40 protein-coding genes are annotated in these 52,778 nt (G+C 71.9%); 15 read left to right on the plus strand and 25 right to left on the minus strand.

Annotated elements, in window-relative coordinates; genetic code table 11:
* Positions 1-396: 396 nt before the first annotated feature.
* A complete protein-coding gene (locus IG78_RS0136840; protein WP_030572579.1) occupies positions 397-1,404 on the minus strand; it encodes a stage II sporulation protein M in 1,008 nt (335 codons plus the stop codon).
* Between the two features lie 167 nt (positions 1,405-1,571).
* Between IG78_RS0136840 and IG78_RS0136845 the strand changes: the two genes are divergently transcribed.
* Positions 1,572-2,576, plus strand: a complete 1,005-nt coding sequence (locus tag IG78_RS0136845; RefSeq protein WP_030572582.1) for an RDD family protein — start codon at positions 1,572-1,574, stop codon at positions 2,574-2,576.
* A gap of 32 nt (positions 2,577-2,608) precedes the next feature.
* Here IG78_RS0136845 and IG78_RS0136850 read toward each other — a convergent pair whose 3' ends face one another.
* Entirely contained in the window at positions 2,609-3,223 is a 615-nt protein-coding gene (locus tag IG78_RS0136850) for a hypothetical protein (RefSeq protein WP_030572585.1), read from the minus strand.
* 261 nt (positions 3,224-3,484) lie between these two features.
* Positions 3,485-4,939, minus strand: coding sequence for an adenosylhomocysteinase (ahcY, locus tag IG78_RS0136855; RefSeq protein WP_030572588.1), 1,455 nt, complete (start codon positions 4,937-4,939; stop codon positions 3,485-3,487).
* A gap of 367 nt (positions 4,940-5,306) precedes the next feature.
* Here ahcY and IG78_RS0136860 point away from each other — a divergent pair, with 367 nt between their 5' ends.
* Positions 5,307-7,583 (plus strand): fructose-specific PTS transporter subunit EIIC, encoded by a 2,277-nt coding sequence (locus IG78_RS0136860; RefSeq protein WP_030572591.1) that lies wholly within the window; start codon positions 5,307-5,309, stop codon positions 7,581-7,583.
* Positions 7,584-7,775: 192 nt separating this feature from the next.
* Here the strand turns inward: IG78_RS0136860 and IG78_RS0136865 are convergent, their stop codons facing one another.
* From IG78_RS0136865 to IG78_RS0136905, 8 genes are all read right to left on the minus strand, one after another.
* On the minus strand, positions 7,776-8,750 hold the full coding sequence (locus tag IG78_RS0136865) for a cation diffusion facilitator family transporter (protein ID WP_030572594.1): 975 nt from the start codon (positions 8,748-8,750) through the stop codon (positions 7,776-7,778).
* 183 nt (positions 8,751-8,933) lie between these two features.
* Positions 8,934-10,106 (minus strand): mannose-6-phosphate isomerase, class I, encoded by a 1,173-nt coding sequence (gene manA, locus IG78_RS0136870; RefSeq protein WP_030572597.1) that lies wholly within the window; start codon positions 10,104-10,106, stop codon positions 8,934-8,936.
* Positions 10,107-10,120: 14 nt separating this feature from the next.
* Positions 10,121-10,615 (minus strand): hypothetical protein, encoded by a 495-nt coding sequence (locus tag IG78_RS49760; RefSeq protein WP_030572601.1) that lies wholly within the window; start codon positions 10,613-10,615, stop codon positions 10,121-10,123.
* A complete protein-coding gene (locus IG78_RS0136880) occupies positions 10,612-11,940 on the minus strand; it encodes an SIS domain-containing protein (RefSeq protein ID WP_030572604.1) in 1,329 nt (442 codons plus the stop codon). The genes IG78_RS49760 and IG78_RS0136880 overlap by 4 nt, the downstream gene beginning before the upstream one ends.
* Before the next feature lie 110 nt (positions 11,941-12,050).
* Entirely contained in the window at positions 12,051-12,227 is a 177-nt protein-coding gene (locus tag IG78_RS46855) for a Trm112 family protein (protein ID WP_078965873.1), read from the minus strand.
* Positions 12,228-12,343: 116 nt separating this feature from the next.
* Positions 12,344-13,708 (minus strand): phosphomannomutase/phosphoglucomutase, encoded by a 1,365-nt coding sequence (locus IG78_RS0136895; protein ID WP_030572607.1) that lies wholly within the window; start codon positions 13,706-13,708, stop codon positions 12,344-12,346.
* A gap of 87 nt (positions 13,709-13,795) precedes the next feature.
* Positions 13,796-15,412: an L-lactate permease gene (locus IG78_RS0136900; protein ID WP_030572610.1), complete on the minus strand. Its 1,617-nt coding sequence runs from the start codon at positions 15,410-15,412 to the stop codon at positions 13,796-13,798.
* Positions 15,413-15,621: 209 nt separating this feature from the next.
* Entirely contained in the window at positions 15,622-15,999 is a 378-nt protein-coding gene (locus IG78_RS0136905; RefSeq protein ID WP_030572613.1) for a DUF3499 domain-containing protein, read from the minus strand.
* A 311-nt stretch (positions 16,000-16,310) separates the two neighbouring features.
* Here IG78_RS0136905 and IG78_RS0136910 point away from each other — a divergent pair, with 311 nt between their 5' ends.
* Positions 16,311-16,796, plus strand: a complete 486-nt coding sequence (locus tag IG78_RS0136910; protein ID WP_030572617.1) for a metallopeptidase family protein — start codon at positions 16,311-16,313, stop codon at positions 16,794-16,796.
* A gap of 113 nt (positions 16,797-16,909) precedes the next feature.
* Here IG78_RS0136910 and IG78_RS0136915 read toward each other — a convergent pair whose 3' ends face one another.
* From IG78_RS0136915 to IG78_RS0136925, 3 genes are all read right to left on the minus strand, one after another.
* Positions 16,910-18,406: a DUF5719 family protein gene (locus IG78_RS0136915; protein ID WP_030572619.1), complete on the minus strand. Its 1,497-nt coding sequence runs from the start codon at positions 18,404-18,406 to the stop codon at positions 16,910-16,912.
* Entirely contained in the window at positions 18,403-22,266 is a 3,864-nt protein-coding gene (locus tag IG78_RS0136920) for a glycosyltransferase family 2 protein (RefSeq protein WP_030572623.1), read from the minus strand. Before IG78_RS0136920 ends, IG78_RS0136915 begins: the two co-directional genes overlap by 4 nt.
* A 224-nt stretch (positions 22,267-22,490) precedes the next feature.
* Entirely contained in the window at positions 22,491-22,754 is a 264-nt protein-coding gene (locus IG78_RS0136925) for a WhiB family transcriptional regulator (RefSeq protein WP_016642094.1), read from the minus strand.
* A gap of 740 nt (positions 22,755-23,494) precedes the next feature.
* Between IG78_RS0136925 and IG78_RS0136930 the strand changes: the two genes are divergently transcribed.
* The 3 genes from IG78_RS0136930 (at position 23,495) to IG78_RS0136940 (ending at position 27,024) form a co-directional block, all read left to right on the plus strand.
* The gene (locus IG78_RS0136930) at positions 23,495-23,998 is read left to right on the plus strand and encodes a cysteine dioxygenase (protein WP_030572626.1); all 504 of its coding nucleotides are present in this window, start codon (positions 23,495-23,497) and stop codon (positions 23,996-23,998) included.
* 33 nt (positions 23,999-24,031) lie between these two features.
* Positions 24,032-24,988: a 2-phospho-L-lactate transferase gene (gene cofD / locus IG78_RS0136935; protein ID WP_030572627.1), complete on the plus strand. Its 957-nt coding sequence runs from the start codon at positions 24,032-24,034 to the stop codon at positions 24,986-24,988.
* A gap of 518 nt (positions 24,989-25,506) precedes the next feature.
* Positions 25,507-27,024 carry a coenzyme F420-0:L-glutamate ligase gene (locus IG78_RS0136940; RefSeq protein WP_404827820.1) on the plus strand — a complete coding sequence of 506 codons (1,518 nt, stop codon included), beginning with the start codon at positions 25,507-25,509 and terminating at the stop codon, positions 27,022-27,024.
* Positions 27,025-27,152: 128 nt separating this feature from the next.
* Here the strand turns inward: IG78_RS0136940 and IG78_RS0136945 are convergent, their stop codons facing one another.
* The 3 genes from IG78_RS0136945 to IG78_RS0136955 all read right to left on the minus strand — a co-directional run bounded on the left by IG78_RS0136945 (position 27,153) and on the right by IG78_RS0136955 (position 30,947).
* Positions 27,153-28,160, minus strand: coding sequence for a DNA-3-methyladenine glycosylase family protein (locus IG78_RS0136945; protein WP_030572632.1), 1,008 nt, complete (start codon positions 28,158-28,160; stop codon positions 27,153-27,155).
* 172 nt (positions 28,161-28,332) lie between these two features.
* Positions 28,333-29,415 carry a mannose-1-phosphate guanylyltransferase gene (gene manB, locus IG78_RS0136950; protein WP_030572635.1) on the minus strand — a complete coding sequence of 361 codons (1,083 nt, stop codon included), beginning with the start codon at positions 29,413-29,415 and terminating at the stop codon, positions 28,333-28,335.
* Positions 29,416-29,510: 95 nt separating this feature from the next.
* A complete protein-coding gene (locus tag IG78_RS0136955; RefSeq protein ID WP_225882378.1) occupies positions 29,511-30,947 on the minus strand; it encodes a peptidoglycan recognition protein family protein in 1,437 nt (478 codons plus the stop codon).
* A gap of 148 nt (positions 30,948-31,095) precedes the next feature.
* On the opposite strand from IG78_RS0136955, the gene IG78_RS0136960 reads away from it, so the two are divergent.
* From IG78_RS0136960 to IG78_RS0136975, 4 genes are all read left to right on the plus strand, one after another.
* Entirely contained in the window at positions 31,096-31,854 is a 759-nt protein-coding gene (locus IG78_RS0136960) for a TIGR03089 family protein (protein WP_030572642.1), read from the plus strand.
* Positions 31,855-32,259: 405 nt separating this feature from the next.
* Positions 32,260-33,462, plus strand: coding sequence for an LCP family protein (locus IG78_RS0136965; protein ID WP_225882379.1), 1,203 nt, complete (start codon positions 32,260-32,262; stop codon positions 33,460-33,462).
* A gap of 350 nt (positions 33,463-33,812) precedes the next feature.
* Positions 33,813-35,648, plus strand: a complete 1,836-nt coding sequence (locus IG78_RS0136970; RefSeq protein WP_030572649.1) for an LCP family protein — start codon at positions 33,813-33,815, stop codon at positions 35,646-35,648.
* A 141-nt stretch (positions 35,649-35,789) separates the two neighbouring features.
* The gene (locus tag IG78_RS0136975; RefSeq protein WP_030572652.1) at positions 35,790-37,457 is read left to right on the plus strand and encodes an LCP family protein; all 1,668 of its coding nucleotides are present in this window, start codon (positions 35,790-35,792) and stop codon (positions 37,455-37,457) included.
* 24 nt (positions 37,458-37,481) lie between these two features.
* On the opposite strand, the gene IG78_RS0136980 is transcribed toward IG78_RS0136975, so the two are convergent.
* Positions 37,482-38,513, minus strand: a complete 1,032-nt coding sequence (locus IG78_RS0136980) for a glycosyltransferase family 2 protein (protein WP_030572655.1) — start codon at positions 38,511-38,513, stop codon at positions 37,482-37,484.
* A gap of 197 nt (positions 38,514-38,710) precedes the next feature.
* Here IG78_RS0136980 and IG78_RS0136985 point away from each other — a divergent pair, with 197 nt between their 5' ends.
* A complete protein-coding gene (locus tag IG78_RS0136985) occupies positions 38,711-40,201 on the plus strand; it encodes an LCP family protein (protein WP_051853328.1) in 1,491 nt (496 codons plus the stop codon).
* A gap of 359 nt (positions 40,202-40,560) precedes the next feature.
* On the opposite strand, the gene IG78_RS0136990 is transcribed toward IG78_RS0136985, so the two are convergent.
* Entirely contained in the window at positions 40,561-41,109 is a 549-nt protein-coding gene (locus tag IG78_RS0136990; RefSeq protein WP_030572663.1) for an acyl-CoA thioesterase, read from the minus strand.
* A 128-nt stretch (positions 41,110-41,237) separates the two neighbouring features.
* Here IG78_RS0136990 and IG78_RS0136995 point away from each other — a divergent pair, with 128 nt between their 5' ends.
* Both IG78_RS0136995 and IG78_RS0137000 read left to right on the plus strand, forming a co-directional pair.
* Complete coding sequence (locus IG78_RS0136995) at positions 41,238-42,587, plus strand: LCP family protein (RefSeq protein WP_030572666.1); 1,350 nt, start codon at positions 41,238-41,240, stop codon at positions 42,585-42,587.
* 192 nt (positions 42,588-42,779) lie between these two features.
* Positions 42,780-43,922 carry a dipeptidase gene (locus tag IG78_RS0137000; protein ID WP_030572669.1) on the plus strand — a complete coding sequence of 381 codons (1,143 nt, stop codon included), beginning with the start codon at positions 42,780-42,782 and terminating at the stop codon, positions 43,920-43,922.
* A gap of 25 nt (positions 43,923-43,947) precedes the next feature.
* On the opposite strand, the gene IG78_RS0137005 is transcribed toward IG78_RS0137000, so the two are convergent.
* Both IG78_RS0137005 and IG78_RS0137010 read right to left on the minus strand, forming a co-directional pair.
* The gene (locus IG78_RS0137005; protein WP_030572681.1) at positions 43,948-44,346 is read right to left on the minus strand and encodes a VOC family protein; all 399 of its coding nucleotides are present in this window, start codon (positions 44,344-44,346) and stop codon (positions 43,948-43,950) included.
* Positions 44,347-44,472: 126 nt separating this feature from the next.
* Positions 44,473-45,816, minus strand: a complete 1,344-nt coding sequence (locus IG78_RS0137010; RefSeq protein ID WP_030572689.1) for a UDP-glucose dehydrogenase family protein — start codon at positions 45,814-45,816, stop codon at positions 44,473-44,475.
* A 200-nt stretch (positions 45,817-46,016) separates the two neighbouring features.
* On the opposite strand from IG78_RS0137010, the gene IG78_RS0137015 reads away from it, so the two are divergent.
* Positions 46,017-47,189: an acyl-CoA dehydrogenase family protein gene (locus IG78_RS0137015; protein ID WP_030572691.1), complete on the plus strand. Its 1,173-nt coding sequence runs from the start codon at positions 46,017-46,019 to the stop codon at positions 47,187-47,189.
* Positions 47,190-47,262: 73 nt separating this feature from the next.
* Here IG78_RS0137015 and IG78_RS0137020 read toward each other — a convergent pair whose 3' ends face one another.
* From IG78_RS0137020 to IG78_RS0137030, 3 genes are read right to left on the minus strand one after another with little or no spacing between them, the layout of a single operon-like run.
* Positions 47,263-48,459, minus strand: coding sequence for a dipeptidase (locus IG78_RS0137020; RefSeq protein ID WP_030572694.1), 1,197 nt, complete (start codon positions 48,457-48,459; stop codon positions 47,263-47,265).
* Positions 48,460-48,463: 4 nt separating this feature from the next.
* On the minus strand, positions 48,464-49,003 hold the full coding sequence (gene purE / locus IG78_RS0137025) for a 5-(carboxyamino)imidazole ribonucleotide mutase (protein WP_030572697.1): 540 nt from the start codon (positions 49,001-49,003) through the stop codon (positions 48,464-48,466).
* A complete protein-coding gene (locus tag IG78_RS0137030; protein ID WP_051853324.1) occupies positions 49,000-50,202 on the minus strand; it encodes a 5-(carboxyamino)imidazole ribonucleotide synthase in 1,203 nt (400 codons plus the stop codon). The genes purE and IG78_RS0137030 overlap by 4 nt, the downstream gene beginning before the upstream one ends.
* Before the next feature lie 270 nt (positions 50,203-50,472).
* Here IG78_RS0137030 and IG78_RS0137035 point away from each other — a divergent pair, with 270 nt between their 5' ends.
* On the plus strand, positions 50,473-51,069 hold the full coding sequence (locus tag IG78_RS0137035) for a GtrA family protein (protein WP_078965876.1): 597 nt from the start codon (positions 50,473-50,475) through the stop codon (positions 51,067-51,069).
* A gap of 193 nt (positions 51,070-51,262) precedes the next feature.
* Here IG78_RS0137035 and IG78_RS0137040 read toward each other — a convergent pair whose 3' ends face one another.
* Entirely contained in the window at positions 51,263-52,564 is a 1,302-nt protein-coding gene (locus IG78_RS0137040; protein ID WP_030572705.1) for an ATP-binding protein, read from the minus strand.
* Between the last annotated feature and the right edge of the window lie 214 nt (positions 52,565-52,778).

Genomic DNA, 52,778 nt, shown 5'->3' on the forward strand with positions numbered 1-52,778 from the left:
CGCTTCCTTTGTACTCACCCGAGAGACTCTCTCAGGCTTTCCTCCGGGCGCTTCCCTTCGGTGTTTCTTTTGTTCTTGCGTTTCCAACTCTACCAGATCTGTTTTCCGTTCCGTTCCCGGTTCGGATTTCATTTCCAGTGGCCGTTGGAGGGCCTTTGCCTTTCGGCGGTTCCGACTTTATCAGAAGTTTTCGGCCGGTCTGACCGGCTCAACTTTCCGAGTGATCGGGAGTGGCTTCTCAATTGATGCAATTCAAGAAGCAGGCAGATATTAACTGCCGCCGCTGGAGCTGTCCAGCTCTAGGCAACTGTTCGAATCTACCTCCCCAGATCCGTCGTGTCAACGACTTTTCTGGGGCGACGAGGAGACTAGCAGGTCAGAGGCGGCGTGCGCACATCACGCGGCGGTGGGGACCGTGGCGCTGCGCTCGGACTCGTCGACGTCGCCGGTCTCACCGGCGCGTGCGGCCCTGCCCCCGAGGACGTAGACGTACGCGAGGAATGCCAGCTCGGCCGTGACGCCGATGCCGATGCGGGCCCAGGTGGGCAGGCCCGAGGGGGTCACGAAGCCTTCGATGGCCCCGGAGATCAGCAGGACGAGGGCCAGCCCGACCGCCATGCCCAGAGCGGCGCGGCCCTCTTCGGCCATCGCCGTGCGCCGCGTGCGCGGGCCCGGATCTATGACGGTCCAGCCGAGGCGCAGACCCGTACCGGCCGCTACGAAGACCGCGGTCAGCTCCAGGAGGCCGTGCGGAAGGACGAGCCCCAGGAAGGTGTCCAGGCGGCCCGCGGAGGACATCAGGCCGATGCCGACGCCGAGGTTCAGCATGTTCTGGAAGAGGATCCAGATGACCGGGAAGCAGAGGAAGGCGCCCAGGACAAGGCACATCGCCGCCGCCTGAGCGTTGTTCGTCCATACCTGGGCGGCGAACGACGCGGCCGGATTGCTGGAGTAGTACGTCTCGTACTCGCCCCCGGGGCGGGTGAGATCACGCAGTTCGGAGGGGGCCGCTATGGAGGACTGGACTTCCGGGTGCGTGCCTATCCACCAGCCGAGCACGGCGGCAAGGACCGCGGACAGCAGGGCCGTCGGCACCCACCAGTGACGGGAGCGGTAGACCGCCGCGGGGAAACCGTGCGTCAGGAAGCGTGTCGCGTCTCTCCAAGAGGCACGGCGCGTTCCCGTCACGGCGCTACGCGCGCGTGCCACCAGTTGTGTGAGCCGCCCGGTGAGCTGTGGGTCCGGGGCGCTGGACTGGATCAGCGAGAGATGCGTGGCCGTGCGCTGGTAGAGGGCGACCAGTTCGTCGGCCTCCGTTCCGGTGAGGCGGCGCTGGCGGCGCAGCAGGGCGTCGAGACGGTCCCATTCGGCCCGGTGGGCGGACACGAAGACGTCGAGGTCCATCGGGTTGGCTGCTCCTCGGCTTCTCGTACTGCTGCTTCTCGACTTCTCGTACTGCTGCTTCTCGTACTGCTGCCGCGATGACGCGATCCGTGGTCACTTTGGGCACGATCCATAGTCAGCTTGGCAGACTGGCGGTTCCAGGGTGGCTATGAGGATGGGCGGCGGGCGTGAACGATCTGGTGACAGGCGAGGCGGTGGCGCTCGAGCTGCGTCCCGCGAAGCTGCCGAGCCGTGCCCTTGCCGTGCTCATCGACATGGTCGTCGCCTGGTCGGCCTACCTGGCCGTGACGCTCGGCCTCCTTGCCGCGGCGGGATCGCTCGACGACGCGGCCGTCGCGGCGATCGCGGTGTCGACGTTCGTCCTGGTCCTCGTAGGTGTGCCGATCGCGGTGGAGACGCTCAGCCAGGGGCGTTCGCTCGGGAAGCTTGCGTGCGGGCTGCGGGTGGTGCGGGACGACGGCGGGCCGATCCGCTTCCGGCACGCACTGGTGCGCGGGGCCGTCGGGGTCGTCGAGATCCTGCTGACGTTCGGGGTCGTCGCCTGCATCGCGTCGCTGGTGTCGGCGCGCGGGCGACGGCTCGGGGACGTGTTCGCGGGGACGCTCGTCGTTCGGGAACGGGTGCCGACGAGCCGGACCGAGCACGTGCCCGCGCCGCCGCCGTGGCTGGTGGGGCGGTTCACCGAACTGGACCTGTCCGCGGTCCCGGACGCGCTGTGGCTGGCCGTACGCCAGTACCTGACACGGATGGGGCAGTTGGATCCCCAGGTCGGCTGGGCGATGGCGGAGCGACTCGCGAGCGACCTGGTGGCACGGACCGGGGCCCCGGCGCCGGAGGGCGTGCCCCCGGCGGCCTTCCTCGCCGCGGTCGTGCAGGAACGACAGGCCCGCGAGGCACGGCGGGCGTTCGGCGCCGCAGGCGCGCCCGGCCTCACGGCCGGTTCCGACTTCTCGGCCACTGCCGGACCCACGGGGGTTCCCGGCTCCACGGGGGTTCCCGGCCCCACGAGCGCTTTCGGGGTCCCGCCCGGTCCCGACGCCCCCGTGTCGGCGCCCACTCCGCCTCGGACGCCCCCCGCGTCCCCGCAGCCTCCCGCACCTGCAACGCCGCAAGCACCTCAAGCACCCGAGTCCCCCGCCCGCCCCGCGACGGGATTCGTGCCGCCCGCCTAGGGCCTGTCCGGCCAGTCCCGCCGCGGCGTGCGTCAGGCGAAGACCGACGGTGGTGACTCGAGGTTCTCCAGCTCGATGCCGGGGGCCGCGAGGACGACGTCGCCGGTGAGGTGGACGGCGTGCTGCTCCCCCGTGTCCAGGGCTGTGACCTGGTATTCGTCCACGGTCAGAGGGCCGTTGTCAGTGGCGTGTGCTTCTCTCTTCAGCAGGGCCCAGGACTGGTCGAGAGTGCGGGGGGCGAGGACCGGGTCCGTGAAGGCGACCAGGCGTACGCGGGTCGCGGGGGAAGCGGGGGCGAGCCGCAGCAGCCGTGCCGTGGCGACGAGGAAGGCGGGGGACATGCCGGTGAACGCGTGGGCGGGGGCGCTGTTCTCGGTGGCGTGTGCGCCGGAGGCGTCGGTGCGGACCCAGGTCACGCCGTCGAGGGCGGCCGCGCGCACCTGCCAGTCGCCGGCGTGCAGTTCGAGACGGAGGGGGCGGCCGAGCTCGTCGAGGGCCAGATCGATGGAGCCCTGGTGATCGCCCGAGGGGGTGGTGCGCCTGGCGACATAGCGCCAGCCGGAGGGTCCGGGGGCGCACTGGAAGTGTTCTTCACCAAGGGGGGTGTGATCGTGCGGATCGTGAAGCGAATATCGGCCGCGGGGCATGGTGCGTGGTCCTTGTCGGGGGACGTGGCGTAGGGCTCACCGGAGCCGGGGCCGCTACGGAGGCAGGCCCCCGCCGAGGTGGGCGAGGGCCTGCTGGAGCGTGCTGCCGGGCGGTCGGCAGCTCCCTGACCGGGAGCCGGCGACGGTGACGGACGGACGGGTCCGTCACCGCTGCCGGAGTGACGAGTTCACCGCCGCCGGAGCGACGGTCACCGTTGCCGGAGCGACGGATTCGTCACCGTTGCCGGTGCCGCTGTCGGATCAGTAGCGGTAGTGGTCCGGCTTGTACGGGCCGTCGACCTCGACGCCGATGTACGAAGCCTGCTCCGGGCGGAGCGTCGTCAGCTTCACGCCGAGGGCGTCCAGGTGCAGGCGGGCGACCTTCTCGTCGAGGTGCTTGGGCAGCACGTAGACACCGATCGGGTACTCGTCCTGCTTGGTGAACAGCTCGATCTGGGCCAGCGTCTGGTCCGCGAAGGAGTTGGACATCACGAAGGACGGGTGACCGGTGGCGTTGCCCAGGTTCAGGAGGCGGCCCTCGGACAGGACGATGAGGACCTTGCCCTCGGGGAACTTCCAGGTGTGGACCTGCGGCTTGACCTCGTCCTTGACGATGCCGGGGATGGCGGCGAGGCCGGCCATGTCGATCTCGTTGTCGAAGTGGCCGATGTTGCCCACGATCGCCTGGTGCTTCATCTTGGCCATGTCCGAGGCCATGATGATGTCCTTGTTGCCGGTCGTGGTGATGAAGATGTCGGCCGTCTCGACGACCTCGTCGAGCGTGGTGACCTGGTAGCCGTCCATCGCCGCCTGCAGGGCGCAGATCGGGTCGATCTCGGTGACGATCACGCGGGCGCCCTGGCCGCGCAGGGACTCCGCGCAGCCCTTGCCCACGTCGCCGTAGCCGCAGATGACGGCGGTCTTGCCGCCGATGAGGACGTCGGTGGCGCGGTTGATGCCGTCGACCAGCGAGTGGCGGCAGCCGTACTTGTTGTCGAACTTCGACTTGGTGACGGCGTCGTTGACGTTGATCGCCGGGAACAGGAGGGTGCCGTCGCGCTGCATCTCGTACAGACGGTGGACGCCGGTCGTGGTCTCCTCGGTGACACCACGGATCTCCGAGGAGACCTGGGTCCACTTCTGCGGGTTCTCGGCCAGCGTGCGGTGCAGGACCTGGAGGATGACGCGGTGCTCGTCGTTCTCGGCGGTCTCGACGGCGGGAACCTTGCCGTCCTTCTCGTACTGGACACCCAGGTGGACGAGCATGGTGGCGTCGCCGCCGTCGTCCAGGATCATGTTCGGGCCGCCGGTGGGCGAGTTCGGCCAGGTCAGGGCCTGCTCGGTGCACCACCAGTACTCCTCCAGGGTCTCGCCCTTCCAGGCGAAGACCGGGATGCCCTGGGGGTCGTCCGGGGTGCCGTTCGGGCCGACGGCGATGGCCGCGGCGGCGTGGTCCTGGGTCGAGAAGATGTTGCAGGAGACCCAGCGGACCTCGGCGCCGAGGGCGATGAGGGTCTCGATGAGGACGGCGGTCTGCACGGTCATGTGCAGCGAGCCCATGATGCGGGCGCCGGCCAGCGGCTGGCTGGCGGCGAATTCCTTGCGGATCGCCATCAGGCCGGGCATCTCGTGCTCGGCGAGGGTGATCTCCTTGCGGCCGAAGTCGGCGAGGGAAAGATCGGCGACCTTGAAGTCTTGGCCGTTGACGGCAGTCATTAAGAGCTGCTCCTCGTGGTAGATCGAGGGTGGGCATGGCTGACCTGCGGCGTCGGGGCACAGAGCAGCACCGGCGCACGCAGTGCAGTCCGTCGGAGGCCCTCTCTCCCTCGGCCGGTTCAGGAACGAACCGCCCGACCGCCATCAGCAGCGACGTCTGGCACTGTCACGAATCTACACCGATTGGCCCAGTGAGCCCCAGCCCACCCCGGCGGGGAGTGGGGCGGATCGAGGTCGGCGCAAAGGTCAGGAGACCGTCCTGGACCGGAATCTTTGCGCTTTGGAAGCTGTCCGCGTCTGTTGCAGGATGCCTGGAGGTCGTGAACATACGCGCGATCGTGTTCGGCCAAGGTGTGAGGAGATCCACGTGACCAGTCCGGCCACCCCTTCGAACGGCGGGGGCTCCAGTGGGCGGAAGCGGCTGAAGCTGCTGGCGGTGACCGCCTGCCCGACCGGCATCGCCCACACGTACATGGCGGCGGAGAAGCTCCAGCAGGCCGCCGATGACCGTGGCGTCGAGATGAAGGTGGAGACACAGGGCTCCATCGGGGCCGAGAATGTCCTGACTGACAACGATGTCAGAAGCGCCGACGGCGTCATCGTCGCCGCTGACAAGGACGTCGACCTGGCCAGGTTCGCGGGCAAGCGGGTGCTGTCCGTCGGGGTCTCCGAGGGCATCAGCCATCCGGAGCGGCTGATCGAGCGGGTGCAGAGCGCGCCGGTGCACGGCGGCGGTGCCGGGGGAGGGACCAGGGGCGGCGGGACGCAGTCGGCGGCCGGTGGCGGGAGTGCGGGCGCCGGTGCGGGCGCGGGCACCGGTGCGGGTAGCGGTCGGGAGCGGAGTGTCGCGTACAAGGCGCTGATGAACGGCGTCTCGTACATGATTCCGTTCGTCGTGGTCGGTGGTCTGCTGATCGCGATCTCGCTGTCGCTCGGCGGGCACACCGATCCCAAGGGCGGGCTCGTCATCCCTGACGACTCGTTCTGGATGCATGTGAACGAGATCGGTGTCATCGGGTTCACGCTGATGGTGCCGATCCTGTCGGGGTACATCGCGTACGCGATCGGGGACCGGCCCGCGCTGGTCCCGGGCATGATCGGCGGGTGGATCGCCAACACCGGTGAGCTGTACGACTCGAAGGCGGGGGCGGGCTTCATCGGGGCGATCGTGACCGGGTTCCTCGCCGGTTATCTGGTGCTGTGGATCAAGAAGGTCGAGGTCCCGAAGTTCGTCCGGCCGATCATGCCGATCATCGTGATCCCGATCCTGGCGACGAGCGCGCTCGGCCTCTTCTTCATCTACGTCATCGGCAGGCCGATCTCGTGGGTCTTCGAGCATCTGACGGACTGGCTCGGCGGGATGACCGGCACCAGCGCGATTCTGCTCGGGGCGATTCTGGGGCTGATGATCGCGTTCGACATGGGCGGGCCGGTCAACAAGACGGCGTTCCTGTTCGGCGCGGGGCTGATCGCGACCGGCAACCAGACCGTCATGGGCATGTGCGCGGCCGCGATTCCCGTGATGCCGCTCGGCCAGGGCCTTGCCACGCTGATCCGCAAGCGGCACTACAGCGAGCAGGAGCGGGAGACGGGTCTCGCGGCCTTGTTCATGGGCTTGTTCGGGATTTCGGAGGGTGCGATTCCGTTCGCGGCGGCGCGGCCCGCGCAGGTCATTCCGGCGAACATGCTCGGCGGGGCGGTGGCAGGCGCGGTCGCCGGTCTGGCGAGCGTGAAGGATGCGGTGCCGCACGGGGGGCCGATCGTCGCGGTGCTCGGGGCGGTTGGTGGGGTGCCGATGTTCTTCGTGGCGGTGGCTGTCGGGAGTGTGGTCACCGCGCTCATGACGGTCACGCTGGTGGACATCAGCGAGCGGCGGCGGCGTGGTGCGCCGCTGGTCGGCGGGCCCGGCGGCCCGGGTGGGGCCGAGCTGGGTGGGGGCGAGCCGGTGCCCACCGGGGCCGGGGCGGCCGTCGCGGGCGGTGGCGTGGCCTCGGGGGCGGGCTCGCCCGCGAGGTCCCCTGCCGCGCCCGCCCGTTCGGCTCCCGCCCGTTCGGCTCCCGCCCCTTCGGCGCCGGAGCCGCAGAAGTCCCCCGCCGCCCCCGCTTTCTCGGCCCCCGCGCCCGCGGAGCCCGCCCCTTCGGCCCCCGTGTCCGCGGAGCCCTCGGCTGACGCGGCGGCTTCCGGTGACGAGGTCCTGTCCGGGTATCTGACCGAGCGGACCGTCGAGGTGCGGCTCGCGGCCGACGAGAAGGAGGCCGCGATCCGGGACATGGCGGGGCTGCTCGCGCGGACCGGCAAGGTCGCCGACGTCGAGGAGTTGGTGCGGACCGCGCTACGGCGCGAGGCACAGGGCACCACCGGCCTCGGCGAGGAGATCGCGATCCCGCACGCCAAGACGGACGCGGTGACCGCCCCTGTGGTGGGGTTCGCACGGTCCGCCGAGGGCGTCGAATGGGGGTCGCTCGACGGTACGAAGGCCAAGCTGATCTTCATGATCTCCGTGCCGGAGGCTGCCGCGGGGGATGAGCATCTGCGGATCCTCGCGATGCTTTCGCGGAAGTTGGTGGACCCCGGGTTCCGGGGGCGGCTTGGGGCTGCGCCGGATGCGGGGGCTGTGCTGGAGGTCTTGCGCGAGGTTCGGTGAGGTCTGCGGGCTTACCGTCCATGCGAAGGGCCCCGCACCTGTCTGGTGCGGGGCCCTTCGTCACGTGCACATCACAGTTGCCCGGCGCCGGGGCCCTGCCCACCCTCCCCCAAGCTCTCGGCTCCGCTCAGCAGGGAGGTACCCCCCTCGCCCTTGGCGGACCAGTTGCCCACAGCGGGGAGCCGGGCGGTTCTAGTGGTTGTCGCTCGGTGGGACGCCGGGGGTTTTTGACGGGTTGGTGCCTGCCGCTGCTGCTGCCTCGTTGTAAATGTCCGGCTCGAGGTAGATGACGCGGGCGATGGGGACCGCCTCGCGGATGCGGACCTCCGCGGCGTTGATGGCGTCGGAGATCTCCCGGGCCGTGTCGTCGTGCTGGACGGCGATCTTGGCGGCGACGAGGAGTTCCTCGGGGCCGAGGTGGAGCGTACGCATGTGGATCACGCCGGTGACGGCGTCGCCGTCGACGAGTGCCTGCTCGATCTTGGCGACCTCTTCGGTGCCCGCGGACTCGCCGAGGAGCAGCGACTTGGTCTCGGCGGCGAGGATGACCGCGATGAGGATGAGCAGGATACCGATGCACAGCGTGCCGATGCCGTCCCAGACGCCGTCGCCGGTGGCCAGCGCGAGGCTGACGCCGCCGAGCGCGAGGACCAGACCGACGAGCGCGCCGAGGTCCTCCAGGAGCACGACCGGCAGCTCGGGCGCCTTGGCCCGGCGGACGAACTGCGTCCAGGAGAGCTTGCCGCGCACGGCGTTGGACTCCTTGATGGCCGTACGGAAGGAGAACGACTCCGCGATGATCGCGAAGATCAGGACGCCGACCGGCCAGTACCAGTGCTCGATCTCGTGCGGGTGCTTGATCTTCTCGTAGCCCTCGTAGATGGCGAACATGCCGCCGACAGAGAACAGCACGATGGAGACCAGGAACGCGTAGATGTAGCGCTCGCGGCCGTAGCCGAAGGGGTGTTGCGGGGTCGCCTCGCGCTGTGCCTTCTTGCCGCCGACGAGCAGCAGCCCCTGGTTGCCGGAGTCGGCGAGCGAGTGCACGCTCTCGGCGAGCATCGACGACGAGCCACTGAAGAGGAACGCCACGAACTTCGCCACCGCGATCGCGAGGTTGGCGGCGAGTGCCGCCACGATCGCCTTTGTTCCGCCTGACGCACTCATGTGTGCCCGAATTCCCTTCGCCTGCGTTTATTACTACTCGTTGCGCGCGACTGCTCGTTGCGCGCCAGTACCCGTTGCGCGCCAGTACCCGTTGCGCGCTAGTACCCGCTGCGCGCGGCTCGGCACCGCTTTGCCCGGCCTTTGCGGTGGGTCATTGTTGCAGCACGGGGCGCGTGTGGTGGGTCAGGCCACCACAGTGGCGCGGAAAACCGTGCCGGTGCCGGACAGTTCGGCCTTTTCACCCGCGGGGACGAACACGGACTGTCCGGGCGACAGGGCGATGTCGCCTGCGCGTGCCGTGCCCGCGGTGCAGAGCAGGATCTGCGGGGTGTCGGCGGTGAGGTCGTGGGCGGCGCCCTCGGCCAGGACGAAGCGGGAGAGGCGGAACTCGTCGGTCGGCGTGTCGTAGACCTCCTCGCCGTCCCGGGTGCCCGCCGCGGCGGCGGCCGATGTCACCGCCGGGCGCAGGACGCCGGGGTCGGTGGCCTCGAAGCGGACGATGCGCAGGAGTTCGGGTACGTCGACGTGCTTGGGCGTCAGGCCGCAGCGCAGCACGTTGTCCGAGTTGGCCATGATCTCCACGCCGAGGCCTGCGAGGTAGGCGTGCGGGACGCCGGCGCCGAGGTACAGGGCCTCGCCGGGCTGCAGCCGGACGTGGTTGAGGAGCATGGCTGCGATGACGCCGGGGTCGCCCGGGTAGTCGCGGGCGATGGCGGCGTACGGGGCGTAGACGCCGCCGATGCGCTCGGCGGCGGCCGCGGCCGCGGCGACCGTCTTCGCCATGTCGTCGGGGTCTGCGGTGAGCACGGCCGTCAGGACCTCGCGCAGCGCGCCCTCTTCGGGCTTGGCGTGCAGCAGGTCGACGTACGGTACGAGGGAGTCGACGCCGAGGCCCGAGAGCAGGTCGGCGGCGTCGTCGGGGGCGCGGAAGCCGCACAGTCCGTCGAAGGGCGTGAGCGCGCAGATCAGTTCGGGCTTGTGGTTGGCGTCCTTGTAGTTGCGGTGCGGGGCGTCGATGGGGACGCCGCGGCGCTGCTCGTCCTCGTATCCGTCCGCCGCCTCCTCGCGGTTGGGGTGCACCTGGAGGGAGAGCGGGGCGCCCGCGGCGAGGAGCTTCAGGAGGAACGGGAGGCGCGGGCCGAACTTGGCGACGGCGCGCGGACCCAGTTCGCGCGCCGGGTCCTCGTCGATCACCTCGTTGAGCGGGCCGCGCTCGGTGCGCGAGGGTGCGCCCGGGTGGGCGCCCATCCACATCTCGGCCTGCGGCTCGCCGGTCGGCTCGGTGCCGAGGAGCTCCGGGATGGCGGTGGTGGAGCCCCAGGCATAGGGGCGGACGGTGTTGGTGAGGCGGTCCACGGAGAGGGTCTCCCTTACGGATACGTGCGGGTGCGCGGGGTGCGGGTGCGCGGGTGCTGCCGCATGCGCGGGAGCGGGGTCGGGCGCGGGACGGGGGGTGCCGCGCCGGGGCCGGTGGCGGTGCCCACGCCGGTAGCGGTGGCGGTGCCTACGCCGGTGCCGGAGGCCGTGCCGGTGCCGGTGCCGGTGGCCGTGCCGAGGCCGATGGCCGTGCCGAGGCCGGTGGCCGTGCCGGTGCCGGTGCCGGTGCCGGAGGCCGTGCCGAGGCCGGTGGCCGTGCCGAGGCCGGTCGCGGGGCGCGTGCCCGTACCAGTACCCGTACTCGCACCCGCATACGTACCCGCACTTGCTCTCGTACCCGTACCCGTACTAGCACCCGTACCCGTACCCGTACCCGTACCCGTACCGGAACCGGAGCACTGGTGGCCCGACGGCGTGCGGGCCGAGCGGCGCGGCGCCGTCGCGTGGCGTGCCCCGGTGCCGCCCGGCGGCGGCGGTGTCACGGTCATGATCCGTCTCCGGTGGCTAGCGCCAGGTAAACGGCAGCGAAATCCGTGATGGCGATCAGTTCGGCGAGGCGTTCCAGGTCGCTGCCCTCCGCCGGTTCCAGCTCGCTGAGCGCGACGTCGTGGCTGTGGACGAGCTCGCGGGCCGCGGGGGCCGCGGTCAGCCCGCCGAGGTCGGCGGGCTGTTCCCGGAGCAGGACCGCACGGGGGCGCAGCAGGGGCGCCTCGTCGACGCGGTCGCGGAAGAAGTCGTCGCTGTCTGCGGCGCCCGTCGGGCCGCCCGCGAGCAGCGTGGCGTGCGCCGGCAGTGCCTCGGGCAGCTCCGCGGTGAGCGCGGGGTGCCCCGCGAGCTCGGCGAGTGCGGCGACGAAGCGGCGGCCCGCCATGCCCGCGCCGTGGCCCTCGGTCCAGATCAGCGGCAGCGAGTCGGCGAGCTCGGCGGCGAGGGTCTTCGCGGGGTTGCTGTACGTCGCGATGGCGGGGCCGCAGCGCTCGGCGGCGGCGTCCAGGCGGTCGGCGACCTTCTGCAGCGTGTCCGCGGGGGCGGCGATCAGGCCGGTGCGGTCGAGGAGGACGAGCAGCGGGGTGAGCAGCGCCCACAGGGTGCCGGGGGCGGCCGCGGGCGCCTCCGGCGGGTCGTTGTGCGGGAAGGTCAGGGGGCCGCTCTCGTCCGGCACGCTATGGGCCGCGCCCACCGTGACGGGGCCCTGCGGGGTCGCGGGGCCCTGCGGGGACATGGGGTCTCCGTGGGCGGGGGCCGCGGCGTCGTCACGGGCGAGGAGGCGGCTGTCCGCCTCGCCGTACGGTGTCGCCGCTCCGTACGCCGCCACGCCCGGCGCCACCGCCATCGGGACCGCGAGGCCGTGCGCTCCCGCGACGCTCTCGGCCAGGGGGGAGCGGGCCGGTGCGACCGCGACGACGGTGCCGCCGCGGCGGTAGGCCTGCTCGGCGAGGAGCGTGAGCCCCGGTTCCGTGCCGTCAGGGGTGACGAGGAACAGCAGGTCCACGGGCCCTGCCCAGCCGGGCAGCGCCCAGCGCAGGGCTCCCGCGGCCGGGGCGACGCCGGTGGGGGCGAGCCGGACGACCGGGCAGCCGGTGCCCGCGAGGGCGCCGATCAGGTCGGCGACGCCGGTGGCCGCGGTGCCGGGGCCCGCGACCAGGACGGCGCGGGGGCGGCCGTCGGGCTTGAGCTCCGTGAGGCCGGACTCCGTGGCGTGCCGTACCGCGGTCCGTACGCGGGCGCCTGCTTCGGCGGCGCCGCGCAACAGATCGTGCAGGTCGGCTCGGGCCAGGGCTTCGGGGGCATCAAGGAGCGACTCGTCGAGCATGGGCTCAGTCTCCGATCGCGGTACGCGGCATGAGGGCGATGTGGTGGTCGTACGCGGTCGTCCTGAGGGTGTGGTCCCCGGCCACTGTCCGGGGTGCCCCTTTCAGCTCGTCACCCGGGGCGGCGGGCCTCGTCGACCAGGAGGACGGGGATGTCGTCGCGGACCGGGTAGGCCAGGCCGCACTCGGTGCCCTCGGCCGTGCAGATCAGCTCGGTGTCCGTCTCCTTGAGGGGGGCGTGGCAGGCCGGGCAGGCGAGGATCTCCAGGAGGCCGGCTTCGAGCGGCATGTGCGGGTCCCTTCGGGGTGGTCGCGGGTGGGGGGTGTGGCCTGGTCAGGGTACCGCTGGGGGGCGGGGGCGGGCTTGGGGGAGGCTGGGCCGCGCGAGCGGAGCAGACAGTTGGTTCAGCCCCTGATGATTTTCAAGGCCTCGTCGCGTACGCGGTGCATCGTGGGTTCGTCGCGGGCCTCCACGTTGAGGCGGAGGAGGGGCTCGGTGTTGGAGGCGCGGACGTTGAACCACCAGTCGGCGGCGGTGACGGTCAGGCCGTCCAGTTCGTCGATGGTGACGCCGTCCTGGGTCTCGTACGCGGTCCTGATGGCGGCGAGGCGGGCCGTCTGGTCGTCCACCGTGGAGTTGATCTCACCGGAGCCCGCGTAGCGGTCGTACTGCTCGACGAGGCCGGACAGCGGTCCTTCCTGGCCGCCGAGCGCCGCGAGCACGTGCAGCGCGGCCAGCATGCCCGTGTCCGCGTTCCAGAAGTCCCGGAAGTAGTAGTGCGCGGAGTGCTCGCCGCCGAAGATGGCGCCCGTCTTGGCCATCTCCTCCTTGATGAAGGAGTGGCCCACGCGCGTGCGCACGGGCGTGCCGCCGTTCTCGCGGACGACCTCGGGGACCGTCCAGGAGGTGATCAGGTTGTGGATGACGGTGCCCGAGCCGCCGTGCTTGGCGAGCTCGCGGGCGGCGACCAGGGCGGTGATCGCGGACGGGGAGACCGGGGCGCCGTCCCCGTCGACGACGAAGCAGCGGTCCGCGTCGCCGTCGAAGGCGATGCCGAGGTCGGCGCCCTCGGCGCGCACGCGCTCCTGGAGGTCGACGATGTTGGCGGGGTCGAGCGGGTTGGCCTCGTGGTTGGGGAAGGTGCCGTCGAGCTCGAAGTACATCGGTACGAGGGTGAGGGGCAGGCCCTCGAAGACGGTGGGGACGGTGTGCCCGCCCATGCCGTTGCCCGCGTCGACGACGACCTTCAGGGGGCGGATGGCGGTGAGGTCCACCAGGCCCCGCAGATGCGCCGCGTAGTCCTTGAGGGTGTCGCGGCTCGTCAGCGTGCCGGGGGTCGCCGCGGGCTCGGGGGCGCCCTCGTCGGACCAGCGCTCCACCAGGGCGCGGATGTCCGCGAGGCCGGTGTCCTGGCCGACCGGGGCGGCGCCCGCGCGGCACATCTTGATGCCGTTGTACTGGGCGGGGTTGTGCGACGCCGTGAACATGGCGCCCGGCAGGTTCAGCGCGCCGGAGGCGTAGTAGAGCTGGTCCGTGGAGCAGAGGCCGATCTCCGTGACGTCGGCGCCGAGGGCGGCCGCGCCGCGCGCGAAGGCGCGGGACAGGCCGGGCGACGAGGGCCGCATGTCGTGCCCGACGACGATCGCCCGGGCGTCCGTCACCCGGACGAAGGCGGCGCCGAACAGCTCCGCGAGCGACTCGTCCCACTGGTCCGGGACCACCCCGCGCACGTCGTACGCCTTCACGAGCTGGGACAGATCAGCAGTCACGGCCAACCCTCTCTGCAAGGTTCTGGGAGCTCGGCAAGCCCTCGTCGGTGGCAACAAACTACCCGGAACACCGGAACGGAAGCGGAATCAGGGCAGCATCCACCCGAGCACCGCCGTGCTCTGGCCGAGGACGACGAGGCACATCACCAGGAGCAGCCCGATGCTCCAGGGCAGCACCTTGCGCAGCAGGTCACCCTCCTTGCCGGCGAGCCCGACGGCCGCGCAGGCGATGGTCAGGTTCTGCGGGGAGATCATCTTTCCGAGGACACCGCCCGAGCTGTTGGCGGCGGCGAGCAGCTCGGGCGAGAGCCCCGACTGCTCGGCGGCGGTCACCTGGAGGGAGCCGAACAGGGCGTTGGCCGAGGTGTCGGAACCGGTGACGGCGACGCCGAACCAGCCGAGCACCGGTGACAGGAAGGCGAGGCCGGAGCCCGCGTCGGCCACGAAGTGCCCGATGGTGGCGGCCTGGCCTGACAGGTTCATCACGTACGCGAGCGCCAGGACGCTGGTCACGGTGAGGATCGCGAACCGCAGCTCGTGCACGGTCGCCACCCACTCCCGCACCGCCACGCGCGCGTGGACGCCGAGTACGGCCGCCGTGCCGACACCGGCGAGCAGGACGAGCGTGCCGCCGGTGGACACCAGCGGCAGCGCGAGGACGTTGCCGCCGACCGGGTCGCCCGCCGGGTCGCCGACGTTCAGGAAGGGCCAGTCGAAGGTGCGCGTGGCCCGCGCGAGGAAGTCCTTGACGGGCGGGATCTGGGCGATGGAGAAGATCACGACGATGAGGGCGTACGGGGTGTAGGCGCGCACCACTTCCGCGCGCGGGTCGTCGTGGTCCAGGTCCTCGCTGCGGGCGCCGGTGAGGACCGCGGCGCGCACCGGCTCGGCGGCGGGCCTGCGGGCGCCCGGCACCGCGACGAGCGCCCCCGCGCCCGCCAAGGCGGCGCCGATGTCGGCCAGTTGCGCGGAGACGTAGTTGGACGCCGCGAACTGCGCGGCCGCGAAGGCGAGTCCGCACACCGCGGCGGGCACCCAGGTCTCCCTGAGCCCGCGTCCGCCGTCCACCAGGGCGACAAGGAGCAGCGGCACGACGAGGGCGAGCAGTGGTGTCTGGCGGCCCACGACGGTGGCGACGGTGTCCAGCGGCAGCCCTGTGACCTGGGCGAGCGTCACCACGGGGGTGCCCATCGCACCGAAGGCCACCGGTGCGGTGTTGGCGACGAGGGCGACGACCGCGGCGCGCACCGGGTCGAAGCCGAGCGCCACCAGCATCACCGAGCAGATCGCGACCGGCGCACCGAAGCCCGCGAGGGCTTCCAGGAGCGCGCCGAAGCAGAAGGCGATCACGAGCGCCTGGATGCGCGGGTCGTCGGAGAGTCGTCCGAAGGAGCGGCGCAGGATGTCGAAGTGCCGGGTGCGGACGGTCATCCGGTACACCCACAGGGCGTTGACGACGATCCACAGGATGGGGAAGAGCCCGAAGACGGCGCCCTGCGCGGCACTGGACGCGGTCTGGCCGAGCGGCATGCCGTACGCGAGCCAGGCCACGGCGGTGGCGACGCCGAGGCCGATGAGCCCGGCGCGGTGGGCCTTCATGCGGACGGCGCCGAGGAGGACCAGGACGGTCAGGAGGGGCAGGGTCGCGACGAGTGCGGACAGGCCGAGCGAGTCGGCCACGGGCTCCAGTTCCTGCACGAACACGAGCGCCTCCCTGAACGATCCGTCGATCGTCGATCGCCGATCATGGGTGGCGAAATCGTCGTGGGCCCGGCAAATGAGCGTCAACGCCCTTGGCGGAAAAGATCCCGTGAAGAGGGGCTACGGGAGGGCCGTGCGGGGACTCGCGTGACTGCCGGCGCGAAAGGGACGTGCAGACGTACAGCCGTACAGACGTAGGGAGGGCCGTGGCCTCAGTTGTCCGGTGAGCGCAGCACCCGCAGGTGGCCGCGGCGCGCGACCTCCATCGGGTCCGCTCCGCGGGGCCCGCTCCCGCCGGCCTCCGCGGCCCGCTCCTGCGGACGCGCCGCCTCCCGCACCGCGTTGGCGAGCGCTTCGAGGTCGTCGCCGCTGGGCCGTGCCGGTCCTGAGCCGTCGGCGAGGCGCACGACTTCCCAGCCGCGCGGCGCGGTGAGGCGCTCGGAGTGCTCGGCGCACAGGTCGTAGCAGTGGGGTTCGGCGTAGGTGGCTAGGGGGCCGAGGACCGCGGTCGAGTCGGCGTAGACGTACGTCAGCGTCGCGACGGCGGGACGGCCGCAAGCGGTGCGCGAACAGCGACGTACAGGGCTCACGACGTTGGACGGTACCGCACTCTTGAGCGGGCCGCGACGACTCTCCCCGGGGTCACTCCCCCGTGTCGTGCTGTGATCCCGCACACAGGGGCTTCCCTGGGCGCGCTCGCTGACCTGCGTGGACGCAAGAGGCCAGTGGGTCCTGCGGTGTTGGACGTGATCACTACATGGTGCAAATCCTGCCAATCGGAGCGAGCTCGGCGGTCCCGGAGAGATACACAATCGAGCCCAAGCTTGGCCGGAATGGTCAGGAAGCGACATGCCACGCTCCGTACGGAAAGGGCGATCTCGGGGACTACGCTTCCCCAGTGATGGAAGACCCCGTACAGCCCCGCCCCACCGAGCCGAGGCCCCGCCGACGCGACCGCCACGGCAGGGGCATGCGCGGCCCCGTCGCGCCTCCCCAGGTGCCGCTCTCCGCGAGCCGCGCGGAGTCGTTCACGGACCTGGTGCAGGACTCCGTGGAGCGCCTCGAGCGGCGCTGGCCGCAGCTCAGCGAGATCGACTTCCTGGTGCTCGACGTGCCGCCCACCGCGGCCGACCACGCCGGTGCCGCAGGTGCCGCCGCCGACGCAGGTGACGAGGGGTGGGAGACCGACGCCGTGCCGCTCGGCGGCACCATCTCGGCCTCCGACGGCGGGCCCGCCCGGGTGGTCATCTACCGGCGGCCCGTCGAGATCCGCACCAAGGGGCGGGACGAGCGGGCCGCGCTGGTCCACGAAGTGGTCGTGGAGCAGGTGGCGGAGCTGCTCGGGCTCTCGCCGGAGTCGGTCGATCCGCGGTACGGCGAGGAGTAGGGCGGAAGCCTTCCCGGCCGGACCTCACGCCCGGCACCCCGCTCCACCGGACCTCACGCCCGGCGCCCGGCCCACCGGACCTCACGCCCGGCGCCCGTCCTCCCGGCCGGACCTCACTTCTGCAATACCCCCAGGTCCTGTTTCGCCGTCGGCACCGACACCGTCCCTCTGTCGTCCGGCAGGGTCTGGACCGTGAACATGGGGATGCCGTTCTCGGGCAGCTCCAGCATGCGGGCGGCGTGCACCGGGCCGCCGGACTCCGGCTCCAGGGTGAGGGCGTAGGACCCCTTGAGGCCGGACGGCACCGGCGGGTCGACGCCGAGCGTCGTGCCGCCCTTGACCGTGTACGACTTCGTGACGGGCTCCCCCGCCTCCGAGCCGGCCGACGCCGTGACCTTGACGCGGGCCGTCTCCCCGGGGGCGACGAGGGCGAGCGTGGAGCCCTCGGCCCGGTTGTCGGCCGAGGTGGCGCGGTCTCCGACCGGGGCGGTCGCGGGGATGAACGCCGTCTCCTGCTTGTCGCCCTTGCCGCGGGTCACGCGCAGCGCGGCCACCACGGGGGCCTCCTCGTCGGTGGCGGTCGGCGTGAGGAGCAGCGAACCCGCCTCGCCCTTGGTGACGTCGCCCAGGTCGACGGCGGCCGTCATGCCGGCCTTCACGTGCAGCGTCTCGTGCCCGGCCGGGGTGATCGGGCCCGTCGGCGAGGCGAGCTGGATCTTCAGGTCGGCGTCGGCGTCACCGGGCGCGAAGGCCACCAGGCGCACGGACGTGGCGTCCTTGGGGATGCCGGGCAGGACCAGGCGGGGGGCGGGGTCGGCGGAGGCGGGCAGCCAGTCACCGCCGAGCTCGTCGTCCGCGGAGTGCACGGCGGCGGCCACGCGTCCGCTGCGCGCGACGACGTGCGTCGTGACGTCGGTGTACGGCTTGCCCGCGAGCGTGGAGAGCAGCACAGGGACGCTGGAGTGCGGCTGGATCTGGATGGACTGGCCGACGTCGGCCTTGATGGCGCCGTCACTGCCGTACAGCTCGACGTCGACGACCGCCGCCGCCTCATCCGGGTTGGTGAGGTGGATGTAGTCGCTGCGGCCCTTGGCGGTGCTGGTGCCGGGGAACCAGAACTCGGTGTCCGGGGCGACGCAGTGGGCGCCCTGGAGGCCGCGGCCCGCACCGGCGCTCACCGTCGTGGTCTGCTGGACGGACCAGCCGGGCGCGAGGCCACCGTCGGCGCCGCCGACGAGCGCGGGCGCGTCCGCCCCCGACTCCTCCGCGGTGACGGGCTTGCCCGGTGACTTCTGGGTCAGGAACGGCTTGACGTCCTTCGCCTTGCCCTCCTCGCCCTGGTGCGCGTCCGTCAGCGCCTTGGGGGCGGGGCGCAGCACGGCAGAGCCGCCGCCCGCGGCACCCTCCGAAGCGGGCGTGAAGGCCGTGTACGTCGTCTCGGCGAGGTCCGAGGTGCTGGGTTCGGGGCACAGCAGGCTGGTGCGCTCCACGGGGAGCCGCTTGGCCGTCTTCGCGGGGCCTTCGTCCTCGGAGCCGGTGACAGAGGCGAAGCCGGTGAGGGCGGCGAGGGCCGCCGCGACGGCGATCAAGGACACGGTGCTGCGGTTCACTGCCTGCTCCCGTCGGGGTGCTCGCTGTCGGTGCCGTGCGGGGGCCGCTGCGGCATCGGCGGGGTCTCCGGGGCGTAGGCGGCGTCACCGGGGGCGGCAGGGGCGTCGCCAGGGGCGGCGGTGGCGCCCTGTCCGTACCCCTGGCCCTCGTACGCCTGGCCGTAGCCCCGCTGGTCGCCGCCGTACATCCCTCCGTAGGCGTACGGGTCGTACTGGCCGCTGTGCGCGGGGTCGCCGGGGTCCGCCTGGTAGGGGTCGGCTTGGTAGGGGTCGGCTTGGTACGGCTGTTCGTAGGAGCCGTACTGGCCTTCCCGGTAGGGCTGGCCGTCCGGGTAGGGCTGGCCGCCCAAGTGGCCCTGGTCGGCGCTGTACGTGCCGTGGCCGGGGCCCCTCGGCGCGGTCTGCCACGCCTCGTGCCCGGGGGTGTGCTGGGCCGGGGTGTGCTGGGCCGGGACGGCGCCCGGGCCGGGCTCACGGGTGCCCCCGTGCGCCCCGTGCCCATCGGGTTCGCCCGGCGCCCCGGGCAGGCCCTCCTGCGCGGCCTGTTCGCTCTGGGCGCGCAGCCTGCGGGCCCTGCGGCCCTCGCCCGTGACGGCCTGGGCGGGCACCAGGTGCTCTTCGGGCAGGTCGTCGTCGACGTCGCGGCGCCGCCCCGGCAGGGCGAGGACCACCAGGACCACGGCGAGCGCGCCCTGCGCCCACAGCCGGCCCGTGTGCGCCGCCGACCGCTCGTACGTGACGTCCAGGTGGCCGCCGGACGCGGGCAGCTCGAAGCCCTGGGCCCAGCCGTCCACGGTGGTGCGGGTCAGCGCGTGGCCGTCCAGGGTGGCCGTCCAGCCCGCGTCGGCCGCGTCGGCCAGGCGCAGGACGCGGCCCTCCTCGCCGTCCGGGAGCGAGGTGTGCAGTTCGACCGGGCCCGCGGCGACCGGCTCCGGGTCGCCGGACTCCGTCACGACGGCGGCCCGCGCGACCTGGCGGTCCACGCGCCACAGGGCGCTGCCGTCCTCCTGGCTGAGCCGGGTCAGGCCGGGGGTCGCGTCGAGGGTGCGGCTCAGCCCGCGCGCGGCTCCGTCGCGAACGAGGACGTAGCGCACCGCGTAGCCGCCGAGCTGGTCGGCCTGGTCGGCGCCGGAGCCCGCGAGGAGGCGGGCGACGATCCGGTCGAGCCGCTGGTGGGTGCCGTCCGCCGCGGCGATCTCGGCGTCACCGAGGCGGACGCCGGAGCCGCGGACGAGCGTGTACGCCACCTCGGCGGGCGAGGCGCCGTCCAGGACGAGGGTGCGGGCCTGGTCCTCGGTGCCGCTCTCCTCGGCGACGAAGGCGGGCACCTGCACCGGGTCGCGCCGCTCCAGGGGCCCGTCGGCACCGGCGATCATCCACCCGGCGGCGGCGACCAGCGGGCCCACGGCCGCGGCGAGGGCGATGAGCGCGGCCACCGGCTGCCGCCAGCCGAAGCTCTGCTCGGCCACGCGCGCGCGGGCGCCGTCCGCGCCGAGCGCGGCGGCGGCGAGCAGCGCGATGCCGTACGCGAGCGTGGCGGGACCCGCCCACACCGAGCCGTTCGACAGGACCGCGAAGAGCAGGGCGACGAGGGCGGCCGCCCAGGCGGTGCGCACCGCCGTCTGCCGCTCGCCGCGGAGCAGCGCGCCGAGCGCGGCCAGGACGATGCCGACGAGGAGCAGACCGCTGACCGTGCCGGGGCCGCCGGGGCTGGCACCGAGCAGATCGAGCGGGGACGCGGACCCCTTGCCGTACTCCAGTCCCGCCTCCTTGAAGAAGCCGAAGGGCAGCAGGGAGAGCGACCAGGGCGCGAGGAGCAGCAGTGGGGTGCCGAGCGCTGCCAGGACCCGCAGGCCGTACGCGGTGATGTCGGCGCGCCGCACCGCGAGCAGAACGAGGCCGAGGACCAGGGCGATGGGCCACACGATCGGCGTGAAGGCGGTGGTGACGGTCAGGAGCAGCGCGTACGCCCAGGTGGCGCGCCAGCTCCCGCGGGCACCCTCCGGGGCGGCGAGGCCGCTCGCCGCGACGCCCGCGCGCGCGATGAGCGGCAGCAGGACGGCGAGGACGGCGGTGCCGATGTGCCCGCCCGCGAGCGCGCCCGTGGCGGCGGGCAGGAACGCGTACACGACGGATGCCCACGCGCGCAGCAGCCGGGACTCGACGAGCGGCCGGGACGCGAAGTACGCGGCGATGCCGGCGAGCGGCACCGAGCCGACCAGGAGCACCGTGACGGCCAGTCCGGTCGACCCGAGGAGCAGGGAGGACAGGAAGGCGACGATCGCCACGTACGGCGGTGCCGCCTCGGTGCCTCCGATGCCCACCGGATGCCAGCCGTCCAGATAGCGCGACCAGAGCGCGGAGGCGTCGGCGGGCGCCGGGAGCAGGGCGCCGCCTGCGAGCGCGCCGCCGCCGAGCAGGGCGCGGCAGGCGATGAGGGAGATCAGGAGCAGGAGCAGGAAGAGCACGGGTCCCGGCTTGCGGGCGATGCGCTTCAGGCGGGCGAACTGCTCGATCTCCAGGAAGTCGGCGTCGTCGCCGCCGGGTCCCGACTCGACGGCGCCGTGCCGGCCCGCGGCGGCCGCCTCGGTGTCGGAGTCACCGACGAGGTGGCCCGCGATCTGCTCCACCGTGGCGCGGACGGTGGCGCCGGGTGGCGGGAACAGCGGCCGCATCTCGCCCGCGTCGACCGCGGGCCTGCCGCGCTTCTTGCGCCCCGCGAGGATCCGCTCGGGCCGCAGCAACGTGCTGAAGAGTCCGGCGACTTCGTCGAGGGCCTGTCCTGGGGCCTTGCCGAGGAGGTAGGCGAGGGTGCGCAGGACCGTGCCGACGACGAGTCTGACGAAGACCCAGGGGAGAACGGCCGGGCGGGAGTTGACCAGGAGGGTGTACGCGGCGCCCGCCTTGTCGACGCGGTGCGGTGAGGAGGCGGCGCGGCCGACGCAGTCGACGGTGCGGCGCTCGCGCGAGGCGGCCTCGGCGTGCCGGACGACGGCGCCGGGGGCGACCAGGACGCGGTACCCCTCCGCGTGCGCGCGCCAGCACAGGTCGACGTCGTCGCGCATGAGGGGCAGCCGCCGGTCGAAGCCGCCGAGCCGCTCGAAGGCCTCGCGCCGGATCAGCATGCCCGCCGTGGACACGGAGAGCACGGGGCGCACGTGGTCGTGCTGGCCCTGGTCCTGCTCGCGCCGGTCGACGCCGGTCCAGCGGCGGCCGGAGTGGGCGATGGAGACGCCCACTTCGAGGAGCTGCCTGCGGTCGTACCAGCCGCGGAGTTTGGGGCCGACGATCGCGATGTCCTGCGGGTCGTGGCCGAGTTCCCGCTCGTTCTCGACGGCGCGGAGGAGTTCGGCGAGGGCGCCTGGCTCGGGCGCGCAGTCGTCGTGAAGGAGCCACAGCCACTGCTCGGGCTCGCCGTGCGGCAGCTCAGGCAGGTCGTACGTCTCGTCGCGCCAACTGCGGCTGACCGGGTCCCAGCCGCTGGGACGCTTGAGGTACGGCAGGTCCTCGGGGGTGAGCACGGCCGCCGTGCGGACGGCTTCGCCGACGGCGGTGCCGAAGCCGGAGCGGCGGGCCAGGTGCAGCACGCGGTCCTGGCCCAGGGCTTCGGTGAGCAGGCGTGCGGAGTCGTCCGCGCTGCCGGTGTCGGCCGCGACCGCGTTCTGGACGGGGCGGTCCTGGCCGAGGAGTCCGGCGACGGCGTCGGGCAGCCAGCGGGCACCGTCGTGGGAGACGAGCACGGCGGTCACGACATGCCGTGGAAACTCGGGCGGGTTCCCGGAGTCGAACCCGGCCGCGCGGGACGGGTCGAACCCGGCGGCAGCGCCTTCGTGGCCTGCCGGGTGGCTGTGCACGGACATCGAGGTACGGGCCCCGGTTCGCTGGACTGCGGTGGACGCCCGCGCTCCGTGAGGAGGGTGTGGCGTCTCGGACGGGGCCCCACACTAACGGCTGGCACCACAACAGCCCGCCGCCTGTGGATAACCCTTGGGCGACGGGCTGTTCGTGGTGCGGTGTTGCGAGGGATGTGGGCGTTCGCGGGCCGACCGTATGGTTTCTGACCGGCTGGTCCGCCGGTCGGGGGTCAGACCGCCGCCTTCTTCAGGCGGCGGCGTTCACGCTCCGAAAGACCGCCCCAGATGCCGAAGCGTTCGTCGTTCGCGAGTGCGTATTCAAGACATTCGGAGCGGACCTCGCAGGCGAGGCAGACCTTCTTCGCCTCGCGAGTGGAGCCGCCCTTCTCGGGAAAGAAGGACTCGGGGTCGGTCTGGGCGCACAGTGCGCGCTCCTGCCAGCCGAGTTCCTCGTCCGCGTCCTCGACCAGCAGTTCCTGAACCAGCTCGGTCATGTGCGCCCCTCGTCTGTCTTCGCGTCCCCGTGATGCTGCCGTTACCGATTTCGGCTGAACGACACGAGTGAAATTACAAGTGCGCCGATCCGGGCCAGTCAAGCTGAGATCTGCTATTGGGCCCCTTATTCACTCTGCGGAACCAAGGCTTTGCGGAAAGTGTTCAAATCTACCTAAACTATGACACCCGTCGGCGGCCCATCCGGCACCTGCCCCGGGATGAGCTCTCCATGACAGGGACGCCACGACACTCACTCCCGTTGCATCGGACGAAACCGAAGCGAACCGGATCACATTCGGATCACAGGATCACAACGGCGGTCGAGCGCCGGTTGACGCGCCGGTTGACGCGCCCGCGAGCGCCGGATGGTGCGGCTTGTGTCCCGGGAGGTGCTGCACAAACCTTTCATCGGACAGGGGAACCGGATGAGGTGAAACATGGTCCACATTTCGGACATAGAGTTGACACCAGGAGGGTGAGCCGCTGTCCTGGTGGGCATGCTCGCGAACTTGGCGCTTTCCGTGACCCGCCCCGGCGGGTCTTCCGGTGCTGCCCCCGCGCGCGATCTGTGTAGCTGTCTCTGTATGTGCGCCTGTTCAAGCTGTTGAGGCGACCCGCCTCCGGCTGCTGAGCCGCACCTCTTCTTCGCCCCCTCGCAGGGCCTCGATGGCCCTCCAGGGCTTCGTACACCCCTTTCCTGCGACACCCCAGCACTCACACGTTGAGGAACCACCGCACCATGAACAGCGACAGCGACCTCCAGATCGCCGGCGACATCCTTGAGGTCCCGCACCTCCTCCAGCCCGCGCGCGAGCACCCCGTCACCGTGGCCGAGTTCGCGGGCCTGGCCCGCGCCATCGCGGCCGACCGCTCCCAGTGGGAACACCTCGTCCAGTACGACGCCACCAGCCGCTGGTACCACCGCCTGCGCAGCGGGCCCGGCTACGAGGTGTGGCTCCTGTCGTGGGTGCCGGGCCAGGGCAGCGGGCGGCACGACCACGGGCGCTCCAGCGGCGTCCTCACCGTCCTCCAGGGCGAGTTGACGGAGCGTACGGACCGGGGTGCGCGGGCGCTCGACGCCGGCGCGCAGCGCGTCTTCGCGCCCGGGTACGTCCACGAGGTCGTCAACGACGCCCTGGAACCGGCCGTGAGCCTGCACGTGTACTACCCCGGTCTGACCGAAATGCCGATGCACACGGCCCGCTGCGAGGCGCGGGCGCCGCAGGATCCCGTGACCGCCTGACACGATGTCGTACCCGCCTGCAATGCTGGGCGCATGCGCATTGTGGTTCTGGCCGGCGGCATCGGCGGCGCCCGTTTCCTCCGCGGCCTCAAGAAGGCCGCGCCCGACGCGGCGATCACGGTCATCGGCAACACCGGTGACGACATCCACCTGTTCGGCCTGAAGGTCTGCCCCGACCTCGACACGGTGATGTACACCCTCGGGGGCGGCATCAACGAGGACCAGGGCTGGGGGCGGGCCGATGAAACCTTCAAGGTCAAGGAGGAGCTCGCGGCGTACGGCGTCGGACCCGGTTGGTTCGGGCTCGGCGACCGGGACTTCGCCACGCACATCGTGCGCACGCAGATGCTCGCGGCCGGTTATCCGCTGAGTGCCGTCACCGAGGCGCTGTGCGAGCGCTGGCAGCCCGGTGTGCGGCTGATCCCCATGTCCGACGACCGCGTCGAGACGCATGTCGCCGTCGAGGTCGACGGCGAGCGCAAGGCCGTGCACTTCCAGGAGTACTGGGTGCGGCTGCGGGCCTCCGTGGACGCGCACGCCATCGTGCCCGTCGGCGCCGAGCAGGCCAAGCCCGCGCCCGGCGTCCTCGAGGCCATCGCCGACGCGGACGTCGTGCTCTTCCCGCCGTCCAACCCCGTCGTCAGCGTCGGCACGATCCTCGCCGTGCCCGGCATCCGCGAGGCCATCGCCGACGCCGGGGTGCCCGTCGTCGGCCTCTCCCCCATCGTCGGCGACGCGCCCGTGCGCGGCATGGCCGACAAGGTCCTCGCCGCCGTGGGCGTCGAGACCACCGCCGCCGCCGTCGCCGAGCACTACGGCAGCGGCCTCCTCGACGGCTGGCTCGTCGACACGGTCGACGCGACCACCGTCGAACGCGTCGAGTCGGCCGGCATCCGGTGCCGGGCGATCCCCCTCCTGATGACGGACGAGGACACCACGACGGCGATGGCGCGCGAGGCGCTGACGCTGGCGGAGGAGGTACGGGCATGAGCGGGCGCGACGGGGCGCCTCCGGCGCAGGGGGGTGGGGTGGCTCCGGCGCAGGACGCCGGGATGCCTCCGGCGCAGGGTGCTGCGGTGCCTCCGGCACAGGGCGCTGCCGTGACTCCCGTACAGGACACCGGGCTGACTCCGGCACAGGGCAGTGCCCTGACTCCGGCGCAGGACACCGGGCAGACTCCCGCACAGGGTGCTGCCGTGCCTCCCGCACAGGAGACCGGGCAGACTCCCGCACAGGGCAGTGCCCTGACTCCGGCACAGGACACCGGGCAGACTCCCGCACAGGGTGCTGCCGTGCCTCCCGCACAGGACACCGGGCAGACTCCCGCACAGGGTGCTGCCGTGCCTCCCGCACAGGACATCGGGCAGACTCCCGCACAGGACACCCGGGTGCCTCCCGCACAGGACACCGGGCTGGCTCCCGCACAGGGCAGTGCCCTGACTCCCGCACAGGACACCGGGGTGCCTCCCGCACAGGGCAGTGGGTTGCCTCCGGCGCAGGACGCCGGGATGCCTCCGGCGCAGGGCGCTGTGGTGGCTCCGCAGGTGCCAGGGGGTGGCGCTGCTGCGCAGGGGCCTTCGGCTCATGGGGAACCGCGAGCGCGGAGCACCAGCGCTGGCCCGCACGCGCTAGGTGCCGGTGCCGGTGCCGGTGCGCGCACGCAGGATGCCGGTGGTGTTCCGGGTGGGCGGCGCGGTGGTGAGGCCGTCGCGTTTCGGGTGTGGGCGGTCGGGGGGATTCCCGAGGTGCGGCGCGGGGACGATCTCGCGAAGCTGATCGCCGCGGCCGAGCCGGGGCTCGCCGACGGCGACGTCGTGCTCGTCACCTCGAAGATCGTCAGCAAGGCCGAGGGCCGCGTCGTCGCGGCGACCGACCGGGAAGCGGCCATCGACGCGGAGACCGTGCGCGTCGTGGCCCGGCGCGGAACCCTGCGCATCGTCGAGAACCGCCAGGGGCTCGTCATGGCCGCGGCCGGCGTCGACGCCTCCAACACCCCCGCGGGGACCGTGCTGCTGCTGCCCGAGGACCCCGACGCGTCCGCCCGCGCCGTCCGGCAGGGACTCAAGGACGCGCTCGGCGTGGACGTCGGCGTGCTCGTCACCGACACCTTCGGCCGGCCCTGGCGGGCCGGACTCACGGACGTCGCCATCGGTGCCGCGGGCGTGCGGGTCCTCGACGACCTGCGCGGCGGCACGGACGCGTACGGCAATCCCCTCAGCGCCACGGTGGTCGCCACCGCCGATGAGCTCGCCGCCGCCGGTGATCTGGTCAAGGGGAAGGCCGCGGGGCTGCCGGTCGCCGTGGTGCGGGGGCTCCCCCATGTCCTGGGGGGCGCCGCGGACGGCCCGGGTGCCGACGCCGCCGGGGACCGAGGGGCGCGTGCCCTCGTGCGCGACGCCCGGGACGACATGTTCCGGCTCGGCACCTCCGAGGCGGTACGTGAGGCGCTCTCCCTGCGGCGGACCGTGCGCGAGTTCACCGACGAGCCCGTCGACCCCGGCGCCGTCCGGCGTGCCGTCGCCGCCGCCGTCACCGCGCCCGCGCCGCACCACACCACGCCCTGGCGCTTCGTCCTCCTGGAGTCCGCGGCGTCCCGTACCGAACTGCTCGACGCCATGCGGGACGCCTGGGTCGCCGATCTGCGCCGGGACGGCAAGTCCGAGGAGTCCATCGCCCGCCGGGTGCGCCGCGGCGACGTCCTGCGGAACGCGCCCTACCTCGTCGTGCCCTGTCTCGTCATGGACGGTTCCCATACGTACGGGGACGCGCGGCGGGACGGCGCCGAAAGGGAGATGTTCGTCGTCGCCGCCGGGGCCGGGGTGCAGAACTTCCTCGTGGCGCTCGCCGGGGAGCGGCTCGGGTCCGCGTGGGTTTCGTCGACGATGTTCTGCCGGGATGTGGTGCGGGGCGTTCTCGGGCTGCCGCGGGAGTGGGATCCGATGGGGGCTGTGGCCGTCGGGCATCCGGCTTCCGCGCCGGTGGGGCGGGGCGGGCGGGTGGTGGAGGACTTTGTGGTGGTGCGGTAGGGGTGACAGGCTGAAAGGCCTTCGCCGGAGCGGGCTGGACGAGGTGCCGGAGCGGGCTGGAAGGGTGCCGGAGCGGGCTGGAAGAACGCCGGTGCGGGCTGGAAGGGTGCCGGAGCGGGCTCAACGTCTCACAGGAGGCCGATGTCCGTCCTCGGCATCCGCGGCTTGCGGCGCGGGGGGACCTGGCCGCTGAGGAGGATCAGGCGGGCCGCCCGGTGGCGCTGGCCCTCGTAGGGGGCGAGGAGTTCCAGCATGCGGGCGTCATCCGCGGTGCGGTCGCCGTCGAGGGCGTAGCCGACGATGCCGGGGAGGTGGAGGTCGCCGACCGTCACCTCATCGGGGGCGCCGTTGCTGCGCTGGACCGTTTCCGCGGAGGTCCAGGGGCCGATGCCGGGGATCGCCTCCAGGCGGGCCCGTGCCGCCACCGGATCCATCGCCGCCGCCTCCTCCAGGCGCGCCGCCACCCGGGCCGCCCGCAGGATCGTCGACGCGCGCTTGTTGTCCACGCCCGCCTTGTGCCACTCCCAGGACGGGATCAGGGACCACGTACGCGGCTCCGGCATCACCTGCATCCGGGCCTGCGCCGGGGTCGGCCCGGGCGCGGGTTCGCCGTACTTGCGGACCAGCAGGCGCCAGGCGCGGTACGCCTCGTCCGCGGTGACCTTCTGCTCCAGGATCGACGGGATCAGGGATTCCATGACCAGGCCCGTACGGGTCAGGCGCAGGCCGTGGCGGCGGCGCCAGGTGTGCGCGACCAGCCGGTGGCGGGGGGCGAAGTCCTCCGGCGTGTCGGTGGCGCCGAGTAGTTGCGGGAGGCGGTCGAGGAGCCAGTCCGCGCCCGCTCCCCAGGCCTCCGCGTCCGCCGTGCCCCCGCGCAGGGCGACGCGGAGGGTGGCTGGGCCTGCCGGGGTGCGGGTGGCTCGCCAGATCGAGCCGTCGGGGGTGGTGCGGAAGGTGGGGTCTGCGGGGCCCCTTCGCAGGGGGCCGAGGGTGATTGCCAGGTCCACCGGGGTCTGGGGGGTCCAGGTGCGGCGGGTTCCGGTGGTGGTGCGTGGGGCGAGGGAGCCTCGGGGGGTCGCGGTTTCGCCGCCGCGCACGGTGGTGCGGGTGGGGCGGGGAGCGAAACGGGAGGACACCCGTCGAGGGTACGGGGTGGGCCCTCGTGGGACGCCCCAGTCCCGCCCCTTCCCGTAACCAGGGGCGCTGCGCCCCCTGGACCCCAGCCGTTTATCGGCGCTCCGCGCCTCGTCCTCAATCGCCGGACGGGCTCAAAAGAACCCGTCCGGCGGTTGAGCGAGCGCGCCGGCGCTACTGGTCCGAGGAGAAGCGGACCGCCCCCGCCGGCAGCCTGGCTTCGCACCACACCCGCGCGCCCGCCCGCAGCTCATTGTCGGCACCGACACACGCGCCGTCGCCCACCACCGCGTCGGTGAGGACCGAGCGCGCGCCCACGGAGGCCCGGGCGCCGATGAGGGAGTCGGTGATGACGGCGCCGGGTTCGATGACGGCGCCGGAGAGGACCGTGCTGCCGACCAGTTGGGCACCCTCACCGACCACGGCGTCCTCGCCGACCACCGTGCCGCCGGTGAGCTTGGCGTCGGAGGCGACGTGGGCGGAGGGCAGGACGAGGCGGTCGCCGCAGCGGCCGGGGACCGCCGGGGACGGGGCGCGGCCGAGGACCAGGTCGGCGGAGCCGCGGACGAAGGCCTGGGGGGTGCCGAGGTCCAGCCAGTAGGTCGAGTCGACCATGCCCTGGAGGTGGGCACCGGAGGCGAGGAGGTCCGGGAACGTCTCGCGTTCCACGGAGACGGGGCGGCCCGCGGGGATGGTGTCGATGACCGAGCGGCGGAACACGTACGCGCCCGCGTTGATCTGGTCGGTGACGATCTCCTGGGGCGTCTGGGGCTTCTCCAGGAAGGCGGTGACGCGGCCGGTCGGGTCGGTGGGGACGAGGCCGTAGGCGCGAGGGTCGGAGACCTTCGTCAGGTGGAGGGAGACCTCCGCGTCGACGCGCTCGTGCTCGGCGACCAGGGCGCGGATGTCAAGGCCCGTGAGGATGTCGCCGTTGAAGATCAGGACGGGGTCCTCGGGGCCCGAGTGCAGGCGCGGGGCGACGTTGCGGATGGCGCCGCCGGTGCCGAGGGGCTCCTCCTCCGTGACGTACTCGATGTGCAGGCCGAGCGCCGAGCCGTCGCCGAAGTAGGGCTCGAAGACCTCCGCCAGATAGGAGGTGGCCAGGACGATGTGGTCGACTCCGGCCGCACGCGCGCGGGCGAGCTGGTGGGTGAGGAACGGGACGCCCGCCGCGGGGACCATCGGCTTGGGCGTGTTCACCGTGAGCGGCCGCAGCCGGGTGCCCTTGCCGCCGACCAGGAGGATCGCTTCTGTCACCTGTCGTCTCTGCTTCCTGCTGGGGCCGGCCGAGGTTGTGTTTCGGCCGGCCAGTTTATGCAGATGTATGAGCGGACCGCGCAGGGCGACAGGCCCTAGCGGCCCTGGTAGCGAGCCGAAGCGGACCGGGCCGTTCCGAGCTTCTTGTACAGGCGGCGGCCGGGGCACTCGGTACGGAACCCGTCCCGGTGGCCGGAGATCACATTGAGCTTGACGGTGCTGCCCTTCTTGTACAGATTGCCACCGCCCGACTTCAAGTAGGTCTTGCCGCGTGGATTGGCCCCGAACAGGCCGAGCTTCCACGCGGTGAGCTTCGCCACGGCGGTCACCGCGGCCTTGGGCGGGATGGCGGTGGTGAACGATCCGATGACGGCGATGCCCATGCTGTTGGTGTTGAAACCGAGAGTGTGCGCGCCGAGAACCGCCTTGGCCACACCCCCCGCACGGCCTTCGTAGATGTTTCCGCACTTGTCGACAGCGAAGTTGTAGCCGAAGTCACGCCACCCGCTGCTCTTGACGTGGTAGCGGTAGATACTGCGCAGGACGGAGGGCGACTGCGAGCAGCGGTAGTTGTTGCCGGTGGCGCTGTGGTGCAGGAAGGCGGCCTTGACGGTCCTGGTGTACGCGAAGTTCCGCTCGCGCAGGCTCTCGTCGGCGCCCCAGCCGCGGCGCGTGACGATGCGCGGGCGCGGGCCGATGTACGGCTTGGCCCTGGCGGCGTCGGTGCCGTAGGCGTCCGCCAGGTACGCCTCCGTCGCGGCCTTGTCGAGCTCGGGGATGACCGCGGCGCCCATCGGGGCGAGCTCGGCGTTCACCGCGGACGCGGCCGCGGCCTCGGCGGTCATCAGGGACGTGCGGGCGGCTTCCACGGCCCCCGCCGGGGTGCCCTGTGCCGCGGCGTCGCTCTCGGCGCTCTGCAGGACGCCGTCCGGTGTGGCGTCGGCGGGCGGCGCCGGGTGCTCACCGGGGTCGACGAGTTCGAGGCGCAGGCCGGTGGGCAGGTCGACGCTCTTGTCCACGGGCAGCGCGTGCGCCCCGTACGAGGGCAGCGCGCGCCCGGTGTCCGTGCGCACCCGCACCTCCACGCCGTCGGAGTCCCCGACCCACAGCGGTGCCGTCGAGCCGCGGACCCGGCCCGAGTCGCGCTCGGCCGTGCCGGGGTCGGCCGCGTGCTCGTGGTTGTGGGTCTCGACCTCCTGCCAGGGGGACCAGGTGGTGGTGCCGGTGGCGCGGGTACGGACCTGGACGCGCCCCTGCAGTTCGACGTCCGGATCGTCCCAGACGACACCCACCAGGGAGAACGGCCGGACATCGCGCCGGGTGAGCCCCTGTTCGGGCGGCGCGGCCCCACCGCCGCCCGCGCGGTCGCGGCCCGGGCCGAGCGGCTCAAGGGGCAGCGACTGGGTGCTGCCGGGCAGTGAGTCGGCCGCGGGCCGGGTGACGGCCGCGGAGCCGGACGGCGTCAGGGCTAGGGGCAGGGCGAGCGCCGCGGCACAGGTGACACCGATCGAAGAAGAAAGGAATCCACGCATACGACTGATAGTTGGCATACCCGTACATAACTGTCCATCGGGAAAGTCCCGCGGCTGACGGCCCGTCGACCGCGCGGCGGTCGAACCGGCGTCCCCAACTAGGCATCGCGCAGCGGCGGCACAGCGCCGCCCGCGTACCCTTGCGGCCGTGAACGCCAACGACCGCACCCCTGCCGACCTGCTGCGATCCGCGCTCGCCGCGGACCCGGGCCGCCCACTCGTCACGTACTACGACGACGCCACCGGCGAGCGCGTCGAATTGTCCGTGGCCACCTTCGCCAATTGGGTGGCCAAGACCGCCAATCTGCTCCAGGGCGATCTCTCCGCCGAGCCCGGCGACCGGCTCGCGCTGCTCCTGCCCGCGCACTGGCAGACCGCGGTCTGGCTGCTCGCGTGCTCCTCGGTGGGTGTCGTCGCGGATGTCGGCGGCGACCCGGCGGCGGCCGACCTCGTCGTCAGCGGCCCCGACCCCGAGAGCCTGGCGGCGGCGCGCAACTGTTCCGGCGAGCGGGTCGCCCTCGCCCTGCGCCCCCTCGGCGGCCGCTTCCCCCAGGCCCCGGAGGGCTTCGCCGACTACGCCGTGGAGGTGCCGGGCCAGGGTGATCGGTTCGCGCCGTACGCGCCCGTGGACCCGGACGGCCCCGCCCTCGCCGTCGCCGGCCTGGAGCTGACCGGTGCCGACCTGGTGGAGCGGGCCCGCGCCGACGCCGCCGAGCTCGGCCTCGCCCCCGGCTCCCGGCTTCTGTCCGCCCGCCCGTACGACACCTGGGACGGCCTGAGCGCGGGCCTGTACGCACCACTGGCCGCGGGCGGTTCGGTGGTCCTCTGCCGCCACCTGGACCGCCTCGCCGACGGCGGCCTGGAGAAGCGCCTTGAGAGCGAGCGGGTCACGGCGACCGCCCGTTAGGGCCTGTCTGACAATTCCCGTCTGCCACGCGACGCCATGCACGCCCTCTCGCCGCACCGGACGCAGACCCAAGTACGTCCAGTACGAGGGCCCGCGCCCGGCACGCCGAGAGCACGCACCTGACGCCGCGTGGCCGCCCTCCGGGCGACGACGCGCGGCGGTCCATGGTCGTAGGAGCGAGCAGAGCGATCTGTGCACCGACCCGACCAGCCGTGAGGGGTGGACCGCCACGTGACCGACACCGCGCGCACGCCGTCCGAGCCGGGTGACCGTCCGGCCTCGGACACGCCACGCGCGGCCGCGGACGCGCAGGACGGGTCCTCGGACGCACCGGACGGCACCACGAACGCGCCGGGCGGCACCACGAACGCGCAGGACGGGACCGTGTACGCGCAGGACGGGACCGTGTACGCGCCGGGTGCGGGCGCGAGCCCCACCGGGGTCGGCTCGCGTCGCCGCAGGCTGCGCTGGCTGCGGTACGCGGCCGTGGTGACCGCCGTCCTCGTGCTCGCCGCGGGCGGCCTCGGCTGGGCCGCGTACACCAAGCTCCAGGGAAACATCACCAAGGACACCGGCACGGCCGCCGAACTGGCCCGCTACGAGAAGGAGCGGCCGACGCCGCTGGTGCACGACGCGCAGAACATCCTGCTCATCGGCTCCGACTCACGCTCGGGTCCCGGCAACCGCAAGTACGGCCGCGACCCCGGCACCCAGCGCTCGGACACCACGATCCTGCTGCATCTGGCCGCCGACCGGCAGAGCGCGACCGCGGTGTCGCTGCCGCGCGACCTGATGGTGGACATCCCCGGCTGCCGCCGCCCCGACGGCTCCCGCACCCGCGCCCAATTCGCCCAGTTCAACTGGGCGTTCGAATTCGGCGGCACGGCCTGCACGATCCGTACGGTGGAGAAGCTCACCGACATCCGCGTCGACCACCACATGGTGGTGGACTTCGCCGGGTTCAAGGGCATGGTGGACGCCGTCGACGGGGTCCAGGTCTGTCTGAAGGAGCCCATGGAGGACGCCGCCGCCAAGATCCGGCTCCCTGCCGGACCGCAGACACTCGACGGCGAGCAGGCCCTCGGCTACGTGCGCGCCCGCAAGTCCCTCGGCAACGGCAGCGACACCGACCGCATGGACCGGCAGCAGGAGTTCCTGGCCGCGCTCGTCAACAAGGTGCGCAGCAATGATGTCCTGCTGAATCCGGCGAAGCTCTATCCCGTTCTCGACGCGGCCACGTCGTCCCTGACGACGGACCCCGGACTCGCGAGTTTGCGTGGTTTGTACGAACTGGTGCGCGGGGTGCGCACCATCCCCACAGAACGGGTGCAATTCCTCACCGTGCCACGGCGTTCGTACACCTATGACGCGAATCGCGACGAGTTGGTCGAGCCCGCCGCCGACGCGCTGTTCTCCCAACTGCGCAAGGACGAGCCGGTCGAGGTGGTGCGCGCGGCCACCGTGGCGAACCGCGAAGCCGCGGCCGCCGACTCGTACGAAGACGACTCCGGGGACGACACGGACGAGAAGCCCGACGACCCCACCCATGTGCCGAGCCCTGCCCCGACATTCCGGGGCAACACGGCCGACCGGTCCTCCTGCAGGTAAAACGGGCATCTCCGGGAAGACCGCTCACAACCCGCTTCCCACCCGCTTCCCGCCCACTTCCCAACCGCTTCCCAGCCGCTTGCCAAAGGAATTGGGTGGATTGCCCAGTTGTAGGGCCCCGGACGGACAGTGGAATTTGTCACCGGCGTCGTTGGACGCTGAACTGGGCGGATAGTGTGAGCCGATCCGGTGTTCCGGCCTACCAGGCCGCGCACCGCTGTACGACTGACCGAGCGCCTTCTTGAGGGGGGAAAGGCGCCGCGTGGCCCTGACGGAGGACGCAAACAACCGTGGACGCGCAAGGCCGTGGGCCCCACAGGGGAGAGCGAGGCGACTTCCATGAGAGGGCGGTGGCGGGTGACGGGCGGGCAGATGACATCGACCCCGCAGACCAATGGGTGCTCAACCCGCAGACCGGCGAATACGAACTGCGACTGAGTCCCTCCGCAGGGCAGTCGACGCCGCCCGGAGTGCCCGGCCCACGTGGTGGTGCCGCGTCCAGCCCCGGCGCGAACGGCGCGGGGCGGCCCGGTGGCAGGCGCGGCCGCGAGCCGGACCCCGGGCAGGGGCGGGAGCGCGGTGGCGGCACCCGTGGCCGCGAGCAGGGCGGTGGCACCCGTGGCCGCGAGCAGGGCGGCAGCCGGGAGCACGGCCGTGAGCAGGTGCCGGGACAGCGTCGGCGGCGGGCCGCGCCGCCGGAGGCCACGGCGGGCGGGCGGCGCAAGCAGCGCCCCAAGAAGAAGTCCGCCGGCAAGCGGGTCGCCGTCTGGTCGGGCGGCACGATGGCCTTCGTGGTCGTCGCCGCGGCCGTGGGCGGCTATCTGTACTACCAGCACCTGAACGGCAACATCACGTCCGTGTCCGACGACGGCGCGGGCACCGGCGGGTTCAGCAAGGACCGTGCCATCAACATCCTGCTCGTCGGCACGGACAAGCGCAGCGGCAAGGGCAACGCGGGCTACGGCGACGAGGGCAGCGCCGGACACGCGGACACCACGCTCCTGCTGCACGTCTCCAAGGACCGCTCCAACGCGACCGCGCTGAGCATCCCGCGCGACATGATCACCGACATCCCGGACTGCCCCACCAAGCAGGACGACGGCTCCACCAAGGTCATCCAGGGTTCGAAGAACGTCCGCTTCAACCAGAGCCTCGGCCAGAACGACCGCACGCCGAGCTGCACGATGCGTACGGTCACCGAGATCACCGGCATAAAGCTCGACCACTTCATGGTGGCCGACTTCAACGCGGTCAAGACGCTGTCCAGCGCGGTCGACGGCGTGGACGTGTGCCTCGCCAAGGACATCGACGACCCCAAGTCGCATCTGAAGCTGCCCAAGGGCAAGCACACGATCGAGGGCGAGAAGGCGCTCGCGTTCGTGCGCACCCGGCACACCGTCGGCAACGGCGGCGACTTGAGCCGGATCGAGCTCCAGCAGCAGTTCCTCAGCTCCCTGATGCGCAAGCTCAAGTCCGGGGGCACGCTGACCAGCCCGAAGAAGATGATAAGTCTGGCGGAGGCGGGCACGAAGGCGCTCACCGTCGACTCCAGGATCGGCGACATAATGAAACTCCGTGACCTCGGCATGGAGCTCGGCAAGCTCGACATGAAGAACCTGACCTTCGCGACCATGCCCGTGATCGACAACCCCGCCGAGAAGACACCCGTGACGGTCGTCCCGAAACAGCCGCAGGCCGACAAGCTGTTCTCGATGATGCGGGAGGACGTGTCGCTGACCGAGGTCAAGAAGCAGCAGAAGAAGGAGAAGGCCGCGGTGGCGGCCCGCCTCAAGGGCCCCAAGTCCGACCCCTCCGACGTGCGAGTCGACATCTACAACGGCAGCGGCAAGACGGGCGCCGCTCAGGCGACTCTCAGTTGGCTGCAGAACAATGAAGGCGTGACCAAGTCCAGCCAGCAGGGGAATGCGCCGCAGAACCTGGGCAAGACGTCCCTGGAGTACGGCGCCGACCAGGCCGACCAGGCCCGGCGGCTCGCCGAGCTCATGGGGCTGCCCGGGGCCGCGCTGAAGCAGGGCAAGAGCGAGAAGAACGACCAGGGGCTGCCCGCGATGGTGCTGACCCTTGGTGCGGACTTCAAGGGCGCGGGGGTGCCCATCACCGCTCCGTCGAAGGCGCCGGACGGCATCCAGAAGGTCGAGGCCGACAAATCCGTGTGCGCCAAGTGACCTGAGACGGTTGTTTCACGTCTCACATAACGCCCCGCGTGGCGGCGGGCCGGTGACCGCCGCCGCGTGGGGCGGCGGCAGTGCGCCGCAAGTCACCGCGGGGCGACCGCACTTGGCAAGCAGGGCGGGGAGGGGACAGGGATGGGGCAGAGCAGTGTCCGTGGGGAGGGGGCGCCCAGCGCCGCCAAGGCCCGGGACGGGGCGTCCTCCGACAGACCCCGCAAGCTCCGCGAAGGCGGTACCGCGGGTCCGGGCGTCAAAGAGGGCGAGGCGGGGCCGCCGGGGAAAGGCGGAGGCGGCGGTGGGGGCGACGGCAGGCACCCGCGGCGCCGCAAGCGCCGGATACTGCGCTGGTCGGCGACGATCCTCTCGGTCCTGATACTCGGCACGGCCGCCGCCGGATACCTCTACTACCAGCACCTGAACGACAACCTGGAGACGGACGACCTGAACCTGGGGGAGCACCGCGCGCCCGAGCCCACCCCCAATTCCGCGGGTCAGACACCCCTGAACATCCTCCTGATCGGCTCCGACGCCCGCGACTCCAAGGAGAACCAGAAGCTCGGCGGCGCCAAGGACACCTTCGGCGGCCCGCCCCTCGCGGACGTACAGATGCTCCTGCACCTCTCGGCGGACCGCACCAACATGTCCGTCATCAGCATGCCGCGCGACACCCTGCTGACCATCCCCAAGTGCACGGACCCGGACGACGGCAAGGTCTACAAGGAGACCGGGCCGCGCATGATGACGAACGAGTCCCTGGGCCGCGGGGGGCCCGGCTGCACGGTCGCCACCTGGGAGAAGCTGACCAATATCCACATCAATCACTTCGTGATGGTCGACTTCTCGGGTGTGGTGTCGATGGCGGACGCGATCGGCGGCGTACCCGTCTGCGTGGACAAGAACATCCACTCGCGCACCAGCCGGGGCAAGGGCTCGGGCCTGAAGCTGGAGAAGGGCACCTCGAACATCAAGGGCGAGCAGGCCTTGCAGTGGCTGCGCACGCGCTACGGCTTCGAGGACGGCAGCGACATAGCGCGCGCCAAGGCCCAGCACATGTACATGAATTCGCTGGTCCGCACGCTCCGTGAGAACACCGGTCTGACCAGCCCCAACCGGCTCCGCAAGCTCGCCGAGAACGCGACGCGCGCCCTGAAGGTCGACCCGGGCCTCGGCTCCGTCATGAAGCTCTACGGCCTCGGCAACGAGCTGAAGAAGGTGTCGCCGGAGCGCACCACGATGACGACGATGCCGTTCGAGTACTCGGGTTCCCGTGTGGTGCCCAAGCCCGGTGACGCCGAGAAGCTCTTCCGTCTCGTACGGGACGACATCGCCCTGGACGGCAAGGACGAGCGCAAGCCCGCGAAGGAGAAGCTGTCGGACGACCCGGCGGCGCCGGACGACAGGATCGCGCTCCAGGTCCGCAACGGCACCCGCACCGCCACCGAGCCCCCGGTCAGCCGCCGTGCGAGCGCCGTCGCCGAGCTGCTCGCCGAGAAGGGCTTCACGAAGGCGGCCCCCGACCCGGCGTCGGCACTGACCGAGGCCAGGACCGTCGTCCGCTATCCGAGCCTGGAGCTGGAGGGCGACGCCCAGCGCGTCGCCAAGTCCCTCGGCCTGCCGCTGAGCGCGGTGAAGAAGTCCACGGACGTCTCCGGCATCACGCTCGTCGTCGGCTCCGACTGGCGCGAGGGCGCCGAGCCGAAGAAGGCGAAGAAGTCGGACGACAGCACGCCCGAGTCCGCGGACGCCCTGAACGGCTCCGATTCCAAGGCCTGCATGAAGGTGGACCCGAACTTCACCTGGTAGCCGAGCGGTGCCCGGGAGGCCCGGTCAGGCCTCCTGGGTCTCCCCCATGACCGCCGGGCGCCGCGAGGCGATGACCTTCCTCGCCAGCGAGCGCGGGCTGGTGAGGAAGCCCCAGCCCCACGACATGTGCATCGTCGCGAGCGCCACCGGGATCCGCAGCCGCGCCTTCAGGGGCAGTCCCTTGCCCGCGGGGACGGAGCCCGCGGCGATCGCGGCGAGATAGCCGCCGGGCACGACGAAGCCGAACGGCGTCACCAGGGCGCCGACGACCACGCCCGCGGCTATCGCGCAGACGGCGACCGGCGGCGCGAGGTAGCGCAGGTTGATCGAGCCCTGGTGGTAGCGGGCCACGACGTGGCGCCAGCGGCCGTAGTCCTTGTACTGCTTGGCGAGCGCCTTCACGCTCGGCCGCGGGCGGTAGGAGACCTTCAGCTCGGGCGAGAACCAGATGAGGCCGCCGGCCTCCCTGATGCGGAAGTTCAGCTCCCAGTCCTGGGCGCGGATGAACTCCTCGTTGTACCCGCCCTGCTGTTCGAGGGCCTCGCGCCGGAACACGCCCAGGTAGACCGTCTCGGCCTGCTGTGCGGCACCGCCGGTGTGGAAGGCGGCGTTGCCCACGCCGATCTTCGACGTCATGGCGGCGGCGACCGCGTGCTCCCAGTCGTTCTGGCCCTCGGCGTGCATGATGCCGCCGACGTTCATCGCGCCGGTCTCCTCAAGGAGGCGGACCGCGGTCGTGATGTAACCCGGCGAGAGTGCGGCGTGGCCGTCGACGCGTACCACGATCGGGTGACGTGAGGCCTTGATCGCGGCGTTCAGGGCAGCCGGGGTGCGGCCCGTGGGGTTGGGCACCGTGTGCACCCGGGAGTCCTCCGCGACCAGCGCGGCAGCGATCTCGTCCGTGCGGTCGGTGGAGGGGCCGAGCGCGACGACGACCTCCATCTCGCCCGCGTACTCCTGCTTGAGGATCGCGTGCACGGCTTCACGCAGGTGCCGCTCCTCGTTCAGAACCGGCATGATCACGGATACGGCGGGGGGATGCACGTCGGACTTCAACTGTGCGGCGTCCTTTTCATCGCTCGGCCGGGGTCCAGGGGCTGTCCCCCGGGGAAATGCAGCACCGGGCGTCACGTTACCGCGAACGGGGGACATGGGCGCGCGCCGTCCGGGTCCTGCCCCGGTGCGCAGATCGTATGGGCCTACGGTTCTGGGGTGCCCCGCCCAGGACGACGACCGCGGAGGTGTCCTCGCACGTGCCCACACCGCCCCGCCACCCCGCCGCCCCGCCGCGTCCTGCGCGCCCGCCCCGGCCGCCGGGCCCGCCGGTGGCGCCGCGGACGGCGGCCCGGGTGCGGCGTCCGCGCTGGGCCTCGCGGGCGGTGACGGCGCTGTCCGTGGGTGTGCTCGCCGCCGCCGGCATCGGGCACTCCGTCGTCAACGGCCTGGAGACGGGCATCGGCCGCGTCGACGCCTTCAAGGACATGAAGAACAGGCCCAAGCCGGGCAACGGCATGAACGTCCTGCTCGTGGGCACCGACGGCCGCGAGAAGATCAGCCGCGAGGAGCGCGACAAGTACCGCCTGGGCGGCGCTCCCTGCCACTGCACGGACACGATCATGATCGTGCACATCTCGGAGGACCGGGACCGGGCGAGCGTCGTCAGCCTCCCCAGGGACAGCTACGCCGAGATGCCCGAGCACGTCGACCGGAACTCCCGCAAGCGCCACCGGGCACACCCCGTGAAGCTGAACGCGGCGTACGCGGAGGGCGGCCCGAATCTGACCGTGCGCACGGTCGAGCACATGACGAAGGTGAAGATCGACCACTATCTGGAGGTCGACTTCACCAGCTTCATGAAGACCGTGGACGTACTCGGCGGTGTCGAGATCTGCACCTCCCGCCCCCTGAAGGACCACAACACCGGCCTCGACCTGGCCGTCGGCACCCATGAGCTGAACGGCGGCCAGGCCCTGCAGTACGTGCGCTCGCGGTACGTCGACGCCGCCGCCGACCTGGGCCGGGTGCAGCGCCAGCAGCGCTTCCTCGCGGCGCTCATCGCGAAGACGACGAGCAGCGGCGTACTGCTGAATCCGGTCAAGTTCCGTGACGTCGCCGGGACCCTCCTGGAGTCGGTGCGGGCCGACGAGGGCTTCGGGACGACCGAGATGCTCACCCTCGGGCGGGCGATGCGGAACTTCTCGCCGTCGTCGTCGGAGTTCACGACCGTGCCGATCGGCACGATGGCCTACCGGGTGCCGGGGCTCGGCTCCACCCTGAAGTGGGACGACGCGAAGTCCCGGAAGCTGTTCCAGGCACTGCGGGACGACAAGCCGCTCGCCGGGCAGCACGCCAAGCGCAAGGCCGTGGCCGTGCCGGTGTCGCCGCAGCAGATCCGGGTGCAGGTGGACAACGGGACGGCGACGCCGGACCTCGGCAAGCGGGTCGACGCGGCGCTGCGCACCTCCGGGTTCCGTACGACGGGGACGCCCGGTCCGGTCGGGCTCGCGCCCGGGGTGCCGCCCGCCGCCCGCACCGTGGTCGCCTTCGACCCGCGCTGGGACCGCTCGGCGAAGTCCCTCGCGACGGCGCTGCCCGGCTGCGCGATGCGCCCTGTCCCCGGGCTCGGCCCGGTTCTCAAGGTCATCGCCGGTACGGATTTCCGCTCCGTGCGGGCCGTACGCGCCGAGGACGCCTTCCAGGGCGAGTTCGGCGCCGTAACCGGCGACCAGGTGACGTGCCCCTAAGGGGCGCGAGGAGCTGCGCGCTCGGCGCGCGACAAGCCGCAGACGCGTCTGCGTGGTCACTCGGCAGACGCGTCTGCGGCTTATTCGTGGCCGCTCGCGCCGTTCCCCGCGCCCCTGACGGGGCACCCCTCAGTCGTCGAAGCCCTCCGCCGCGCGCTCAGCGCACGGCAACAGGTCACGTGCCCCGCAAGGGGCGCGGGGCTGTGTCGATGTGCGGCTCCGCCGCGCGGGCGCGCTCAGCGCGTGACAAGCCGCAGACGCGTCTGCCGAGCAACTGTGCAGACGCGTCTGCGGCTTCTTCGCGGCTGGTCGCGCAGTTCCCCGCGCCCCTTGCGGGGCCCCGGCTCTGACGGGGTAGGTCAGTCGTCGAAGCCCTCCGCGGCGCGGGACTCGCGGAGCTCCATGATGGCGCGCCTCCTCGCGAGGCGATGGGTGCGGCGGATCTGGGCCTCCTGGCTGCGCCGCCGGTCACGGTCGGACTCAGGGATCACCGGCGGCACGAGCCGCGGCTTGCCGTCGGCGTCGACGGCGGCGAAGACCAGATAGGCCGACCCCACCTGCTGGGCGGGCGTCGACTCGTTCCAGCGCTCGGCGAGCACCCGCACACCGACCTCCATGGAGGTCCGCCCCGTCCAGTTGACCTGGGCTTTCACATGGACCAGGTCACCCACGCGGACCGGCTCGAGGAAGGCCATCTCGTCCATGGACGCGGTCACCGCGGGCCCGCCGGAGTGGCGCCCGGCGACGGCTCCGGCCGCGTCGTCCACCAGTTTCATGATCACACCGCCGTGCACCGTCCCGAGGAGGTTGGTGTCGGCGTGCGTCATGATGTGGCTCAAAGTGGTGCGGGACGCCGAGGTCGGCTTGCCCGGAATCGTCGATTCCGTGCCGGGGGCCAGGTCTGTCATGCCCTCCACCTTATGTCGGCACTCGCCCGAACCCCTGTCCGGCACTTTGCATCAGCTCTGCAACAGCACTGACCCGAAACAATGCCCTCCCTGTGAGGCGCAGGGTGCGGCACTGCACACTAAGCCACATGAGCGATTGGCCAGACGCGCGGAACAGCAACGGCGACCGCCACGGGTACGGCAGCGGCAGCACACAGCCCGAGGGCGCCCGCTCGATGCGCCATGTCCAGCGCGGCGGCCCCTCCGCTCCCGGACACCCCGGCTCGGTACCGCGCCAGGGGGGCCACTCCTCGTACGACGACAACGTCTACGACGACCTGTACCGCGACCAGCGCGCCCAGGACCCCTACGCCCGCCCCGACAGCCAGGACGGCCAGGGTCATGGCCAGGACGGCTACGACAGCGGCTACAACACCGGCCAGGTCTACGGCTCCCCCGGCGGCCCGGGCGGCCCCCAGGGCCCGCCCGCACCGCCGCGCCGCCCCAAGCCGCCGGTCAACTGGAAGAAGCGCATCACCTGGGGTCTCGTGACCTTCCTCGCGCTGCTGCTCATCGTGTCCGTCAGCACGTACTTCTGGGCGGACTCCAAGCTCAAGCGCGAAGTCGACCTGTCGAAGGTCATCGAGCGGCCCGACGGCGGCAAGGGCACGAACTACCTGATCGTGGGCTCCGACAGCCGCGCGGGCATGTCCGACGAGGAGAAGAAGAAGCTCCACACCGGCTCCGCCGCGGGCAAGCGCACGGACTCGATGATGATCCTGCACGTCGCGGACGACGGCGGGAACACGATGATCTCGCTGCCCCGCGACTCGAACGTCACGATCCCCTCCTTCAAGGGCGCGGACTCCGGCAAGCTCTACCCGGGCACGGGCCGCCAGACCAAGCTGAACGCCGCGTACGCCGAGGACGGCCCCGAGCTGCTCGTACGGACCGTCGAGGCCAACACGGGCCTGCGCATCGACCACTACGCCGAGATCGGCTTCGGCGGTTTCGCCAAGATCGTGGACGCGGTCGGCGGCGTGGAGATGAACATCCCCACGGCCTTCAAGGACAAGAAGTCCGGCGCCGACTTCGAGGCGGGCAAGCAGACGCTGAACGGCGAGGAGGCCCTGGCCTTCGTCCGTACGCGGTACGCGCTGCCGGGCAGCGACCTGGACCGCACCAAGAACCAGCAGAAGTTCCTCGCGGCGCTCGCGAGCCAGGCGGCGACGCCCGGGACGGTCATGAACCCGTTCAAGCTGTACCCGACGATGGGTGCGGGCCTGGACACACTGATCGTCGACAAGGACATGGGCCTGATGGACGTGGCGTCGATGTTCTGGGCCATGAAGGGCGTCACCGGCGGTGCCGGGAAGTCCATGAACATGCCGATCTCGGGCTCCGCGGGCAGCAACCTCGTCTGGGACAAGGCCAAGGTCAAGGAGCTGGTGTCGCAGCTCAACAACGACGAGAAGGTGACGGTGTCCGGCACCCCGTAGCCCGGCCCCGGTCCCCGGCCTTTCGGCGGCCCCGGCTCCCGCGTACCGACGCGGGGGCCGGGGCCGCCGTCGTTCCGTGCGGAGGCGGCGGGGTACCCCGAACGCACCGCCCATCGCGAAGCCGCGCGGGCGGCGTGTCACGGTGGTTCGACGACCACCGAGAAGTGCCACCACGACCCGTGGAGCCCTGCCATGGCGGACTTGCAGGACGAACTCGACTCCCCCGCCGAAGCCGGGGAGAACGACGACGGGCACGTCGCGCCCCTGCCCCCGGGCGGCGGACCCGCACCGGAGCCTTCGGACCCCGATCGGGAACCCGACCTGAGGGACGGCCCCGAGCGGGCCCGTGCCCTGCTCGCCGGGCACCCCGTCGCCGACGGCTACAGCGGCCTGCCCAGCGCGCTGCGCGAACTTCCCTGGTACGACCTGGAGCTGGGCGACACCGGCCTGGAGACCGACCTGCCGCGGCTGCGCGCGGGCTGGGTCGGCGCGCAGTTCTGGTCGCTCCAGGTGCCGGACCCGCAGCCCGAGGGCGATCGTTCCGTCAGTTCCGTGCTCGAACAGATCGACCTCGTCAAGCACGTCGTCGCCCGCTACTCGGGCGGACTGCGGGTGGCCCGCGACGCCTCCGAGACCACCGACGCCCGCAACTGCGGCCGCATCGCCACCCTGATCGGCCCGGCCAGTGCCCGCGCGATCGGCGACTCGCTCGGCGCCCTGCGCTCGCTGCACGCGCTCGGCCTGAGCTCCCTCACGCTGTCCGGCACGTCGTGGGCGGGCGAGGACGGGCTCACCGCCTTCGGCGAGGAGGTGGTGCGGGAGATGAACCGGCTCGGGGTGCTCGTCGACCTGTCCGGCGCCTCCGCGGCCACCGCCCGCAGGGTGCTCGCCATCTCCAAGGCCCCGGCGCTGTGGACCCGCTCCGGGGCGCGCGCCCTGCGGGAGCACCCGGCCAATCTGGACGACGGGCTCCTCGCGGCGGTGGGCGAGACGAAGGGCCTGTGCCTGGTGCCGCTCTCGGCGGACCGGACGGGGCCGACGCTCGGCGACGTCGCGGACCACCTGGAGCACGTACGCCGGATCGCCGGGCCCGAGTGCGTCGGCATCTCCGGGATGTACGACACCAGCTCCGCCCACCCCGGGGAGCTCGCCGACGCGTCCCGCTATCCGCGCCTGGTCGTCGAGCTGCTCGGCCGGGGCTGGCCCGAGGCCGATGTCATGGCGCTCACCTGGGGGAACGTACAACGCGTGCTGCGTGGCGCGGACTTCACCGCGCGGGCGGCACGGGAGCGGCGCGGGGCCTCGACCGCGACGATCACGCGTCTGGACGGCTGAGGCCCGGCCCCGCGCCGGCGCGGGATCAGTCGACCCGGCACAGGCAGAACGGGTGCCCCGCCGGGTCGGCGTAGACCCGCCAGTCCCGCTTGCCGCCGTCGTCGTCCAGGTCGAGCGCGCGGGCGCCGAGGGCGAGCACGCGCTCCTGCGCGGCGTCCATCTCGGCCCAGGTCGAACCGCCGTCGAGGTCCAGGTGGAAATGCTGGGCGTTGACGTCGGAGCGGGGCCACTCGGGCGGGGTGTAGTCGGTGACGCGCTGGAAGGAGATCTTCACGCGTCCCGGCGCCTTCAGGTCGAGCCACTCGCCGTCACCCTCCTCGTCGTGGACGGTGCCGCCGATGACCGCGGCGTAGAACTCGGCGAGCAGGCGGGGGTCGGGACAGTCGAGGACGACACTGCGCAGGGGGGCGACGGGGGTGGTCATGGCCTCTCCTCACATGGGCTTCTCTTCAGCAACCTCTCCAGTCAGCCGTGTACCCCGTTACGGCCCTGTACCGACACACTGAAGACCGATGCCCCGCCTCTAGGGCCTCCAGGGCCTCCAGAACCTCTAGGCGGCCGGGCGCCCCATCGCCCGGTAGACCCACCCGGCGGCACGCCACCGCTCCGGGTCGAGGGCGTTGCGGCCGTCCAGGATGACCCGGCGGCCGACCGCCCCGCCGAGGACCTCGGGGTCGAGCTCGCGGAACTCGCGCCACTCCGTGAGGTGCAGCACGACGTCGGCGCCGCGCACGGCCTCCTCGGCGGTGTCGGCGTACCCGAGGGTCGGGAAGAGGCGGCGGGCGTTGGCCATGCCCTTGGGGTCGTAGACGGTGACCTGGCCGCCTTGGAGGTGGATCTGTCCTGCCACGTTGAGGGCGGGTGAGTCGCGCACGTCGTCGGAGTCGGGCTTGAACGCGGCGCCGAGCACCGCGACCCGCTTGCCGAGGAACGAGTCGCCGCCGACGGCCTCGCGGGCCAGCTCCACCATGTGTCCGCGGCGCCGCATGTTGATCGAGTCGACCTCGCGCAGGAAGGTCAGGGCCTGGTCGGCGCCCAGCTCACCGGCGCGGGCCATGAAGGCGCGGATGTCCTTGGGCAGGCAGCCGCCGCCGAAGCCGATGCCGGCGCGCAGGAACTTGGCGCCGATGCGGTCGTCGTACCCGAGCGCCTCAGCCAGCTTCACCACGTCGCCGCCCGCGGCCTCGCAAACCTCGGCCATGGCGTTGATGAAGGAGATCTTCGTGGCCAGGAAGGAGTTCGCGGACGTCTTGACCAGTTCGGCGGTCGGGAAGTCGGTGACGACGAAGGGCGAGCCCTCGGCGACCGGGGTCGCGTACACCTCGCGCAGCACCTTCTCTGCGTGCTCGCTGCGCACACCGACCACGATCCGGTCGGGGTGCAGGGTGTCCTTGACGGCGAAGCCCTCGCGCAGGAACTCCGGGTTCCAGGCCAGCTCGACCGCGTCCCCCGCGGGCGCGAGCTCCGCGATCCTGGCGGCGATCCGGTCGGCGCTGCCCACCGGCACCGTCGACTTGCCGACCACCAGGGCGGGTCCGGTGAGGTGGACGGCGAGGGACTCCATGGCGGCGTCGACGTAACTCATGTCGCAGGCGTACTCGCCGTGCTTCTGCGGGGTGTTCACGCACACGAAGTGCACGTCCCCGAAGTCGGCCACCTCGGCGAAGTCCATGGTGAAGCGCAGCCGGCCGGTGGACCCCTCGATGCCCGCGACGTGCTTGCGCAGCAGCTCCGCCAGGCCCGGTTCGTACATCGGCACCTCACCGCGGCGAAGCAGCTCGACCTTCTCCGGCACCACGTCGAGGCCGAGGACCTCGAAGCCGAGGTCGGCCATGGCCGCTGCGTGGGTGGCGCCGAGATAACCGGTGCCGATCACGGTGATCCTGAGGGCCATGCGGTGCTCCAGTGCATCGGGGGTTCCCGCGCGCGTCGCCGTGCGCGGTGCCCGAGCATAGTCCGGGCGTGAGCGGGGCTTTCACCGGGCACAACTTCCGCTGTCGGCAAGCTCACGTATCCCTTGCGTGAGCAGACCCCTAAAATTCGGGTTACTTAACGGTAATTAGCGTCCTCAGCGTGCTTGGAGCGTGAGACACCTTGGCCGGATCGGCTGATTTCGACCTGTACCGCCCGTCCGAGGAGCACGACATGCTCCGGGACGCGATCCGCTCCCTCGCGGAGGCGAAGATCGCGCCGTTCGCCGCCGCGGTGGACGAGGAGGCCCGCTTCCCGCAGGAGGCCCTCGACGCCCTGGTCTCCTCCGACCTGCACGCGGTCCACGTCCCCGAGAGCTACGGCGGCACGGGCGCGGACGCCCTCGCGACCGTCATCGTGATCGAGGAGGTCGCCCGTGTCTGCGCGTCCTCGTCCCTCATCCCGGCCGTGAACAAGCTCGGCTCGCTGCCGGTCATCCTCTCCGGCTCCGAGGAGCTGAAGAAGAAGTACATGACGCCGCTGGCAAAGGGCGACGCCATGTTCTCGTACTGCCTCTCCGAGCCCGACGCCGGTTCGGACGCCGCGGGCATGAAGACCAGGGCGGTCCGCGAGGGCGACTCCTACGTCCTGAACGGCGTGAAGCGCTGGATCACCAACGCGGGCGTCTCGGAGTACTACACGGTGATGGCCGTCACCGACCCCGAGAAGCGCTCCAAGGGCATCTCGGCGTTCGTCGTCGAGAAGTCCGACGAGGGCGTGTCCTTCGGCGCCCCGGAGCGGAAGCTCGGCATCAAGGGCTCCCCCACCCGCGAGGTCTACCTCGACAACGTCCGCATCCCCGCCGACCGCATGATCGGCGCGGAGGGCACGGGCTTCGCCACGGCGATGAAGACCCTGGACCACACCCGCATCACCATCGCGGCCCAGGCCCTCGGCATCGCGCAGGGCGCCCTCGACTACGCCAAGGGCTACGTCCAGGAGCGCAAGCAGTTCGGCAAGCCGATCGCCGACTTCCAGGGCGTGCAGTTCATGCTCGCGGACATGGCCATGAAGATCGAGGCGGCCCGGCAGCTCACCTATGCGGCCGCCGCGAAGTCCGAGCGCGTCTCCGCCGGAGGTGGGGAAGGGGACCTCACCTTCCAGGGCGCGGCCGCCAAGTGCTTCGCGTCGGACGTCGCCATGGAGGTCACCACGGACGCCGTGCAGCTCCTCGGCGGCTACGGCTACACCCGTGACTATCCGGTCGAGCGGATGATGCGCGATGCGAAGATCACGCAGATCTACGAGGGCACGAATCAGGTCCAGCGGATCGTGATGGCGCGGAACCTGCCGTAGCGCGTCCCCCCGGCGCCGGGGCCGAACCTCGGGTTCGGCGGGCCCGGTGCCGGGGCGTGGCGGGAGCGGACGGCTAACGGTCGAGCTGCTCCAGGGTGGCGATGGAAGGGCCGCGCCGGGACTGCAGGTCACGGGCGACGTCCTCGGCGGCGCCGAGGGCGCGTACCGCGTTCTGCCACGTCAGTTTGGCGAGGTCGGTGCGGGACCAGCCGCGGTCGAAAAGCTCGGCGATCAGGTTCGGGTAGCCCGCCACGTCGTCGAGGCCGTCCGGTGTGAACGCCGTGCCGTCGTAGTCGCCGCCGATGCCGATGTGGTCGACGCCCGCGACCTCGCGCATGTGGTCGAGGTGGTCGGCGACCGTGGCGACGGTGGCGACCGGGCGCGGCCGTGACTCCTCGAAGGCGGCGTGCACCTTCATGGCGTCGGGGGTGGTGTCGAGGTGGTGGAAGCCGTGGGCGCGCATGTTCTCGTCGGCGGCCAGGGTCCAGTCGACCGCCGCCCGGAGGACGAACTTCGGTACGAAGGTCGCCATGGCCACACCGCCGTTGGCGGGGAGGCGCTCCAGGACGTCGTCCGGGATGTTGCGGGGGTGGTCGCACACCGCGCGGGCGGAGGAGTGGGAGAAGATCACCGGTGCGACCGAGGTGTCCAGGGCCGCCCGCATCGTCGTCGCCGCCACGTGGGAGAGGTCCACGAGCATGCCGAGGCGGTTCATCTCCCGTACCACCTCGCGGCCGAACGGCGAGAGCCCGCCGACGCCGGGCTCGTCCGTGGCGGAGTCGGCCCAGGCGATGTTGTCGTTGTGCGTGAGCGTCATGTAGCGCACGCCGAGCGCGTACAGGGCACGCAGCGTGGCCAGGGAGTTGTTGATCGAGTGGCCGCCCTCGGCGCCCATCAGGGAGGCGATGCGGCCCTCGCCCCTGGCCGCCTCCATGTCGGCGGCGGTCAGCGCGGGGCGCAGGTCCCCGGGGTAGCGGGCCAGCAACTGCCGTACGCAGTCGATCTGTTCGAGCGTGGCGCTGACGGCGGTGTCGCCCGCCATGTCCGCGCGGACGTACACCGACCAGAACTGCGCGCCGACCCCGCCGGCCCGCAGCCGCGCGATGTCGGTGTGCAGCCGGCCCGTCTGGTCGGCGGCGATGTCGAGCAGGTCGATGTCGTACCCGGCCTTCTCGCGCAGCGCCCACGGCAGGTCGTTGTGACCGTCGACGACGGGGAACTCGGCGAGCAGGGCGCGAGCCTGGGCCAGGGAGTCGGGCAGCTTGGTCATGCGCTCACTTTCCCGAACCGAAGCCGAAACCGGAACCGGCACCCTCGACCTTGGCGCGCAGGCGCTTGCCCTTCTCCGTCGCCTGGTCGTTCAGATCCTGCTGGAACTCCCGCATCCGGGCGGCGAGTTCCTCGTCGTGCGCGGCCAGCACGCGGACGGCGAGCAGGCCCGCGTTGCGCGCGCCGCCCACCGACACCGTGGCGACGGGCACGCCCGCGGGCATCTGCACGATGGACAGGAGGCTGTCCATGCCGTCGAGGTACTTCAGGGGTACGGGGACGCCGATCACCGGCAGCGTGGTGACCGAGGCGAGCATGCCGGGCAGATGGGCGGCGCCGCCCGCACCCGCGATGATCGCCTTCAGGCCGCGCTCCGCGGCCTGCTCGCCGTACGCGACCATCTCGCGCGGCATGCGGTGCGCGGAGACCACGTCGACCTCGTAGGGGACCTCGAACTCGTCGAGGGCCTTGGCTGCGGCCTCCATCACGGGCCAGTCGGAGTCGGATCCCATGACGATGCCGACGACGGGGGAGGTGCTGCTCATTCGGTGATCGTCCCTTTGAGGTAGCCGGCCGCGTGACGGGCGCGCTCAAGCACGTCGTCGAGATCGTCGCCGTAGGTGTTGACGTGGCCGACCTTGCGTCCGGGCTTCACGTCCTTGCCGTACATGTGGATCTTGAGCTGCGGGTCGCGTGCCATGCAGTGCAGGTACGCGGCGTACATGTCGGGGTAGTCGCCGCCCAGGACGTTGGCCATGACCGTCCACTTCGCCCGCGGGCGCGGGTCGCCGAGCGGCAGGTCGAGGACGGCGCGGACGTGGTTGGCGAACTGGGAGGTGACCGCGCCGTCCTGGCTCCAGTGGCCGGAATTGTGCGGTCGCATGGCGAGCTCGTTGACCAGGACCCGGCCGTCGGCGGTCTCGAAAAGCTCGACGGCGAGGTGCCCGACGACGTCCAGTTCCCTGGCCACGCGCAGCGCGAGGTCCTGGGCGTGCCCCGCGAGGCCCTCGGAGAGGCCGGGCGCGGGCGCGATCACCGTGTCGCAGACGCCGTCGACCTGGCGGGACTCCACGACCGGGTACGCCACGGCCTGCCCGTGCGGGGAGCGGACGACGTTCGCCGCGAGCTCCCGCACGAAGGGGACCTTCTCCTCGGCGAGGACCGGCACGCCCGCGCGGAACGGCTCGGCGGCCTCGGCCGCGGAGCGCACGACCCACACGCCCTTGCCGTCGTACCCGCCGCGCACGGTCTTGAGGACGACAGGGAAGCCGTCACCCTCCGTATCGCCTTCGGCTGCGGCACCCTCGGCCGCGAAGGCGGCCACGTCGGCCGGGTCCCGCACGATCCGATGGCGGGGGCAGGGCACCCCGAGCGCGTCGAGCTTCGCGCGCATCACGCCCTTGTCCTGGGCGTGCACCAACGCGTCGGGCCCCGGGCGCACGGGAATGCCGTCCGCCTCCAGGGCCCGCAGATGCTCGGTGGGTACATGTTCGTGATCGAAGGTGATCACGTCGCAGCCCCGCGCGAAGTCACGCAGCGTGTCCAGGTCGCGATAGTCGCCGATGACGACGTCGCTGACGACCTGCGCCGCGGAATCCTGCGGGGTGTCACTGAGGAGCTTGAACCTGATGCCGAGCGGGATGCCCGCCTCGTGTGTCATACGAGCGAGCTGCCCCCCGCCGACCATGCCGACTACCGGGAACGTCACACCCACAGGGTATCGGCCATTCGGTACGGACCCCATTCCCCACCCCGATCCCCCGCCCCGCCGCCGCCCCGGCCCCGGCGCGGGCGGGGCCGGGCCGTGCACCGGTGTCACAGGGGTGCCACGGAGTTCCCGGCGCCCACGAGCGCCCACGGGGACCGCTGGTTAGCATGGCTGGGTTGACGCGAGCGAAACGACGGATCCCGGGCAGCTACCGATTCACATCGATTCACCACACACCGCTCGATATCGATCATCGATCCCGTCGACGGGACCATACGAAATCGACGGGGGCTGGGGCGATCAAACATGACGGAACGCGGCGCACTGAGGGTGCGATTCGACCAAGTCGCGCGCGAAGTAGCCAAGTTCGGGGCCGTGGGGGCGGTCGGGACGCTGGTGAACTTCGCCGTGTTCAACCTGGTCCGCCACGTCACGGACCTGCCGGTGGTGCGGGCCAGCGTCATCGCCACGGCGGTCGCCATCTGCTGCAACTACCTGGGGTTCCGGTACTTCACCTACCGTGACCGCGACAAGAGCGGCCGCACCAAGGAACTCACGCTCTTCCTGCTGTTCAGCGCGGTCGGCCTGGTGATCGAGAACGGCGTTCTGTACGTGGCGACGTACGGCTTCAACTGGGACAGCCCCTTGCAGTCCAACGTCTTCAAGTTCCTCGGCATGGCCATCGCCACGCTGTTCCGCTTCTGGTCCTACCGGACCTGGGTGTTCCGCGCGCTGCCCGCACGGGAGGCCGTGGCCCATGCGGAATCGTTCCTGGACGGGAGCGCCGACGGGGGCGCCGACGGGGGCGCCGACGGCAGCGCCGACGGGGACGGCGGGGGGCGCGGCGACGGGGAGCCGGGGGGACCCGGGGAGGACTCGGTGCGTCCGCGGCGGGTGGCCTGAGGAAGGGGCTTCGCTGAGGTCTGAGTGAGCGCCTTGGCTGGGGCCTGCGTAAGGGGCTTCGCTGAGGCCTGAGTGAGCGCCTTAGCTGAGGCCTGAGGAAGGGGCTTCGCTGAGGTCTGAGGAAGGGCCTTGGCTGGGCTGGTAGGCGCCTTCGCGGAGGCTCAGCTCAGGCTCGCTGAGGCTCAGCGCAGGCTCAGCGCACCGTCTCCCCGTCCGCGCCTTCGTGGTCCCGGTCGCCGTCCTGGTCCCGGCCGTCCCGGTACGAGGGCGTACGCGACAGGAACAGGCCGAACACCGGGGGCTTCGCCTGGAGCATCTCCAGGCGCCCGCCGTCCGCCTCGGCCAGGTCCCTGGCCACGGCGAGGCCGATGCCCGTCGAGTTGCGGCCGGAGATGGCCCGCTCGAAGATCCGCGCGCCCAGGTCGGCGGGGACCCCGGGGCCGCTGTCGGTGACCTCGACGACGGCCTGGTTGCCGATGACACGGGTGCGCAGGGCGACGGTGCCGCCGCCGTGCATCAGGGAGTTCTCGATCAGCGCGGCCAGGACCTGGGCGACCGCGCCCGGTGTGCCCACGGCGTGCAGATGCCGCTTGCCGGAGCTGACGATGGCGCGGCCCGCGCTGCGGTAGGCGGGGCGCCACTCCTCCAACTGCTGCTTGATCACCTCGTCCAGGTCGAAGGTGACCGCGGAGCCGGTGCTGGGGTCGCGGGAGTTGGTGAGCAGCCGCTCGACGACGTCCGTGAGGCGCTCGACCTGGCCGAGCGCGACCGTGGCCTCCTCCTTCACCGTGTCCAGGTCGTCGGTGAGGGTGATCTCCTCCAGTCGCATGGACAGGGCGGTCAGCGGGGTGCGCAACTGGTGCGACGCGTCGGCGGCCAGGCGTCGCTCGGCGGTCAGCATGCGGGCGATGCGTTCGGCGCTGCCGTCGAGGACGTCGGCTACGCGGTCGAGCTCGGGGACGCCGTAGCGGCGGTGGCGGGGGCGCGGGTCGCCGGAGCCGAGGCGTTCGGCTGTCTCCGCGAGGTCGGTGAGGGGGGAGGCGAGGCGGTTGGCCTGGCGTACGGCGAGCAGGACCGCGGCGACGATCGCGAGCAGGGCGACGCCGCCGATGATCAGGAGGGTGCGGCCGACCTCCTGGGTGACCGCGGTGCGGGGCTCCTCGACGGTGACCTTCTCGCCCTCGCCGCCGTCCCGGGTGGCGCGGATCACGTCGCCCGTGGGGCGGGTGCCCACCTCGATGACGGGGCGGCCGGGGATGTCGATACGGGCGTAGCGCTCGGTGTCGACCTGCTTGCGCAGGACGTCTCCGCTGACGCGCTCGTCGCTGAGCAGCCTGCTGTCGACGATGCCGACCAGGCGGAGCGCCTCGGAGTCCACGCGCTCCTGGGCGCTGTTGCTGATCGTGCGGGTCTCGACGATCACCAGGGAGACGCCGAAGACGGCGATCACCACGAGGACGACGGCGAGGGTCGAGTTGATCAGGCGGCGACGCATAAGCCCTCCGGCCGGGCTGGGTGACGGACCTGACCAGTGTGCCCCTACGCCGGGGGCACCCTGGACCAGGCCGCCGCCCCGCCCCGGGGGCGGCACCGTCCCGCCCCTGCGCGGCGGAATCCCCCACCCACCCGCCCGTGCTGCCGGCACCGGGGGCACCCGGCACGAACCCAACAACCGTCCTGCCGCTCCGCGGCCGGTTCCCCCACCCACC

Origin of the sequence: Streptomyces aureocirculatus (genome assembly GCF_000720475.1) — a bacterium.
GTDB classification, from domain to species: Bacteria; Actinomycetota; Actinomycetes; order Streptomycetales; family Streptomycetaceae; genus Streptomyces; species Streptomyces aureocirculatus.

Bases quoted from the DNA above. Each gene is read 5' to 3' on its own strand.
- IG78_RS0136840 (WP_030572579.1), bottom strand. From the start codon at position 1,404: ATGGACCTCGACGTCTTCGTGTCCGCCCACCGGGCCGAATGGGACCGT.
- IG78_RS0136850 (WP_030572585.1), bottom strand. From the start codon at position 3,223: ATGCCCCGCGGCCGATATTCGCTTCACGATCCGCACGATCACACCCCC.
- ahcY (WP_030572588.1), bottom strand. From the start codon at position 4,939: ATGACTGCCGTCAACGGCCAAGACTTCAAGGTCGCCGATCTTTCCCTC.
- IG78_RS0136865 (WP_030572594.1), bottom strand. From the start codon at position 8,750: ATGAGTGCGTCAGGCGGAACAAAGGCGATCGTGGCGGCACTCGCCGCC.
- IG78_RS49760 (WP_030572601.1), bottom strand. From the start codon at position 10,615: ATGACCGTGACACCGCCGCCGCCGGGCGGCACCGGGGCACGCCACGCG.
- IG78_RS0136880 (WP_030572604.1), bottom strand. From the start codon at position 11,940: ATGCTCGACGAGTCGCTCCTTGATGCCCCCGAAGCCCTGGCCCGAGCC.
- IG78_RS46855 (WP_078965873.1), bottom strand. From the start codon at position 12,227: ATGCCGCTCGAAGCCGGCCTCCTGGAGATCCTCGCCTGCCCGGCCTGC.
- IG78_RS0136910 (WP_030572617.1), top strand. From the start codon at position 16,311: ATGGAAGACCCCGTACAGCCCCGCCCCACCGAGCCGAGGCCCCGCCGA.
- IG78_RS0136920 (WP_030572623.1), bottom strand. From the start codon at position 22,266: ATGTCCGTGCACAGCCACCCGGCAGGCCACGAAGGCGCTGCCGCCGGG.
- IG78_RS0136925 (WP_016642094.1), bottom strand. From the start codon at position 22,754: ATGACCGAGCTGGTTCAGGAACTGCTGGTCGAGGACGCGGACGAGGAA.
- IG78_RS0136930 (WP_030572626.1), top strand. From the start codon at position 23,495: ATGAACAGCGACAGCGACCTCCAGATCGCCGGCGACATCCTTGAGGTC.
- cofD (WP_030572627.1), top strand. From the start codon at position 24,032: ATGCGCATTGTGGTTCTGGCCGGCGGCATCGGCGGCGCCCGTTTCCTC.
- IG78_RS0136940 (WP_404827820.1), top strand. From the start codon at position 25,507: ATGCCTCCGGCGCAGGGCGCTGTGGTGGCTCCGCAGGTGCCAGGGGGT.
- IG78_RS0136955 (WP_225882378.1), bottom strand. From the start codon at position 30,947: ATGCGTGGATTCCTTTCTTCTTCGATCGGTGTCACCTGTGCCGCGGCG.
- IG78_RS0136975 (WP_030572652.1), top strand. From the start codon at position 35,790: ATGGGGCAGAGCAGTGTCCGTGGGGAGGGGGCGCCCAGCGCCGCCAAG.
- IG78_RS0136990 (WP_030572663.1), bottom strand. From the start codon at position 41,109: ATGACAGACCTGGCCCCCGGCACGGAATCGACGATTCCGGGCAAGCCG.
- IG78_RS0136995 (WP_030572666.1), top strand. From the start codon at position 41,238: ATGAGCGATTGGCCAGACGCGCGGAACAGCAACGGCGACCGCCACGGG.
- IG78_RS0137000 (WP_030572669.1), top strand. From the start codon at position 42,780: ATGGCGGACTTGCAGGACGAACTCGACTCCCCCGCCGAAGCCGGGGAG.
- IG78_RS0137005 (WP_030572681.1), bottom strand. From the start codon at position 44,346: ATGACCACCCCCGTCGCCCCCCTGCGCAGTGTCGTCCTCGACTGTCCC.
- IG78_RS0137010 (WP_030572689.1), bottom strand. From the start codon at position 45,816: ATGGCCCTCAGGATCACCGTGATCGGCACCGGTTATCTCGGCGCCACC.
- IG78_RS0137020 (WP_030572694.1), bottom strand. From the start codon at position 48,459: ATGACCAAGCTGCCCGACTCCCTGGCCCAGGCTCGCGCCCTGCTCGCC.
- purE (WP_030572697.1), bottom strand. From the start codon at position 49,003: ATGAGCAGCACCTCCCCCGTCGTCGGCATCGTCATGGGATCCGACTCC.
- IG78_RS0137030 (WP_051853324.1), bottom strand. From the start codon at position 50,202: ATGGGGTCCGTACCGAATGGCCGATACCCTGTGGGTGTGACGTTCCCG.
- IG78_RS0137035 (WP_078965876.1), top strand. From the start codon at position 50,473: ATGACGGAACGCGGCGCACTGAGGGTGCGATTCGACCAAGTCGCGCGC.
- IG78_RS0137040 (WP_030572705.1), bottom strand. From the start codon at position 52,564: ATGCGTCGCCGCCTGATCAACTCGACCCTCGCCGTCGTCCTCGTGGTG.